Origin of the sequence: Pseudomonas sp. OV226 (assembly GCF_003148705.1) — a bacterium.
Lineage (GTDB): Bacteria > Pseudomonadota > Gammaproteobacteria > Pseudomonadales > Pseudomonadaceae > Aquipseudomonas.
Genome location: NZ_QGGS01000013.1, coordinates 57,672 through 115,342, shown reverse-complemented (window position 1 = coordinate 115,342; position 57,671 = coordinate 57,672). Strand labels below are relative to the sequence as shown.

The window sequence follows — 57,671 nt, the reverse complement described above, 5'->3', positions numbered from 1 at the left end:
GAGGGTGGATTTGCCAGAGGCGGACGGACCGATAATGCCAAGGCTTTCGCCGGGGACAAGGCTGAAGCTGACCCCGCGCAGAATCGTGTTGTTGGTACCGGGGGAACCGGCGTACACATTCTCCACGGCCAGCATGCCCATCGGCCGCTGCAGCGACATGCTTGGTGGCCGACGCGGATAATCGCTCAGCATCTCGTTGAGCCGACCCCAGGCCGAGCGGCAGCCGAGCAGTTGCTTCCACGACGCGATGACCTGTTCCACCGGACCCAGCGCACGGCCGGTGAGGATTGAGCAGGCAATCATCATCCCCGGGGTGATCTTGCCTTCGATCGCCAGCAGTGCGCCGGCGCCCAGGATCAGCGATTGCAACGTGATGCGCACGAAGCGTCCGGTGCTGCTGATCATGGCGGCGCGGTCGGAGGCCAGGGTCTGCATTTCCAGAATGCGCAAATGACTTTGGTACCAGCGCTTGCTGATCGACGGCAGCATGCCCATGGCCTCGATGACCTCGGCATTGCGCAGGTTGTTGTTGGCGTACAGGGCGGAGGAGATGGCGGCCTGATTGGCTTCGGCCAGCGGCTTCTGCGTCGCCTTTTCAGTGAGATAAGCCAGGCCCACCAGAATCATCGAGCCGATCAGCGTGACCAGTCCGAGCAGCGGGTGGATCAGGTAGGAGACCAACAGATAGATCGGCGTCCACGGCGCATCGAAGAACGCAAACAGGGCATTGCCGGTGAGGAACTGACGAACCTGCGCGAGATCTTGCAGGGCCTGGGCCGGATTACCACCGGCGCGGCTCAGGTTGCGCTCGAATGCAGCGGTGAAGATGCGGCGGTTGAGGTCCATGTCGAGGCAGTTGCCGACCCGGATCAGCATGCGGGTGCGGACCATTTCCAGCGAGGACATCAGCAAGAACAGGCCTATCACCAGAAAGGTCAGCATGGTCAGCGTCGTGACGTTGCGACTGACCAGGGCCCGATCATAGACCTGCAGCATGTACACGGCGGGAGTCAACATCATGACGTTGATGACGCCGCTGAACCCTGCCAGCAAGTAAAAACTGCGGCGCAGGCGAAAGAGTGTGTCGGCGATTTCGGAGCGGGTGCTCGATTGCTTTTGCATTGGGGTCACCCCTCGTCGAAAAGCCGATAGCCCTTGCGGCGCACCAGCTAGCAGTAGATGTCGTTCTGGAGGTAGCTAGTCGACGCAGGCTGGTCGCTCTATAGGCGGCGAGTCATCCGAAAACTCTGCGTTGCTCTCCTATGCAGGAGCGTAGGTCGCGGTGAAACACTCTGAAATATCATTTCGCTCTATAGCTGAGTCTGACTATCTATATATCCATTGAAAACAGCTAGTTAGACGCGCTGACACCGATCGTCTGTTTTAACGACACAAAATTGACATTCATTTGCTATGGAACTTTAGTCTTACTTGTGGGGGATCACCCGCCAGAAATTTGCCATCACTTTGGCAACGCGAAGCGCGGTGATTTTCCTGAGGAGCAGAACATGTCGATCATTTCGATCCTTTGCAGAGTGAAGGGGCTGTTTAGCAAGTTTGCCTTTACGTCCCGTTTCCATGGCCCGCCTAACTAGGGTCTGGATTCGCTTTGCCTGATCGCTCAGCGAGCCATTCAATTCGCGAATTCCAGGTGCGCACCCGGGGAACGGCTTTGCCTTTCCCGCGCCTGCTCTCGCCAAAAAAATGCACCAACAAACCGCGTTAGCCAGCACCTGACTGGGCGTGGGAGGATTTCTATCGTCCCGTGCTCTCCCCCCAGATACAGCGAGGACAACCGAAATGGCCAATTTCAACAAGGCGGACCTGGAATTCATCCTCAAGCAAATATTTATTGCAGAAGCGCATTCCAGTGGTGCCAGCCTCAGTGATTTGCTCCCCAATAGTCAGGTGCCCTTTGGCCTGCGAACCGTCGATGGCAGCTACAACAATCTGGTTGCCGGGCAAAGCGAGTTTGGCGCGGCGGACAATTCGTTCCTGCGCCTGCTTGATGCCCAGTATCGAGCGGCATACGCCGCGTCAGGGAATGTGGTCGATCCGCAGCCTCGGATCATCAGTAACCTGATCGTCGACCAGACCGCCAACAACCCGGCCGCGGTGGCGGCGAACGGCGGTGCAGCCCCGGTAATCAGCCCCGGTCTGGATGGTGTGTTTGGCACGGCTGACGACAAAGAAGTGTTCTTCATTCCCAATGAATCACCGGACGTCGGTTTGACCGCTGGCTTCAACGCGTGGATGACCTTTTTCGGCCAGTTCTTCGACCACGGCCTGGACCTGGTCACCAAGAGCAGTACCGACGTTGTGTTTATTCCGCTGCAACCGGACGATCCATTGTACGTACCGGGCGGCCCGACCAACTTCATGGTGCTGCCACGAGCAGTGCATACCCCCGGCGCGGACGGAATACTCGGCACTGCCGATGATGGCCAGCCCAACACCACCTCGCCGTTCGTGGACCAAAGCCAGACTTACAGCTCGCACCCCTCGCATCAGGTGTTCCTGCGCGAGTACGTCATCAACGCGGCAGGTGACCCGATTGCAACGGGGCGCTTGATTACCAACCGCGATCTTGGCGGCGATGGCAAATTCGGCACGGCCGATGATGGCGACGGCACCAATGGCGGCATGGCGACCTGGGCCGTGGTCAAGGCCCAGGCCCGTGACATTCTCGGCATCAACCTGACCGACGCCGATGTGCACAACGTGCCGCTGCTGGCCACCGATGCCTATGGCAACTTCATCCGGGGACCGAGCGGCATGCCCCAGGTGGTGATGAAAGGGCTTGATGGTATTGGCGGCACGGCGGATGACATCCTGGTCGAAGGCAACCGGGATGCTCCGATCAGCCTGGCCAACGCCGTGAGCGCCGGGCATGGCTTCCTCGACGACATCGCCCACAATGCTGCACCGGTCGTCGTCGGCGGGGTTCTGCAGGCGGATGCTGATGCGCTTGTCGGTAATGCGCAGCCGGCTGATGGAGCCGGCAACAACCTGACCTATGACAACGAGTTGCTCGACGCCCACTACATTGCCGGCGACGGCCGGGTAAACGAGAACATCGGCCTGACCACCGTGCACCATGTGTTCCACTCCGAGCACAACCGCCTGGTCCAGCAAACCAAGGACACCCTTCTGGCTGCTGGCGATCTGGCCTTCCTCAATGAGTGGCTGGTGGACGACGTGGCCGCGATACCCACCACACCCGCCGAAATCGCGGCGTTGGTGTGGGACGGCGAACGCCTGTTCCAGGCCGCCAAGTTCGGCACCGAGATGCAGTACCAGCACCTGGTGTTCGAGGAGTTCGCGCGGACCGTTCAGCCGCAGATCGACGGATTCCTTGCGCCCAACGGGTATGACACCTCGATCAACCCGGCCATCCTCGCCGAGTTCGCCCACGTGGTGTACCGCTTCGGTCACTCGATGTTGACCGAGACTGTCGATCGTTTCGACCCCGAGTTCAATCCGCTCCTCACTGACCCGAACAACCCGGACGCACAACTCGGTCTGATCGCGGCCTTCCTCAACCCGCTGGCGTTCGCCGGTAGCGGGGCGACGGCGGACGAAGCGGCAGGAGCGATTATTCGCGGTGTGACCCGTCAGCTCGGTAATGAGATCGACGAGTTCGTCACCGAAGCCTTGCGCAACAATCTGCTCGGCCTGCCGCTCGATTTGCCGGCCCTGAACCTGGCCCGTGGTCGCGACACGGGCATCCCCACGTTGAATGAAGCACGCCGTGAGATGTACCACTCAACCGGCGACAGCCAACTCAAGCCTTACATCAGTTGGGCTGACTTTGCCGACCACCTCAAACACCCCGAGTCGTTGGTCAACTTCATTGCGGCCTTTGGCACGCATGCCACGATTACGTCGGTGACCTCGTTGGCAGACAAACGCGCTGCAGCCCTGGCGCTGGTATTCGGCGGCGCGGGCTCGCCGGCTGACCGCCTGGACTTCCTGAACAGCACCGGTGCCTATGCCAACATGACGCTGGCCGGCGCGGACGGGCAGTTGGGCACTGCCGACGACGTGACGGGTGTGACGATCACGGGCCTGGACGATGTCGACTTCTGGGTCGGAGGCCTCGCCGAGCAGAAAATGCCGTTCGGCGGCATGCTCGGTTCGACGTTCAACTTCGTGTTTGAAACCCAGCTGGAGGCGTTGCAGAACGGCGACCGCTTCTACTACCTGTCGCGTACCGCGGGCCTGAACTTCGGCACCGAGTTGGAGAACAACTCCTTTGCCAAGCTGATCATGCTCAACTCCGATGTCACCCACCTGTCGAACACCGTGTTCCTGACGCCTACATTCACTCTCGAAGTGAATCAGGCCAATCAGTTCACGAACCTTGGCGTGGACGGCAAAGCAGATCCGACGGGCGGCATCATGATCAACGGCGTGGAAGTCGTGCCGCTGGTGATCCGCGACAACCCCAACACCCCGGGGGCGGACAGTAACTATCTGCAATACACCGGTGAAGACCATGTCGTCCTGGGCGGCACGGCCAGCAATGACATCATCATCTCCGGTGACGGCGATGACACCCTTTACGGCGATGGAGGCAACGACCGCCTCGAAGGTGGCGCCGGCAACGATGCGGTACTCGGCGGCGCGGGCGATGACATCATCACCGACTCGTTCGGCGACAACCGTCTGGAAGGTAATGCCGGTAACGACGTGATCGTGGCCGGTAGCATGCTGGCTGCAGGCAACCTGATCCTGGGGGGCGATGGGCAGGACTTTATCGTTACCACCGAAGACATCACCACGACCTTCGGCGGTCGGGGTGACGACTTCATCCTCGGCGCCAAGACCAACCTGCCACCTACCGGCAACGAAGGGGATGACTGGATCGAGAAGGGCGCCCAGGACGGTGCGCCTGGCGATAACTTCGCGCCGTTGCTCACTGACGATGTGATCGGCAACGACATCTTTGTCGGTGGCGGTGGCTTCGACGAAATGATCGGCGAGGGTGGCGATGACATCTTTGTCGGCAGCGATGCCCAGGACAAGATGGACGGCATGTCCGGCTTCGACTGGGTGACCTACAAAAATGACAAGGTCGGCGTGACCGTTGACCTGAGCCTGGCCGCGCTGGCGCAGCCACATGGCAACGCGCCAAACCAGAACGCCGGGGTGTTCAACCCGGTCGGCGCCTCGCCGGCCTCGATTCTCGACCGTTTTGCCGAGGTCGAAGGCTTGTCCGGTTCGCAATTTGGCGATGTGCTCAAAGGCGATGATGTGGATGCGGTCACCATCGTCAACCACGGCGGCGCCACGGGCAGTGCGCTGACCAATGTGGCGTTGATCCGAGGACTGGACCAGTTCCTGGCCGATGCCGGTTTGCCAACCACAGGCTTTGCCACCGGCAACATCATCCTCGGTGGCAATGGCAGTGACTTGATCGAGGGCCGCGGTGGCGATGATCTGATCGACGGCGACAAATGGATCAACGTCAGAATTGCCGTTTATGCTCCCGGCGACGTCAACCATACCGGCCCAGAGATTGCCACCTTCGACAGCATGGTCGATATGATCCCGTTCATGCTGGATGGCACCTATAACCCGGGTCAGCTCAAGGCCGTGCGGGAAATCCTGCCCGGTACCTCGACGGGCGGGGCGGCCTTCGACACTGCCATTTACTCCGGGGTTCAGTCCGAATATACGGTGGTTCAAGACACGCGCGGCACGGCCAATCTGGCGGATGATGTCTGGACGGTGACCGATACCGTCGCCGGTCGCGACGGCACCGATACGCTGTTGCATATCGAACGCCTGCAGTTCTCCGATAGCCAGCGAGTGCTGGTGCCTGGGCTGAATCTACAGCCGACGGGCAGTCCGACCGTCACGGATGGAAACGGCGGAGCGATCACGGTGGGCGACACGCTGACGGTCAGCTCGGCCCTGGTGCGCGATGGCAACAACATCGCGCCGGGTAATCCGCTGGGTACTCTCAACAACACCTCGGTGTCCTACTACTGGCAGTTCGAAGCCAGTCCAGGCAGCGGTGTATTCGAGGACATCATCCTGTTGCCGGCCGGCGACCTGGCGTTCCAGAGTGCCGACGGCACCGCGTTCAAGGTCTCTCCTGACCTCGTCGGGTTGTCGTTGCGGGTCAAGGCGATCTACCAGGATGGTCATGGCACGACCGAAATAGTGTTCTCGGCGCCGACTACTGTGGTGGCTCCCGGTGCGCCGGTTGTGCCAACGGCGCAGGTGCCTGTCGTCGATGCCACGGCGGGTGGCGAAGGCCTGCACATGGTTCGCTCCGACCTCAACTTCATCCTTGATCAGATCAAGATTGCCGAGGCAGACGCGAACGGGCAGGACATCCTCTCGCTGATCCCGAACATCCGCGCGCCGTTGGGCCTGCGTTCGGTCGATGGGTCGAACAACAACCTGATGAACCTCAACGGCAACAACCACACCGAGTTTGGTGCTGCCGATAACATCTTTCCGCGCTTGACCGATCCGGTCTTCAATCCAGCGGAATTGGGAACGACGTATGCGAGCAACGGCGGCCTTGTGATTGACTCGCAGCCTCGTACCATCAGTAATCTGATCGTTGACCAGACGGCGAACAACCCGGCGGCCTATGCCACGGCTTACGACCCGGGTGTGGACGGAGTGCTCAACTTCGGCCTGGCTGGTAATGACGATGTGCTCAAGGATGGCGTACGGATAGTCGCCAGCCCTGGCCTGGATGGTCAGTTCGGTACGGGCGACGACCATGATGTGTACCTGTTCGAGAACACCGCGGCGGATGCGGGGCTGTCTGCGCCGTTCAACGCCTGGATGACCTTCTTCGGGCAGTTCTTCGATCATGGTCTCGATCTCGTGACCAAGGGCGGTTCGGGCACGGTCTTCATCCCGTTGAAACCGGATGATCCGCTGTATGTGCCAGGCGGCAACACTAACTTCATGGTGTTGAGCCGCGCGACCAACCTGCCAGGGGCGGATGGCGTTCTCGGCACGGCAGACGACATCCATGAGCAAACCAACACCACGACGCCATTCGTGGACCAAAACCAGACCTACAGCTCGCACCCCTCGCATCAGGTGTTCCTGCGCGGTTATGTAATGACCGACGACGGCCCCATAGCGACCGGTAGGCTGATCACTAACATTGACCTGGGGGTGGATGGCAAGTATGGCGGCGGAGATGACACCGAAATCGGTGGCATGGCGACCTGGAAAGTGGTCAAGGCGCAAGCCAACGACATCCTGGGTATCCACCTGACCGATGCCGACGTCGATAACGCCCCGCTATTGGCGACCGACGCCTATGGCAATTTCATCAAGGGGCCGAACGGCTTCCCGATGGTCGTGATGAAAGGGCTTGATGGTATTGGCGGCACGGCGGATGACGTCCTGGTCGAAGGCAATCCGAATGCCCCGATCAGCCTGACCAACGCAGTGCGTACCGGTCACCAGTTCCTCGTCGACATCAACAACAATGCCGTGCCGGTAATCGTCGGCGGGGTTCTGCAGGCGGATACTGACACTGATGTCGGCAATTCGCAGCCAACTGGCCCAGGCGGCAACAACCTGACCTATGACAACGAACTGCTCGACGCTCACTACATCGCTGGCGACGGCCGGGTCAACGAAAACATCGGCCTGACCGCGGTGCATGCGATCTTCCACGCCGAGCACAATCGGCTGGTCGCGCAGACCAAGGATACGGTGCTCGATTCCAATGACGTGGCCTTCCTCAACGAGTGGCTGCTCACTCCGGTGAGTGCATTGCCAGTCAACCAGGCTGAGATCGATGCGCTGGTGTGGAATGGCGAGCGCTTGTTCCAGGCGGCCAAGTTCGGCACCGAGATGCAGTATCAACACTTGGTGTTCGAGGAATTTGCGCGGACCATCCAGCCTCGGGTCGACCTGTTCTTTGCACCGACCCAAGTCTATGACGTCGACCTCGATGCTTCGATCGTCGCCGAGTTCGCCCACACCGTGTACCGGTTTGGGCACTCGATGCTGACCGAGACCGTCGATCGCTTCGACGTCAATTTCAACGTGGTGGGCGATCCGAACAGTGCTGATCCCAATCAGCAACTGGGCTTGATCGCGGCGTTCCTCAACCCGTTGGCGTATGCCGCCAGTGGTGTGACGCCTGAGGATGCGACCAGCGCGATCATCCGCGGGGTGACTCGCCAGGCCGGTAACGAAATCGACGAGTTCGTCACCGAGGCGCTGCGCAATAACCTGCTCGGTTTGCCGCTCGACCTGCCGGCGATCAACATCGCCCGTGGCCGCGATGTGGGGATTCCCTCGCTCAACGCGATCCGCCGCGACATCTACAGCCAAACCGGTGATACCCAACTCAAGCCGTACAACAGCTGGGTCGATCTGGTGCAGCACCTCAAACATCCGGAGTCGTTGATCAACTTCATCGCAGCCTATGGCACGCATGACACGATCACGTCGGCGCTCACGCTGCTAGACAAACGAGCTGCAGCCATGGCGCTGGTGTTCGGTGGTGCGGGTGCGCCGGCTGACCGCCTGGACTTCCTCAACGGCAGCGGTACCTGGGCCAACATAACGCTGGCCGGCAAGGATGGCGTGCTGGGCACTGCTGATGATCTGAAGGGTGTGACGATCACGGGCGTCGATGCCATCGACCTCTGGATCGGTGGCCTGGCCGAAGAGAAAACCCCATTCGGCGGCATGCTCGGCACGACCTTCAACTTCGTGTTCGAGAACCAGCTGGAGAAACTGCAGGACGGCGACCGCTTCTATTACCTGGAACGCACCTCTGGCCTGTCGATGAATGCGGAACTTGAAAGCAACTCGTTCGCCAAGCTGATCATGGCCAACACCTCGGCCACGCACTTGCCAGGCCTGGTGTTCTCGGATCCTGCGTTCTATCTGGAAGTAGACCAGTCCAAGCAGTACAACGATGGCCTGGGCAACGCCGATCCGCTCAGCGACAACAACCAGCAGGTGGTGTTCCGCGACAATCCGCTGACGGCGGGTCCTGACGCCAACTACATCCGGTACTCGGGTGATGAGCACGTCGTGATGGGCGGCACCAACGGCGCAGACATTCTCGTCTCGGGGGGTGGCGATGACACGGTCTGGGGTGATGCCGGCAACGATCGCATCGAGGGTGGCAACGGCAACGACCAACTGCGGGGTGGCGCCGGCGACGACATCATCACGGACGTTGGCGGCGACGATAATATCCAGGGTGGCGACGGCAACGACGTGCTGCACGGAGGCAACGGCATCAACCTGATCATTGGCGGCTTCGGCAACGACTTCATCGTGACCGGTGAGGACGCCTCCGAAGCCATTGGTGGCCAGGGCAATGACTTCATCCTGGGCAGCAAAGCCAACGAACAGGACATGGGTAACGAAGGCGACGACTGGATCGAGAAGGGCACATCTGACGGTGCGCCTGGCGACAACTTCGACCCGCTCGGCAACGACCCGGTGATCGGCCACGATGTCTTCATCGGCGGTAACGAGAACGATAAGTTCAACGGCGAAGGCGGCGACGACATCATGGTCGGCAGTCTCGGCATGGGTGACCGCTATATCGGCGGCTCCGGCTATGACTGGGCGACCTTCAAGGATCTGGCACAAGGCGTGACCATCGATTACAGCGACCGCTTTTTCGATGTACCGCCAGTACCGGGTTCGGGTGCCTCGGCGCTCGTGCGTTTCGACATCATGGAAGGTCTGTCGGGTTCCTCGCACGGCGACTTCCTGCGTGGTGATAACGAAGATGCAACTTCGCTGCCTACCGCGGGTGCAACCGGCAGCGTGCTGACCAACATCAGCCTGATCAACGGCCTGTCCGATCTGCTGGCAGCCGGAGCGACGTTCTACGACGGTGGCAACATCATCCTCGGTGGCAGCGGCAGCGACCTCCTCGAAGGTCGCGGTGGTGACGACATCCTCGACGGTGACAAGTGGCTGAACGTACGCATCAGCGTGCGGCAGAACGCTGATGGCACTGGCCCGGAAATCGCCTCGTTCAACAGCATGGAGCCCATGGTGCCGTTCATGTTGAACGGTACTTACAACCCAGGCCAACTGGTCATCGTGCGGGAGATCCTGGCCGGCGATAACAGCTTCGACACCGCTGTGTTCTCCGGTGTTTCGACGGACTACAGCGTCGTTGTCGATGGCGACACTGTCATTGTGACCGACTCGGTGGTGGGGCGAGATGGCGTCGATCGGCTGACGGGCATCGAGCGTCTGCAGTTCTCTGATGTTTCGCAGGCGTCCGGCGTTGGCACTGCCGTCAACAGCGACCCATCAGGTCACCTGGCGATCCTCGATGATCTCACCGGTGTGCGTGACGATACGCCTGTCGCCGGTCAGCTGCTGCGCGTGAGCAATCTGGCGGTACACGACGCGGACAACACGAGTGTTGGCAATCCGACCGGTGCGGTTAACGGTGCGGTTGCCTACTACTGGCAGGTTGAAAACCTTCCTGGCTCGGGCGTCTATGAAGACATCACCTTTGTCGCCGCCGGCGAAGTATCGCGGGCGATCGGCACCACCTACCGGGTGGCGGATGATGTGGCGGGCCTGAACATCCGCGTTCGGGCGGTGTATCAGGATGCCAAGGGCACGCTGGAAATCGTCGACTCGTCGGCGAACAGCGCACCGACCACAGGGCCGACCGTTAACGGGCTTCTGGTGCAGAACCAGGTGTTGACCGCTGACGCGTCGACCATCGTCGATGCCGATGGCCTCAGCAATCCGCAGTTCACCTACCAGTGGCAGGCGACCAACGGGGTCAGCTTCGTCGACATCGTCGGAGCCACCGGTAGCACGTTCACGCTGACTCAGGATCAGGTCGACGATCAGGTGCGCGTGGTGGTCAGTTACGTGGATAACTTCGGTGTGCACGAAAGCATTGCGTCCGATCCTTCGGACCCGGTGGCTAACGTCAACGATGCACCGACAGGCGCGTTGCTGATCAGCGATACGACACCGGATCAAGGACAGGTGTTGACCGCGCTGACTGGCGGGATTGCCGATGCGGATGGGCTGGGCACCTTCAGCTTCCAATGGCAGCAAGGTGTCGGTGCTTCCTTCACTAACATCAACGGCGCGACCGCTGCGACCTTCACCCCTGGCGTGGCGCAGGGCAACCTGCAACTGCGGGTGATCGTGACCTACACCGATGGCTTCGGCGCATTGGAAACGGTGACCTCTGCGGCAACCGCAGCGGTTACGGTACCGGCTGGCGTGGTGCTGCAAGGCACCCCTGGGGCGAACACCCTCACCGGTGGCGCGGGTAACGATGTGCTGTTTGGTCTGGGCGGCAACGATACGTTGAATGGCCTGGCCGGTAATGACCAGTTGTTTGGCGGCACCGGCAACGACACGCTCAACGGCGGAAACGATGACGACATCCTCAATGGCGAGGACGGAACCGACACCCTCAACGGTGGGCTCGGCGCGGATGTCATGAACGGCGGCTCCGGCAACGACACCTTTGTGGTCGACAACGTCGGTGACACCGTAATCGAGGCGCTGAATGGCGGTACCGATCTGGTGCAAACCAGCCTGACGACCTACCTGCTCGGTGCCAACGTCGAGAACCTGACCTATACCGGTGTCGCTAACTTCACCGGTACCGGTAACGCGCTGGCCAACACCCTCACTGGCGGGGTCGGTAACGACGTCCTCAATGGCGGTGCAGGTGGTGACCGGATGGTGGGGTTAGCCGGCAACGATACGTACGTCGTCGATGCCGCCGGGGATGTGGTGGTCGAGGTGGCGGGTGGCGGTGTGGATAGCGTGCAAACGTCGCTGGGCAACTACACCCTGGATGGTAACGTCGAGAACCTGACCTACACCGGAGCCGGTAACTTCGTCGGCAACGGCAACGGGTTGAACAACACCATCACCTCAGGGGGAGGCAATGACAACCTCAGTGGTGGTGGCGGCAACGACATCCTCATCGGCAACGGCGGTAACGACACGCTCAATGGCGATGCCGGTAACGACCAACTGTTGGGTGGCCTTGGCACCGATACCCTGAACGGCGGAACGGGCGATGACAGCCTCGACGGCGGAGACGGGGACGATGCATTGAATGGCGGGACAGGCAACGACACGCTGCTCGGCGGGCTGGGTAATGACAGCCTGGATGGCGGTAACGGCATCGATCTGCTCCAGGGAGGCGATGGCAACGACACCTTGCTCGGTGGTGGCGATAACGACACCTTGTTGGGCGGCATCGGCAATGACTTTATCGATGGCGGCAATGGTAACGATACGGTCACTGGTGGTGCTGGCAACGACTTGATGGTTGCCAGCGGTGGCAACGATGTCTTCATGTTCGCAGCAGGCTTCGGGACCGATCAGATTACCGGCTTCGATGCCAACCCGAATGGAGGAGGCCAGGACCGGCTCGATATCACCGCGTTGAACATCACGGCGGTGAACTTTGCCGCCAGCGTCACCATCTCCGACGTCGGTGCGGATACCCTGCTCAGCTTCGCAGGAGCTGACTCCATCCGCCTGGTCGGTGTGGCCGACGCAACAACCGTCACTGCTAACGACTTCATTCTGGCCACTTGAGGAACTGGTCAGTAATGCCGCAACAAGCGTGAAAAATGAAGGGAGGGCAATGGATGCCCTCCCTTTTTTTTGAAAAAAAACTGGACGCGTGTTCGGGTGAAAATGTCTAGTACAGGCTGTCGATGAGCGAAGTCTCGTCAGCTGATTTTTATTCGGATAAAGGGCATGCCCGATGGACCGATTCCAGGAAATGCAGGTCTTCGCCGCGGTTGCCCAAGAGCAGGGGTTCTCGGCGGCGGCGCGACGTCTGGGCCTGTCGGCGGCCAGCGTCACCCGAGCGGTGGCGGCGCTGGAGAAGCGCATTGGCACCTTGTTGCTGACACGCACCACCCGCAGCGTGCACTTGAGCGAGGCCGGGCAGCGTTACCTGGAGGATTGTCGGAGAATTCTGGCCGAGGTGCAGGAAGCGGAGGATTCGGCAGCCGGCAGTCACGCCCAGCCGCGTGGTCAACTGACAATCACGGCGCCGGTGTTGTTTGGTGAGTTGTTCGTCACACCGGTCATGGTCGGTTATCTCACTCAATTTCCAGAAGTCGGCATCAATGCCTTGCTGCTCGACCGGGTGGTGAGCATGGTCGAAGAGGGCATTGATGTCGCGGTGCGTATCGGTGAGCTGCCTGACAGCAATCAACACGCGATTCGCGTGGGCGAAGTACGGCGGGTGATCTGCGCGTCCCCGGCGTTTTTGGCTGCCCGTGGCAGGCCACGTCACCCAGATGAGCTCAATGGCGCACCCATCATTGCGACCTCGTCGATCGGGCAGCTCAGGACCTGGCCATTTCTTGACGCGGGCGAGCCGCTGAACGTTCGTCCGGAACCGCGCCTTGTGGTCACCGCCAATCAAGCGGCGATCACGGCGGCCTGCCTGGGCCTGGGATACACCCGGGTCCTGTCTTATCAAGTGGCGGGCAAGGTGGCGGCCGGTGAGCTGGAAATCGTGCTGACCGACTTCGAACTGCCGGCACTGCCCATTCATGTGGTCTACCAAGGGGGACGCAAGGCTCCGGTGCGGGTCCGTAGTTTTGTGGACTTTACGGTGAAGGCGCTGCGCGAACATCCGGCGCTGAGCGGCTAAAGGATTGTTGCGTTGGTTGAAATAATGGATTGCGTTTGCTGGTTATTCTGTTGTTTTGGTTGTAGGTGGAAAATAGCGGCCATCGGTGCTGATCTTTCCCTGAACAGCACCACCACCCAGCGGAGTCGACCATGCAAGCGATCAAACTCTACAACTTCCCTCGTTCCGGCCATGCTCATCGCGTGGAGCTGATGTTGTCCTTGCTGCACCTGCCGACCGAGCTGATCTTTGTCGATTTGGCCAAGGGCGCGCACAAGCAAGCGGATTACCTGGCGCTCAACGCTTTTGGTCAGGTGCCGGTCATCGATGATCAAGGTGTGGTGCTGGCCGATTCGAACGCCATCCTGGTCTATCTGGCACATAAATATGGCAATGGTCGCTGGCTGCCCACCGATCCGGTCGGCGCGGCGAAGGTTCAGCGCTGGCTGTCGGCGGCCGCCGGGCCGATTGCCTTTGGTGTGGCCAGAGCACGATTGATCACGGTGTTTGGCGCGCCATACAACGCGCAAGAGGTGATCGCTTATTCCCACACCGTGCTCAAGGTAATCGACCACGAGTTGGCGTCGACGCCCTACCTGGCCGGCAGTGAGCCGACCATCGCCGATGTCGCCGCCTACAGTTACATCGCCCATGCGCCGGAAGGCAATGTCTCGCTGGACGACTACGCCAACATCCGCGCCTGGCTGGCGCGTATTGAAGCCTTGCCGGGGTTTGTCGGCATGCCGCGCACGGTGGCCGGTTTGCAAAAAACCGCCTGATGCTCACGGCCCGACCCGCTCGGGCCGTTCACTGTGCGCGATAGGCGCAGGGGAGAAACCGTTATGGAACATTCACCTTGGCACGCCGGCGAAAAACAGTTGCAGGCTCATGTTGGGGTTGCCGAGCGAATGGAGGCGTTCGGTCGGCGGGTGATTCGCAGTCAAATGCCGGATCAGCACCGCACGTTCTATCAGCAACTGCCGTTCATGCTGTACGGCGCCGTCGATGCCGAGGGCAATCCCTGGGCGAGCATTCTTGAAGGGCCTCCAGGCTTTGCACATTCCCCCGACCCCGCACTGTTGCAGTTCGACCGTTTGCCGGGCGCCGATGACCCTGCTCAATTGCAAGACGGTGCCGCCATCGGGCTGCTCGGTATCGAGTTGCACACCCGGCGTCGCAACCGCCTCAATGGTCGAGTGGGCGCTGTAACGGCCAGCGGATTCGGGGTGACGGTGGAACAATCCTTCGGCAACTGCCCGCAGTACATTCAGTTGCGCCAGTTTCGCTCGGTGCCATTGGCGGATCCCTCAAGCCGCGTTGCGCAGCACTTGAATGAGCTGGATGACGCGGCCAGAACCATGATCGTCGACGCGGACACGTTCTTTGTCGCCAGCTACGTGGACGTCGATGGCCAGCGCTCGGTGGATGTTTCTCACCGGGGCGGGCAGGCCGGTTTCGTACAGGTAGACGGTAATCGCCTGACCATCCCGGACTTCGCCGGCAACCTGCATTTCAATACGCTGGGCAATCTGCTGATCAATCCTCGCGCCGGTCTGTTGTTCATCGATTTCAATACAGGCGACCTGCTGCACCTCAGCGGGCGCACCGACATCATCCTCGACGGACCGCAGATCGATGCCTTCCAAGGTGCCGAGCGACTATGGACCTTCGAAGTCGAACACGTAGTACGTCGGCCTGCAGCGCTGGCCTTGCGCTGGCGCTTTGACGGCGTGTCGCCCACCAGTCTGCTGACCGGCACCTGGGCGCAGGCCAACGCGCGTTTGCAAGCCCAGGCCTTGGGGGATCGCTGGCGCCCACTGCAGGTGGTGCGTATCGAGACGGAAAGCCAAAACATCCGCTCGATCTACCTGCAGGCCGCCGATGGCGCCGGGTTGCCGGTGTTTCAAGCCGGGCAGCATTTGCCGCTGCGGTTCAACATCGGCGGTGAGGTACATATCCGCACGTATAGCTTGTCGAGTGCGCCGTCGGATGATTTTTTCCGCATCAGTGTGAAACGTGACGGGTTGGTGTCATCACACCTGCATGATCAGATTAAGGTCGGGGATATGCTGGAAGCCCGCGCCCCCCAAGGGCATTTCACCGTGGCGCCGCATGAGCGGCGGCCGCTGGTGTTGCTGGCCGCTGGCGTGGGCATTACGCCGCTGCTGTCGATGGTGCGCGAGGTGGTTTATCAAGGCCTGCGTACGCGAAGCATCCGCCCGACGTGGTTCTTCCAAAGCTCGCGGACCTTGGCCGATCAACCGTTTCGCCCGGAGCTGAGCCGTTTGCTCGACGGCCTCGGCGACTCGGTGCGAGTGCTGCGTCTGCTCAGTCAGCCAGAGCCGGATGCCCGCGAGGGTGAAGATTTCGACCTGACCGGGCGAATCGATGCCGATTTGCTCACGAGCATCGTTGAGGTGGAAGACTACGATCAGCTGGATTTTGTCCTCTGCGGCCCGGGCAGTTTTACCCAGGCGATGTACGACAGCCTGCGGGAAATGGACATTCGTGATTCAAGGATTCACGCCGAAACCTTTGGCCCGTCGACACTGCGCCGGATACCCGACCCGGATGCCGTGGTCATCGAACAACCTCCGGTCGCCACCACATCAGTGCCGGTGGTATTCGAGCGCTCGGCCAAAGAGGCGCGCTGGAAACCCGACAGCGGCAGCCTGCTGGAATTGGCGGAAAGCCGTGGATTGCGTCCGGAGTTCAGTTGCCGCGGCGGCTCCTGTGGGACCTGCAAAACCCGCCTGATCAGCGGTGAGGTAACTTATCCACAGGTGCCGGCAGAAATCCCCGATGCGGGAGAAGTGCTGATTTGTTGTGCGGTGCCGGCGCAGGGTTCGCAGCCGGTGGTGCTGGACCTTTAACCTCTAGACCCCGGCCCCACATAAGTAATCAGACGGTGCCCGAATAATTAGGGCATCAAGGGTAATTCGCGTGTTGTTTCACCTGCACTAGCGGCATGTCTACAACATTGCGCAGGGTGCGTTCGGCCAATTGCGCACTGGCTTCACGCCAGCCGATCCAGTGCCAATCCGCCACGTCGCGGGTGGCCGGGAACTGACCGCTGCTTTCGAAGCGAGCGACCAGGTCGGCCAGCGTTTGCGGCTCGGCCAGGTCGAAATACGCCATGAACTCGCCGCCGATTTCGCGGAAGATCGGAATGTCGCTACCCATGGCCGGCAGTCCGCGCTGCATGGCCTCCACCAGAGGCAAGCCGAATCCTTCGATCCAGGATGGAAACACCAGAGAGCTGGCATTGGAGTAAGCGTGTTCGAGGCTGGTGTCGCTCAGGTCATTAAACATGAACAGGCGTTGGTTCAACTGTGGGTGATTGTGTACCCGGGCGAGCAGGGCGTCGCATTTCCAGCCGATCCGACCGGCGATACACAGCCGGGCTTTTGAACCCGCGGCCCAAGCCAGCTCGAATGCGTCCAGCAGGTAGTCGTGGTTTTTGCGCGGTTCGATGGTGCTGACCATCAGAAACACCGGTTCCTGCGTATTGAAAATACGCGTCAGGCGCGGCTCGACGGCAGCTGCGGCTTCGCTCAGGTCCAGCTCGGAGCCGAGGTGGAAATAGTCGAACCACAATTCACTGGCCTTGGCTGGGCCCAGGCGGCGCTGCAATTCCTCACGCACCTGATCGCGTACCGTGGCGGAAATAGCCATATAGCCATCGGCGGTTTTGGTGATCCAGTCGAACCACTCGTTGAACACCTGCACCAGTCGTGTGTCGTAAAACTGTGGATGTGTCACGGGAATCAGGTCGTAGATTACCGAAACGATGCCCACGCCTTCCCGTTTGAGCTGTTCGGCAAACGGGAAAAAATCGGTGTGCCAGGACGAGTCCAGCAGCACCAGTTGATCCCCTGGCTGGTGTTGCAGCGGTGTGCAACGTTTAGGCAGTTGGGTTTGATTGACTTGGTCGATCAGGCGCAGCGGCACACTGAAGCAGGCCAGTGCTATCAGTCGATAAGCCACGTACAACACGCGTCGTGCAAACCGCGATGTACAGCGCTTTTCAAGCCGTTGGCTTAGTTGCCAAAAACGGTGCGCCAGTCGTTCCAGTCGCTCGCCGAAGGTTATCAGGCTCTCGAAAAACGGCGTGTTCAATGAACCCAGTTTCAGTACCCGATAGAGTTTGCCCTTGAGCATCACCACAGGAATGCATTCGGCACCGCCCGCACTTTCCGGCAGTTGATTGATGACGTTGCGCACCACCCGCTGAATGCCTGAATTGACTTTGGGGTTTTTGAATACGTGGGTGCACTCCACCAGCAGACGGGTCATAACGGGCTTTCCGGGGCAATTGAGGGGGGAAGGGTAATGGTTGAACAAAGGACGTTAATGTCGAGCGTGTGGGCCGGATCGCGGAAGACTTCAGGATCAAACGATTGGCTGGCCAGGTGAATGACCGGGTCGGGCCTCTCCGAACACAGGTCTTCGGGGCCGTTGGTCTCACTGAGACCCGTAACGAATAGACGCTTTTTCAAATAGCGACCCCTTGGTCTTTCATTTCGTCCATTCCTCACAGGTTTTACAGAGATGTCTGACGGACCGGTTAGATGACGGGGCCGAAAGACAGGCGAGACAGCGATGCTTGTTTGGTAGCCGATTTGTGCAATTGATCGGCAATTTTAGCAGGTCCAACTGTGACCGGTCAGTTCTCGTGCGCTTAGCTCGATTTATTCTCGCCGGGCGGTTCACGAATCCTCGATGGATGTGTTTAGAATGCCCCTCGTCACGATTAATCGGCGTTGGTATGAGTTGTTTCGAGACTCCCCGAATCCGACCATTAAAACAAGAGCGTAGACGGGTAAGAAGACGATGGGCGAGGACTGGCGAGCGCCGGCTCGATCCATGGCTTTACCGTCATAGAGTGGGGCTGCCGGGATGGCGGCTTCATCGTGAGATGCCATGAACTTTATTCTTTACTCAGCGGTCAACGATAGCTCCATCAGCCAGAGCCTTGGTCGTCCCGAATACAGTTACTACTTCGTGCTCAAGGCCTATCGCCCTGTGCTCGAAAGTCTTGGGCGAGTGCATGTGGTGTCCTCCACTGCCGAGGTTGATCCCCTCTACAGGCAACTGTTGGCCGCTGGCGAAGACAGCCTGTTCCTGTCGTTTATGCCGCCGCAGAAAACCCCGAACGACCTGGAATGTCCGACAATCTGCGTGGTGGCCTGGGAGTTCGACTCGATTCCCGATGAGCAGTGGGACAACGACCCGCGCCAGGACTGGACGCAAATGCTGGCGCATCAGGGCCGGGTGATCACGCTCTCCAGCCATACCGCCCGAGCGATTCGACAGGCCATGGGTGAAGACTTTCCAGTGCTGGTTTTGCCAACGCCATTGTGGGAAAACTTCGCCGGCATTCGTAGTCGCCACACCAGCGCACCGATCAACGCCGGTTCGACCCTGGACATCAAGGGCTGCATCTTCGATACCCGAACCCTCGGGCTGTCTGCCGATGCGCTGATTCCCGTACCGCCTACCGCCGAGGAACTGGCCGAGTTGGAGGCGTTGAAACCACCGCCGCTGACACTCAAGCGCCGCTTGGTGATTGCCCGCCATTACTTGCACCTCTGGCGTCGGGATATGGGCAAAGCGCTGCCGACTCCGGTGCGTCGCAGCCACTTTCTAAGCCAGTGGTATTGGGAAGGTATTCACGACCTGCTGTCAGAGTCCGCACATGCGCGACTCGCCGGCTGGTTGCCGGCCATCGCCGGCCCGCACACAATGGCAGTGCCCGAGCCGGCGCCGCGAACGTGGCCGGACACCACCGGGCTGGCCGAGACCGAGGTTGACGGTGTCGTTTACGTCAGCGTGTTCAACCCGCGTGATGGCCGCAAGAACTGGCATCAACTGATCACCGCATTTTGTTGGGCATTTCGCGAAACGGCGGACGCCACGCTGGTACTGAAAATTACCCAAAGCGATCTGTCGTCCTACCACGACGAGTTGATGACCTTGCTCGCTCAACTCTCGCCGTTCGCCTGTCGGGTAGTGGTCATGCACGGCTATCTGAACGACCCGCAATACACCCGCTTGTATGAAGCCGCCAGTTACTACGTCAATGCCTCGCGTTGCGAGGGGTTGTGCCTGCCGCTGATGGAGTTCATGGCCTGCGGTAAACCGGTGATCGCACCGGATCACACCGCCATGGAGGACTACATCGATGAACGCGTGGCGTTTGTGGTCAAGTCCAGCGAAGAGCTGACTATATGGCCGCAAGACTCCCGCATCATCTACCGTACCCTGCGTCACCGGCCGGATTGGGGTTCGCTGAAAACCGCTTACGAAAACAGCTACCGCCTGGCCAAGGAACAACCGCTGGAGTATCGGCGCATGTCCCTCGCCGCTATCAAGCGCATGCACGAATACTGCGCTTTCGCTCCGGTTCAGCAACGCATGGCGGATTTTTTCGGGCTGGCGCCGCAGGCCTTGCCGACAGCAACCGTGACGGATAACGCCTCATGCTGATCATCATTCATTCGGAAACCAACCAGCACACCATTGCCCAGAACCTTGGCCGCTCTGAGTACAGCTATTACTTCGTGCTCAAGGAGTATCGACCCGTGCTGGAGCGGCTGGGGCGAGTGGTGGAAGTCAGAGATCCGCAGACCGAAGTCGATGCCTTGTACCTGGAATGTTTGTCCCGTGGCGAAGGGTGCGTGTTCCTGTCGTTCTCGCCGCCTCATCGCACGCCGGTCAATTTCACCTGCCCGACACTACCGGTGTTCGCGTGGGAATTCAGCACCATCCCCAACGAACCCTTTGACAGTAACCCGCTCAATGACTGGCGCACTGTGTTGCGCGCCTGCGGTGCGGCGATCACACACTCCAGCTACACCGTGGATGCGGTGCGCGAGGTGATGGGCGCCGACTATCCGATCATTGCGGTACCTGCCCCGGTGTGGGACCGGTTTTCCGCGCGCGGCGCCCACTTGCAACGCCAGCCCTTGGCCAGTCAGGTGCGGTTGAAGCTCAAGGGGTTGCTGGTAGACAGCCGTAAACTCGACTTGCGGGCCTTCGGACCCGTGGCATTGCGCGAAGGTGTGGGTATTAATTTCAAGGCCCCGCCGAGTGAACAAGAACTGGTCCTTAACGGCGTGATTTACACCTCGGTTTTCAACCCCGGTGACGGGCGCAAGAATTGGGAAGACATGCTCAGTGCCTTTTGCGTGACGTTTCGTGAGGTGGACGACGCGACACTGGTGCTCAAACTGACGCACCACGATGCCGAAGAAGCGTTGGATGACATCCTTCACCACTTGTACAAAAACCAGTCTTACCGCTGCCGGATCGTACTGATTTACGGCTATCTGGCTGACGCGGACTATGAAAAGTTGGTGCAAGCCACGAGTTATGTGGTCAACACGTCCTACGGCGAAGGCCAGTGCCTGCCGCTGATGGAGTTCATGTCTTGTGGCAAACCGGCGGTGGCGCCACGGACCACGGCGATGATCGATTATCTCGATGCTGATAATGCATTCCTGATTGACACTACCGCTGAACTTACGGCTTGGCCTCATGACCCGCGCAGGGCATTTCGGACCTTGCGTTACATAACCAATTGGGCGTCGTTGTGCAGGGCTTACCAACTAAGTTATGACGTGGCCAAGGGTAGCCCCGACCGCTATGAACAGATGTCCGTGCACGCAGTGGCCAGTCTCAAAAAGTTTTGCAGCCAGACCGCTGCCGAGCAATGGCTTAACGTATTTTTTGAGCGCTTGTTGGAGAACCGTGCCGTGGAAACCCCCGGGGCATGATTCGCGCCGAGGTGATCATCGTACGCAAGCCGATTGATAGCGATGCAACGTCCTGGAGGACGGCATGAGCAATGACAAGCGAATCATGGACATCGAGTTGTTGCGCGGCATTGCGGTGCTCGGCGTGCTGTTTCATCACCTGCAAGACAGCCTGTTCACCGCCTCGGTGCCGTTGCTGCAAACCCTCACCGCATTGGGTCAACCCTGGTGGGGCGTCGATCTGTTTTTCGCGATCTCGGGGTTTGTTATCGCCCGCAGTTTGATCCCGGCGTTGCAAGGTTGCAGCACGCGTCAGGAATACTGGCAGCAGACGCGTAATTTCTGGCTGCGCCGCGCCTTTCGATTGCTGCCGTCAGCCTGGTTGTGGCTGGCGTTGATGCTGCTGGCCTGTCTCTTTTTAAATCGTTCCGGGGCGTTTGGAACGCTGCACGCCAACCTGCAGGCGACGCTTGCGGGCGTGGCGCAATACGCCAACTTTCGCTTCGCCGACAGCTTCTTTCACTATGAATATGGCACCAGTTTTGTGTATTGGAGCCTGTCGCTGGAAGAGCAGTTCTACTTGCTGTTTCCGCTGTTGATTCTGGTCTGCCGCAAGCACCTGGTGTGGGCCTTGCTGGCGCTGGTCGCGGTGCAATTGTTCACCCTGCGCACACCGATTCTGATGGTGGTTCGCACCGATGCACTGGCCCTTGGCGTGCTGTTGGCGATGTGGAGTGCGCAACCTTCCTACCTGCGCTGGGAGCCAACATTCTTGCGTCGTCCATGGGCGGGTGTTGCCGCACTGATCGCGGTGTCGCTGCTGCTCAGCTTCATGGCCACTGATCGCTTCACCTTCACCCATTATCGGATCGGCGCGATTGCAGTGTTGTGTGCGGTGCTGGTCTGGATCGCCTCTTACAACCGCGATTACCTGTTGCCGCGCAGCGTGTTCAAGAACCTGATGACGTGGGTCGGCAGCCGTTCCTACGGGATTTACCTGATCCATATCCCGGCCTACTTGCTGGTTCGTGAGTTCATTTTTCGTCTACAGGCTGCCGGGCTGCCCAGTCCGGCTGGCCATCCGATTCTGATGTTGCTGATGGCTGGCGGCCTGATCGTGCTGCTGAGCGAACTCAACTATCGCTACATCGAAATGCCCATGCGCAACCGTGGTGCCTCGCTGGTCAAACGCCTGGGCACCGCCCGAACCGCCGTCCCATCCTCTGGAGCTACCTCATGCTGAGCCTTTTGAAGAAACTCACGGCGGCCACACCCGCTCCCGCGCAGCCGGTGGCGGACAAGATCGAGAAGGTCGACCCTTACATGCTCGGCCTGCACGACGCGATGCTCAGCGGCTGGTTCAATCAGCAAACCGGCGAGCTGTTCACCGGCTTCCCGGTAACCGCTGAAGACACGTTGCTGGACGTGGGCTGTGGTGACGGTGGCAACGTGCATTTCTGCGGCATGCGCGGGGCGAAAATCATCATCGCCGACATCGACGCGGCCAAGGTCGAAGCCACCCGCCAGCGCCTCGGCGACACCCCGGCGCGGGATGTCGAATGCCACGTCACCGACTGCAACCCGCTGCCGATTGCCGACGCGACGGCCACGCGCGTGGTGTCCACCGAGGTCATCGAGCATGTGGACGACCCGGCGCAGTTCCTTGCTGAGCTGGTGCGTGTCGGCAAGCCGGGCGCGCTGTATTTGCTGAGCGTTCCACACCCCAGCTCCGAAGACCTGCAGAAGGACATCGCCGCACCGGAGTATTTCCAGAAGCCCAACCACATTCGCATCATCAGCGAAGAACAGTTCAAGACGATGGTCAGCGATTCTGGCCTGGAAGTGCTCAGCCACAGCCAGTACGGTTTTTACTGGTCGATGTGGATGCTGCTGTTCTGGGAGGCCAAGGTCGATTTCAGCAATGCCGACCATCCGCTGCTCAACCACTGGGCCGACACTTGGCAAGCCGTTCTGAATTCGCCTCGCGGCGCACAGATCAAGCAGGCACTGGATGCAGTCGTGGCGAAAAGTCAGGTGATCATTGCCCGTAAGCCGATAGCATAAAGGCCCCTGTAGCAGCTGCCGGAGGCTGCGTTCGGCTGCAAAGCAGTCGTAAAATCAGGCGCTTCGGTTTTTCAGATAGACCGTACACTCAGGATTTACGACTGCTACGCAGCCGAACGCAGCCTTCGGCAGCTGCTACAAAGGTTCGCTTTGGCTCAAAGGTTTCTCATATTGTTTTTCACTCGATTGATCGCCTTGCTGGCGGCGTTGGTGCTACTCAACGGTTGCGAGCATCAAGACGCGCCACCGCTCGATCAACAACTCTACGTCTGGCAACGGCAATGGACGCCGGCCCATGACGCCGCCCTGCAGGACAGTCGCGCGGATTTTTCGACCCTTCGGGTGTTGGCCTTGCAGGCGTTTCCTCAAGCCGGCTGGCGTCGGGCGCGAATCGATCCGGACCTGCTCAAGCGCGATGGTCGGCCGCTGATTGCGGTGATTCGCCTTGACGGTCAATTGAAGGCGCTGGATCAGGACGAAGTCACGGCGCAAATCCAGCAAGTGCTTGGCGACTGGCAAGGCCAGGGGCTGACGCTGTCCGGTGTGGAGATTGACCACGATGCGGGCGTGGCCCGGCTCCCGGCCTATCGAGAATTTCTGACGCATCTTCGTGCGGTTTTACCCGCGACATTACCCCTGAGCATCACGGCGTTACCGGCCTGGCTGGACAGCGCTGAGCTGCCGGCGCTTTTATCGGCCGTCGACAGCAGCGTGTTACAAGTGCACGCCGTGAGCGATCCACGGCTTGGGCTGTTCGATCCGGACCAGGCACGAAAGTGGGCCAGGGGCTGGAGTCGCATCACCATCAAGCCTTTTTATCTGGCGCTGCCGGCCTATGGCGTGGCGCTGTTGCCCGGCGCCAGTGGCGCACCCGTGGTGGAAAGCGAGGTTCCTTTGGAGCAGGGAGGCGAGCGTCGGGAACTGCTGGCTGATCCGCTGCAACTGCGCACACTCGCCACGGATTTGCGCGCCGATCCGCCCGCGCATCTGGCTGGCCTGATCTGGTTTCGCCTGCCGTTGGCGGGCGACCGTCGGGCCTGGAGCCTGACGACGCTTGGCGCTGTGGCACGCGGGGACACGCTCGACAGTCGCTTGAGTGTGAAACTTAGTGCGCAAGACGCCCTCTATGACATCAGCGTCAGCAACCAAGGCAACCTCGACAGCGCCTGGCCCGAACGCGTGACCCTGGCCGTTCAAGGGTGTGAGGGGGCCGATGCGCTGGCCGGTTATGCGTTGCATCAGAGCGCGGATCTGCTTACCTTCACCCGCCTGCGCGACGGCCGGATAGCGGCCGGTGGGCAGCGAGCCATCGGTTGGGCGCGCTGCACAAAAATTGATCAAGGAGGTTCGAATGTTTACCCGTAACTGGCCCCGCCATCTGCTCTGCCTGAGCTTGAGCTTGCCGCTGGGTACGGCGCTGGCCTGCGGGCCGGACTTCCCGATGCGTTTGCTGGACAACCGAAGCCAGTCGCTGGCGGAGCTGCCGGAAGGTAACTTTCAGTTTGAGATCAATCGTCTCGGGCACGCTATTGCAGGGCTGAAGAACGTCGCGCAATCGCCCTACCCCATGGAAGCGGCCGACTACGCAGAACAGCGCGATTCGGCCGAGCAGGCCGGGCTGACGCCGGAGCAGCAAGCGCTGGTGAAACAACTGCGCAGCCTGACGGATGCACAGCAGGTCGAAGAGCAAGGCGCGAGCCTGCCGGCCGAGCTCAAACTTTATCTGGCGGGGGCTGTGGCGTTCAGTGCGGGCGATCATGGATTGGCTGCCGATTACTTCCAGAAAGTGCTGGCGCTGCCGGCCGACCAACGCGCCTTGCGCAGCACCTGGGCTGCCTATTCGCTGGGGCGGGCGCTGTTTGCCGGGAGCAGCGAAGCAGGGGCTCCGTCCGATCTGCTGGCACCGTCGAAAAAGGCGTTCGAACAGACCCGTCAGTTGAGCATCGACGGTTTCAGCGACCCGCTGGAGCTGGGGGTCGCCAGCCTTGGCGAAGAAGCGCGCGTGGCCCGAACCATGGGTGACTGGAACAGCGCCATCGAACTCTACGCCACGCAAAATCTTCACGGTTCGGCGGTGGGTTACAGCTCGTTGAAGTTACTGATGGCGGACCTGCTGGCAATGCCTGACGATCAACTGGGCACCTTGCTTCAGGGTAAACCGGTGCAACAACTGGTTACCGCGTCGTTGATCAGTCGCCTGGGCTGGTCATTTGGTGATCAACCGCCGAACGAGTTGAAGCTGATCAAACTGCTGCAAAGCAGCACGCGCGGCAGCCTGGATAACGCGGATCGATTGGCCGCGATGAATTATCAACAAGGTGATTACGCCAGCGCCAAGACGTTCCTTGAACACGCCGGTGACGGTGGCCTGGCGTGGTGGCTGCGGGCGAAACTGGCGTTGCGCGAGGGCGATAAAAACGCGGCGGCTACCGCGTATGCCAAGGCGGCTAAGGCGTTCCCGCAGAATGAATCATGGGGTGAGCGCCGCACGCCAGACTACGATTACGAAACGCTTCAACCCAAGTGCCGGGTCGAGGGTGAAAGTGCGATTCTTGCGCTGCAACGCGGGGATTATCTGCAAGCCTTCGATCAGCTCTATCGCAGCCAAAGTATCTATTGGTTCGATGCCGCGACGGTTGCTGAACGGGTGCTGACTGTCGATGAACTCAAGCATTACGTCGACACGCAAGTGCCCGCGCCACCACCGTTAACCCAGCAGGAACGCGACAACTACGTGCCGTTGCCGGTAGCGGCACAATTGCGCAATCTGTTGGGGCGGCGTTTGTTGCGCGAAGAGCGCTATGACGAAGCGCTGGGGTACTTCGACAATACCGATCTACAGAAAAAAGCCCGACTGTATGCGCAACAACGACAGCTGGCTGATGCGGCGTGGTGGCCGACCAAACGTGCCTCCGCCCTGTTCAATGCCGCCTGGACGGCGCGCGAATGGGGGATGGATATCCTTGGTTATGAAATGGCCCCGGACTACGCCACGTTTGGAGGCAGTTACAGCCTCGAAAACACTGAGCTGAAGGTCGGACCGTTGGTGGCCGAAGGTGAAGTCCAGCGCCAACAGGCCAGCGCCGCCAAACCCGATGAGCGCTATCACTATCGATTTGTGGCCACGGCATTGGCCAGTCGCGCCGCCGATAATTTGCCTCACACCAGCCAGGCCTTCGCTGCGGTGCTGTGCGCGGCGGCGGGCTGGAACAGTAGCGTTGAAGAGCAACGTGCTCTGTACCAACGCTATGTGAAAGAAGGGCCTTACGTGGATTGGGCGGTGGATTTCGGTCACCAGTGCCCTTATCCCGACTTCGAAAACGCCAGCAAACGCTATGTCACCCAGGTGACTGACGCGACACGTTCGGTTTTGCGGCCCTATAAGTGGCCGTTGCAAATCGGCGGTGTCGTCGCTGTCTCGGCGGTGGCGTTGCTGTTGATCAACCGCCGCCGTCGTCGGGGGCAGTAAGGCTCAAGCCTGTTGCACAAAGGTCAGCCGCACCGCGAAGCCGATCAACAGGCTGCCAAACAGCCATTGCTGGAGCCGCTGGGCCGAAGGACTGCGTTGCAGCCAACGGCCCAGCGCCGCGCCGACCAGCGCATAAGCGCTGTCGAAGAGAAAGCCGACACAGACCAGCACCATGCCCAGGATCGCGAATTGCGTGAGGACTGATCCGGCGTGTGGATTGATGAACTGTGGCAGCAGCACCGAGCAGAACAGCAGCGCTTTGGGATTGAGCAGATTGGTGAGCAAGCCGCGCTGGATGGCATTCGACCAGCGTGTTTTCTGTGGCGTGGCGTCTTCGCCATTCAGGCTCGGCAGCATCGTGGTCCGCAGGCACTGAATACCAATCCACAGCAGGTACGCGGCCCCGGCCAGTCGCACCACATCGAAGGTCCACGGCGCGGCTTTGAACAACGCCGCCAGCCCCAACGCGGCCAATGCCACATGACAACCCCGAGCGATGCCCAGGCCTACTGCGGTGGCCAACGCAGCCCCTTTCCCCTGACGGGCGCCGGTTTGCAGCAGCAGGATCATGTCTGGCCCGGGTAACAAATACACCACGGCCAGCGCCATGAAAAACAGCCAGAGTCCTTCCACGTTGCACCCCTTCGATGTCGATTTGGTAGGGCCAGTCTAGGCCGCAAGGGCAGGGCAGGTGGTTGCGTAGTCAGCTTCTAAAGCCAATGAATTTGGCATAACCTGCTGCTTTACGATGTACCAACCATCAGGATCTGCCAAATCATGAAACTGGATGCCTACGACCGCAAAATCCTCGCGGCCCTGCAACGGGACGGTCGACTGAGCAATGTGCAATTGGCAGAAGAAATCGGCTTGTCCGCCTCACCTTGCTTGCGGCGGGTGCGGATGCTGGAAGAGGCGGGTGTGATTCGGGGTTATCAGGCCAATCTGGATCGCGACGAGGTGGGGCTTGGGTTGACCGTGTTTGTCGGGGTCAAGGTGGAGCGCCACAACGACGAACAGGCTGAAGCTTTCCGTGTGGCCGTAACGGCGTTACCGGAAGTGATTTCGGCGTTTCTGGTGTCGGGAGAATCAGATTTTCTGCTGCAAGTGGTGGTGCCGGATTTGCGCGGGTACGACCGTTTTCTCACGGAGCGGCTGTTGAAGTTGCCGGGTGTGAGCGATATCCGCAGCAACTTCGCGATTCACACGGTGAAGACGCCGGGTGCGTTGCCGTTGGGACATTTGCCGCTTTAGACCGAGTCGCCGCTATCGCGAGCAAGCTCCCACAATGATTTGCGGTGTAGTACAAATCGCGTGCCCACCCAAGAACCTGTGGGAGCGAGCTTGCTCGCGATAGCGGCAGACCCGACAACAAGAATTTTAAGGCCTACATCTGCGTCGCCATCCCCTCCACATTCATCGCCGCCTGGCGCAACGCCTCGGACCGGGTCGGATGCGGATGGCAAGTCAATGCAATGTCTTCAGCCGAGGCGCTGAATTCCATCGCCACGCAATACTCGCCAATCATTTCACTGACGCTGGGCCCCACCAGGTGGACGCCGAGGATTTCGTCGGTGCGCTCATCGGCCAGCACTTTGGCGAAGCCTTCGGTCTCGTGGTTGATCTTGGCCCGGCTGTTGGCGGTAAACGGGAATTTGCCGACCTTGTACGCGCGACCTTCGGCCTTGAGTTGCTCCTCAGTCTTGCCGACGCTGGCCAGCTCCGGTTTGGTGTAGATCACGCTGGGAATCAGGTCGTAATTCACCTCACCTGCCTTGCCGACGATCTGTTCGATGCAGGCCATGGCTTCGTCTTCGGCCTTGTGGGCGAGCATCGGCCCGGACGTCACGTCGCCAATCACCCACACGCCAGCCGCTTCGGTACGGTGGCCCTGGTTGGCGAGCATGCCGCGTTTGTCGGTGGCGAGGCCGACATTTTCCAGCCCAAGGCCCTGGGTATAAGGCCGGCGACCGATAGACACCAGCACGTAATCAGCCTCCAGCAACTCAGGCGTGCCACCCGCCGCCGGTTCAATGCTGAGTTGAACGCCGGTAGTCGAGGACGCGGCGCTGGTGACTTTTGAACTTAACTTGAAGCTGATGCCTTGCTTACTTAACGAGCGCTGCAGGGTTTTGCCGGCCTCAACATCGACACCGGGACAGATGCGGTCGAGAAATTCGACGACCGTGACCTGAGCGCCCAGGCGTCGCCAAACAGAACCCAGCTCCAGGCCGATGACGCCGGCACCGATCACCACCAGATGTTTTGGCACTTCGGTCAGCGACAGCGCGCCGGTGGAGTCAAGGATACGTTTGTTGTCGATGTCGACGCCTGGAAGGGGAGTGGGCTCGGAGCCGGTGGCGATGATGATGTCTTTGGCACTCAGCTCGGTCTTGCTGCCTGCATTATCGGTCACCGTGACTTTGCCCGGCCCGTCGATGTGGCCCCAGCCCTTGATCCAGTCGACTTTGTTTTTGCGAAACAGAAACTCGATGCCTTTGGTCAGCCCGGTCACGCTTTCATCTTTTTGTTTCATCATCTGAGCGAGGTTGAGCGTGGGTTTGACCTCGATGCCCAGGTTGGCGAATTCCGAACCCATGGCCGCCTCGTAGAGTTCGGAGGCGTGCAACAACGCCTTGGACGGCATGCAGCCGACGTTCAGGCAAGTGCCGCCCAGGGTGGCGCGACCTTCGACGCACGCCGCTTTCAAACCCAGCTGGCCGGCTCGGATCGCTGCGTTATAGCCGCCGGGGCCACCGCCCAGAATCACGACGTCGTAGCTGCTCATGGATGTACTCCTGAAGTGAAGGGATCGGGCTGATTGAAGGTAGTCTTTGATAAAAATTACGAACGTAATATGTGCGTTTCCGGCTGTTTCGGTCAAGGCTTCAGCTTAGCGACAGGTTCAGCGCCTTTAGATGTTGCGATTTACGACGAAAATTTCATGGTTTTCGTTATATCGTAACGAAATGTGATGTCCGCATTGAATAAACACTGGGGTGGTATGCAAGTCGATCTCGAAGTCGATGGGGCGCAGGTAGCAGGGCTGCCGCGCTTTCAGCAGGCGGTTTTTCAGGGGCGGCGATTACGACAATTCGCCATCGGCCTTGGTGCTCTTTCGGCGGCCGGGCTGGTGTTGGCATTATTTGTCGGATTGTTCGCGCCGCTGTCGCTGTGGGCGCCCTTGCTGGTGAACCAGAGTGCCGCGTTGCTGGTGCTGGTGGCGGGTTTGCAATCAGCGGGGTGGATAACCCGGTGGCGCGCAGAAGCCATGAACCCGACGCTGCCGGTGGTCATTGTCGCTGACGACACCGTTGCACCTGAAGGTTGGTATGAACGACTGCTGGAGCGATTCAGTCAGCGCTCGGTGCGAATGCTCGGTCAGATCGGCGCACCGACACTCTGGCTCGGCGCCTGGGCGCTGTTGGCGGCGTTCAGTGTCAGTCAGTTCTGGAACCTCGCGTTACCGCCCGCCGCGCTGGGTTTGTCCGCCAGCGTCGGCGCGGCGCTGGCCTTGCTGCTGGCGTTCGGTCTGCTGGTGGTTGAACGACAACTGGCCCAGGAAAACGTCGCCCAATGGCCGGAAGCAGGTGCACTGGCGCAATTGACTCGGGTTGCGATTATTTGCCTGGTGCTTGGTGCGTTGTGTCTGTTGTTTGCCAGCGAAGAGTCGATCTGGCCGGTGCGTTTGGCGGTGCTGATCGGTTTGTTGCCAGGCCTGGTCGCGGTCGAGTTGCTGCTGCGTGCGGTGTTGTCGCTGTTCAGCCCACAGCGTGAACAACTCGAGCCTGCATTGCTGGCCCGCAGTTTTGTCGCCGACATGCTGCGCTGGCCACCGCAGCCGCTGCTCGCCTTGCAGCACGAATTGCACAACCGCTTCGGTATCGACCTGCGACAAATCTGGGCGTTCACCTATATGCGCCGGGCGTTTTTTCCGGTGCTGGCAGTGGTTGCCATTGTCGGCTGGTCGCTCACTGGCATTCACGAAATACCGTTGCAGGGGCGGGGTATCTACGAGCGATTTGGCAAACCGGTGGCGGTGTTTGGTCCTGGTTTGCACGCCGGTCTACCGTGGCCGTTGGGTCGTGTGCTGAATGTCGAGAACGGCGTGGTTCACGAGTTGGCCACCAGCGTTGGCGAAGCCTCGGCCCCCGTCGTACTTGAACCAGCCGAAGGCCCCGCGCCGGCGATTGCCAATCGGCTGTGGGATGCCAGCCATGTGAATGACAAATCCCAAGTCATCGCCAGCAGCCGCGCCGACAAGCAGAGCTTCCAGATCGTCAACATGGACGTGCGCTTCGTCTATCGCATCGGCCTGACCGATCAAGCAGCATTGGTGGCCACCTACAACAGTGCTGACGTGCCGACGCTGATTCGCAGCACCGCCAGCCGGATTCTGGTGCACGACTTCGCCTCGCGAACCCTTGATGGTTTGCTCGGCGAGGACAGGGTAGGTCTGGCTGATGAGATCGGTCGCGCGGTGCAGGCGGACTTGAACACGCTCGACAGCGGTGTGGAAATTCTCGCGACCGTGGTGGAAGCGATTCACCCACCGGCCGGCGCCGCCAACGCTTATCACGGCGTGCAGGCAGCGCAGATTGGTGCTCAAGCATTGATCTCACGAGAGCGCGGTGCTGCGGTGGAGGCGACCAATCAGGCGCAACTGCAAGCCAGCATTGCCCGCGATCAAGCGACCGCCAGCGCCCATGAAATCAATGCTACAGCGCAGGCGACGGACCTCAAGTTCAGCGCTGAACAGAAAGCCTACGCCAGTGCTGGCCAGGCTTTTGTGCTGGAGCAATACCTTGGCCAACTGACCCAAGGCCTGGCCAACGCCAAGCTGCTGATTCTTGATCATCGTATGGGTGGCAGCAGTAATGCGCCGACCATCGACCTCCGTACTTTCACGCTGCCGGCCGATCCTGCGTCGCCGCGTACCAGCGCCCAGCCAGGAGCTGCCCATTGAGCCAGTCGCATACACACGATCACGATGACCACGCCGGCCACGATCATAGCCATGGCGGACACGGGCATCATCACGGTCACCATCATCACCACCATGGTGATCCGCAAGAAGCCGGACCGTTTCCATGGCGACGCATGGGTTGGGCGGCGTTGCTCGTGGCATTTGCCATTGCCGCCGCGAGTCTTGTTCAAGTGCGCTCGGGGGAGGCGACAGTGATCACGCGCTTTGGTAATCCATCGCGGGTTCTACTGGAGCCGGGGCTTGGCTGGCGTTGGCCGGCACCGTTTGAGGCAGCCATACCCGTCGACTTGCGGCTGCGCACAACCTCCAGTGGTTTGCAGGATGTCGGTACCCGCGACGGTTTGCGCATTATCGTTCAGGCGTATGTGGCGTGGCAGGTGCAGGGCGACCCGGACAACGTGCAACGCTTTATGCGTGCGGTGCAGAATCAGCCGGATGAAGCGGCGCGACAGATTCGCACGTTTGTCGGCTCGGCACTGGAAACCACCGCCAGCAGTTTTGACTTGGCAAACCTGGTCAACACCGATGCCAATCAAGTTCACATTGTTGATTTTGAGGCGCAGCTGCGTCAGCAGATCGATCAGCAATTGCTCACCACTTATGGCGTGCGCGTGCTGCAAGTCGGCATCGAACGCCTGACCTTGCCCTCCGTCACTTTGACCGCCACGGTCGATCGCATGCGCGCCGAGCGTGAAACCATTGCGACGGAACGAACGGCCATCGGCAAACGTGAAGCGGCGCAAATTCGTTCCGCCGCTGAGCGTGATGCGCGAATCGTGCAAGCCGATGCGACGGTCAAAGCGGCTGACATCGAAGCTCAATCGCGTGTCGAGGCGGCGCAGATTTACGGCCGTGCTTATGCCGGCTCGCCGCAGTTGTACAACTTGCTGCGCTCACTCGACACCTTGGGCACCATTGTTTCGCCGGGTACAAAACTGATATTGCGCACAGATGCGGCGCCATTTCGGGTGTTGGTGGATGGACCGCCTGCTCTCGAAAACAAGTCCGGATCGCAGCCATGAAATTAGTTCCACGTGGAACACAGGCATTGAGCAGTCCCTGGATTCAGGCCGGGCGCTTGGCTTTTCTGGCGCTGTACGCCGTGACCGTTCTCGCGGCATTAGCGTGGGCGTTCTCGAACGTAAGGCAGATTGATCCACAGAATCGCGCAGTGGTTTTGCACTTCGGCGCACTGGATCGCATCCAGAACGCCGGGTTGCTATTGGCGTGGCCGCGACCGTTTGAGCAGGTGGTTTTATTACCGGCCGCAGATCGGGTGATCGAACGTCGAGTGGGAAATCTGTTGCGCAGCGACGTCGCCTTGCAGGCTGATCGCGCGGCGACGTTTGCCACACCCATCAGTGATGCACTCGCCGGTTCCGGCTATTTACTGACGGGTGACGCCGGTGTGGTGCAACTCGATGTGCGAGTCTTCTACAAAGTCACCGAGCCCTATGCCTTCGTGCTGCAAGGTGAACATGTATTGCCAGCGCTGGATCGGTTGGTGACCCGAAGTGCCGTTGCCCTGACTGCGGCGCGAGACTTGGACACTATTCTGGTGGCGCGTCCTGAACTGATCGGCGCGGACAATCAGGCCGCCGAACGCCGTGAACGTCTGCGCGGCGATCTGGTGCAGAGCATCAATCAACGTCTGACCGAACTGGCGGCGACGGGGCAGGGGCTGGGTATCGAAGTCGCGCGTGTCGACGTGCAGTCGAGCTTGCCCGGTCCTGCGGTGAACGCTTTCAACGCGGTATTGACCGCGAGCCAGCAGGCCGACAAAGCGGTGGCGAACGCCCGCACTGAAGCAGAGAAGGCGACTCAGGCCGCCAACGAACAAGCGGATCGAACGCTGCAAGTGGCCCATGCCCAAGCCAGCGAACGGCTGGCGAAAGCGTCTGCCGACACCGCCACCGTATTGAGCCTGGCTAAGGCGCAGCAACAGGGCACCGATCCGCAAATGCTGCTGCGCATTTACCGTGAGCGGATGCCGAAAATTCTTGGTCAGGCCGGTTCTGTGACCACGGTTGATCCCAAAGACGATTCCCGCCTGATCATTCAGGGAGCTGCCCAATGACCACGCAAACCGCCGCTGCACCGAGCATGTTGTCCTCGGCCGAACAACGCAGCGCTGCCCGCCAACTGACGCTGGCCATGCTCGCACTGGGCCTGCTCGGGCTCGGCCTGGTCTGGCGCTGGCTGTCGCCGGAGCAGACCGGTGTCAGTCAGTTACTGCTCGGTTTTGCCTCGCTTCTGGTGGCTGTGCCGGTGATGCGTTCGGCGTGGTACAGCCTGCGCTACCCGAGCTTGCACGGAATCACTGACCAGTTGATCGCGCTTGCCATGCTCGGCGCTTGGGCCACGGGAGATCTGCTGACGGCGGCGTTGTTGCCGATCATCATGATCTTCGGCCATGTGCTGGAAGAGCGCAGCGTGATCGGTTCTCAGGAAGCGATTCATGCGCTGGGCAAACTGACCCGCAGTCATGCGCGCAAGGTTCAGGCCGATGGCTCGATCCTCGAAGTCGACAATCGCACACTCAAACCCGGGGACCTGGTCGAGGTGCGTGCCGGCGATCGCGTGCCGGCGGATGGTCGCGTGTTGTCCGGTCAGGCGAGTCTCGATACGGCTTCTATTACCGGTGAGTCAGTGCCGATGGAAGCCGGAGTTGGTATGCAGGTGTTTGGCGGGGCGATCAATCTCGATGGTCTGCTGCGCATTGAAGTGACCCGCACCGGCGACGAATCGACCTTGGGCAAAGTCATTGCGCTGATGCAAAGCGCCGAGCGCTCCAAGCCGCCGATTACTCGCTTGTTGGAGCGTTATGCCGGCAGCTACATGGTGCTGGTGTTGTTGCTGGCTGCAGTCACCTGGTTCGTAACCAATGATGCTCAGGCGATGCTTGCGGTGTTGGTCGCCGCGTGCCCTTGTGCGCTGGTGCTGTCGGCGCCGGCGACGGCAATTGCCGGCGTGGCGGTGGCTGCGCGCCACGGCATTCTGATTCGCAGTTCGGCTTTTCTTGAGGAACTGGCGGACCTGACGTCGCTGGTGGTCGACAAAACCGGCACGCTGACGTTCGGTACCTTGCGCTTGCAGTCGATCGATAGTCCGCTGGAAGACCGCAGCCATGTGCTCAAGTTGGCCGCTAGTCTCGGTTCGGCCAGCAGTCATCCGGTCAGTCGTGCGCTCGCCGGGCTGGTCACGCAGGAGCACTTTCTGCTGCTGTCTGATATCCACGAGCGTCAGGGGTTGGGCGTGGTGGCAATGACCGAACAGGGCGAGGCCGCACTCGGTCGGCCCGAGTTGTTCGCGCAGTTGGGTATTGTGACGTCGGCGGTTCCTGAACACGACGGACCGATTGCCGGACTGGCGCTGGATGGTGAATTTCTCGCCTGGCTGTTGTTGGCCGACAGCGTCAAACCCGAGGCGCGATTTGCCTTGAGTGAGCTGCGTGAATTGGGCTTGGGTCGACAACTGCTGCTCACCGGGGATCGGCAGAGCGTTGCCCGCACGTTGGCCCGCGATGTCGGCATCAGCGATGTCGAGGCCCAGGCATTGCCTGAGGACAAGTTGAATCGAGTGCTCAAGGAAATTGGCAGCGGCTTCCGGCCGATGGTGGTCGGGGACGGGATCAATGACTCCCTGGCGCTCAAGGCGGGTGTCGTGGGTGTAGCCATGGGCGCGGGCGGGGCCGACATTGCGTTGGCTTCGGCAGACATCGTGCTGATCGGCAGCGACCTGCGTCGGCTCGGCACCTGTGTGCGTTTGAGCCGCCAATGCCGCCAAACCTTGCAGGTCAATGTGATCATCGGTTTGGGCTGGACACTGGCGATTGTCGCATTCGCGGCATTTGGCTGGCTTGGCGCGGCAGGGGCAATGATCGCGGCGTTGCTGCATAACTTGAGCACGTTGTTGGTGTTGGGCAATGCCGGACGTTTGCTGCGGTTCCAGGAGCCGTTACTCAAGCTCAAAGAAGACAGTTGAGTGAATCGAAAACTTTTTTGGATGCCTCTGTAATGCCATTGGGGGAGCGCTCTCTAGTGCTGTGTCGGGACTGAACAACATTCCAGCCGACAACCCTGACGATGACTGAGGATACAAAAATGAACTTCAAAACTGCTTCCACCGGTGCCGCTCTCGCTTTCGCTGCGGCGACTCTGTTTGCCGGTGTTGCGACGACGGCTCAGGCTGCCGACGCTGCTCAGGTTCACTGCTACGGCGTGACCTCGTGCAAAGGCATGAACGATTGCAAAACCGCGGAAAACGCCTGTAAGGGTCAGGCAGTTTGCAAAGGTCACGGCTTCAAGGCCATGACTCAGGCTCAGTGCATGAAGGAAGGTGGCAAGGTCGGCGAGTAACCGACTACCGTTTGGCGCCGCAGTGGCTTCCCCCAGCCACTGCGGCCATTTTGCGAGGAGCCCACCAATGTCTGCATCCCTTCCTTGTCTGGGCTATGGCCTGGGTTTACGCAGTGCTTACTACCAGGACATTCTTGATCAGTCGCCGGCCGTGGACTGGTTCGAAGTCGTCTCCGAAAATTTCATGGTGCAGGGCGGCAAAGCCCTTTATTACCTGGACGCCATCGCCGAGCGTTATCCGCTGGTGATGCATGGCGTATCGTTGTCCATCGGCGGGCCGCATGCCCTCGATCAGGGCTATCTGCAACAACTCAAGCTTCTGGCTGATCGGGTCAAACCGGCGTGGATTTCCGATCACTTGTGCTGGAGCCGTGGCAACGCCCATTAGCTTCATGATTTGTTACCGCTGCCTTACACCGAAGAAAGCCTTTCTTACGTCGCTGATCGGGTGCGCCAGGTACAAGACGTTTTGCAGCGGCCACTGGTGCTGGAAAATGTCTCCAGTTATGTGCGCAGCGCTGACGATGATTTCAGCGAGTGGGCGTTTCTCGAAGCGTTGAGCCGGTTGAGCGATTGCGAGTTGTTGTTGGACGTCAACAATGTCTATGTCAGCTCACGCAATCATGGTTTTGACCCCTGGACCTTCATTCAAGGTTTGCCGGCAAACAAGGTTCGCCAACTGCATCTGGCGGGCCACAGCGACTACGGCGATTACGTCATCGACACCCATGACCATCCTGTCAGCGACCCGGTCTGGGCGCTTTATCAACGCACGCTCGATTACCTCGGCCCGGTCGCCACGCTGCTGGAGCGCGATGACCATTTCCCGCTGTTTGAAGAACTGCTCAATGAATTGCAAAAAGCCCGGGAACTGGGGGCGAGCGTGCTGAACCGGAGGCAGAAATGCGCCTGATCGATTGGCAACTGGCCTTTGAACGCTACCTGTTGGGAGCGCCGGTGGCGGCTGATGTCACGCTTGGCTCCAGCCTTATGGGTGGCCCGACGCTGGATGTCAGCACAGGGTTGGCGATTTATCACAATGCTTATCAGGCCCGGCTACAGGAAGTGCTACGCGCAGACTTTCCCGCCATCCACGATTGGTTGGGTGACGATGAATTCGAACAACTCACCGCGGCTTACATCCGCCAGAATCCTTCGGATCATTACAACCTTCGTTGGCTCGGCAAAGGCTTCGAACTGTTTATTCGTCAGCATCTGGTGCCTGAACAGAGTGCGCCGCTGGCAGAGCTTGCAGCACTTGAGTGGGCCTTTACGCTGGCATTCGACGCGCCTCCCGGAACGCCCCTGACGATGCAAGACATGGCGCAACTGGCACCCCAAGACTGGCCGACGCTGCAAGTCAGCCCCAGTCCCTCGCTGCAATGGCTTGAGTGTGCCTTCAACAGTGTGGCGATCTGGCGATCGGTAAAGGATCAAGCGCAGTTTCCTGGCAGCACGCCACTCGACAGTTCTCACACGGTGGTGATTTGTCGAAATGATCTCGTTTGCCAGTATCGAAGCCTGGAGCCGGAAGAGGCCAATGCGCTAAAAGGCCTGTTTGAGCGTGAATGGAGTTTTGCTGAACTGTGCTCCGAATTGACAGTCATCTGTGGAGAGGGTGCGCCATTTCAAGCTGTGACCTGGCTCAAGCAGTGGGTTCACGACGGTTGGTTGCAGCGTCACAAATCATAGAAATTGGCTATTAATTCGATAGCCAGCTAATTTTCTAAGATGGTCTACCCTCACATCAGACGTCTGAAACAAGGGGGACTTTCCATGCTCGCGCAACTTCCACCGGCCTTACAGAATCTGCAGCTACCGCTACGCCTGCGACTCTGGGACGGCCATGAATTCAATCTGGGGCCGACGCCCAGCGTCACGATTGTGGTCAAGGACCCACAAATGGTTACCCAGTTCACCCACCCAAGCCTGGATGCGCTCGGTGCGGCATTTGTCGAGGGCAAGCTTGAGCTGGAAGGTTCCATCAGCGACGTCATCCGCGTCTGCGATGAATGGAGTCAGGCGTTGTTAAACGAGGACGATAGCAATCAACCGGTTCGTACCGTCCACGACAAGGAAACCGACGCCAAGGCCATCTCCTACCATTACGACCTCTCCAACGAGTTTTATCAGCTGTGGCTCGACAGCGACATGGCGTATTCCTGTGCGTATTTCGAGACCGGCAGTGAAACCCTGGAGCAGGCCCAACAGGCCAAGTTCAGGCACCTGTGCCGCAAGCTGCGGTTGCAGCCGGGCGAGTATTTGTTGGACGTCGGTTGCGGTTGGGGCGGACTGGCTCGGTATGCGGCGAGGGAGTTCGGTGCGAAGGTATTTGGCATTACGCTCAGCGAAAAACAACTGGCCCTGGCCCGTGAACGCGTTAAAGAGGAAGGTCTGGAGGATTTGGTCGAGCTGCAACTGCTCGACTATCGCGACCTGCCTCAGGACGGTCGCTTCGACAAAGTGGTCAGTGTCGGCATGTTCGAACACGTGGGCCACGCCAACCTGGCTGAATACTGCAAAACCTTGTTCGGCGCGGTGAAAGAGGGCGGCCTGGTGATGAACCATGGGATCACCGCCAAACACATCGACGGTCGTCCTGTGGGGCGCGGTGCCGGCGACTTCATTGGAAAATATGTATTCCCAAACGGCGAGTTGCCGCACCTGTCGATGATCTCTGCCGAGATCAGTGAAGCGGGGCTGGAGATCGTCGATGTCGAAAGCCTGCGCCTGCATTACGCGCGTACTCTCGACCACTGGAGCGAGCGCCTCGAAGACAACCTTGAGGCGGCGTCCAGGCAAGTGCCGGAGCAAGCCTTGCGGATCTGGCGACTGTACCTGGCAGGATGCGCTTATGCGTTTGCCCGGGGCTGGATCAACCTGCACCAGATCCTCGCGGTTAAAGCCCACCCCGATGGCAGCCATGAATTGCCATGGACGCGCGACGACATCTACAACCCTTAGAGAATCGGAGAGATAAGCCGGGCGACCCGCATGCCAATTTGTTGCAGGCGATGGGTCTCCCGGCTTTCTTCTTTGGCGATTTCGTGGGCCTGGGAAAAGTCGTCGTTGAGCATCTGTTCCACTTCGGCGGCAAAGGCGCTGTCGACCGTCAGCAACATCACTTCGAAATTGAGCCGGAACGAGCGGTTGTCCAGGTTGGCACTGCCGATGGCGCTGATTTCACTGTCGATCAACACTACTTTCTGATGCAGGAAACCAGGCTCATAGCGGAACACGCGTACACCGGCGCGTACGGCCTCGAAGGCGTAAAGGCTGGAGGCGGCGTAGACGATTCGGTGGTCTGGACGCGAGGGCAGCAGCAGTCGCACATCGACGCCTCGCAGCACCGCAAGCCTGAGTGCCGCGAACACAGCTTCGTCGGGGATGAAATAGGGGCTGGTGATCCACACGCGCTCAGTTGCGGCATGAATGGCTTCGACGAAGAACAACGAACAGGTTTCGTAGGAATCTGCCGGGCCGCTCGCAAGCAATTGGCACAGAACACCGTCATCCGGAAACACATCCGGCAGAATCAGTGGCGGTAGCGATCGTGCTGCCCAGAACCAGTCTTCGGCAAAAGACTCCTGCATACAGGCCACCACCGGTCCGCGCACTCGAACATGAGTGTCTCGCCAAGGCGCCAGCGGAGGTTTCTCGCCCATGTATTCGTCGCCAACGTTATGCCCGCCCACGAACCCCAGCACCCCATCGACCACCACGATCTTGCGGTGGTTGCGGAAGTTGACCTGGAAGCGATTGAGCCAGCCACTGCGGGTGGCGAACGCCTTGACCTCGACGCCGCCGTCGCGCAACGCCTGCACATAGCTGTGGGGCAGGGAGTGGCTGCCAATACGGTCATACAGCAGGTAAATCGCGACGCCTTCGGCGGCTTTTTTCAAAAGAAGTTGGTGCAGGCGTTGGCCGAGACGATCATCGTGGATGATAAAGAACTGAATCAATACAGCTTCTTTTGCCTTGCTGATGGCCTCGAAAATTGAATCGAACGTGGCTTGGCCATTGATCAGCAAATGGACTTCGTTGTTCGCCAGGCAAGGCATTCGGCCCAGCTTTGGCATCGCCCGCAGCGACGCGTAGGCGTTGGAGGCGCGAGCAGTCAGCGCCTCTTCGACCCAAGGGCGCCAGTTGAGCTCGGAGATGGCTTTGCGCATTTCTTCGTTGGCCTGTCGCCGAGCCTTGATGTAACCATCGAACGTGCTGCTACCGAAAACCAGGTACGGAATAAGCGTGAGGTAGGGCATGAATACCAACGACAGGGCCCAGGCGATTGAACCTTGAGCAGTCCGGACGGTGAGTACGGCGTGTATCGCCGCAATCGTGCCCAGCGAGTGAAGCAGTGCGATGGTGTAGCCGAAAATGTGCGGTCCGAAGTAATCCATGGGGGGCAGCCCTGCTCCTGAAGATACAGTGCTTAACAGACCATGTTCCGTGCAGAATGTCGCTATTTAATTGGCCCATGAACCGAAGCCGAAGGCTGGCGTCTAACGGCCACTACTGATCAGGAGTTTGTCGATGAACGTTCGTCTGCTGGGTTTGGCCATGGCCATTGGTGTGTCACTTCCTGTGGTTGCTCAGGCGCAGATGCTGCAACCCGGGTTGTGGGAAATGACCACAAGCAACATGAAGGTCGATGACCAGAACCTGCCGGACTTGCAGCTGATCCTCGGTCAGTTGCAGAGCCAGATGACGCCGGAGCAACGTGCTCAACTGGAGAAGCAGGGCATCACCATGGGCGGCAAAGGGATTCGGGCTTGCCTGACCCCGGAGCAAGTGAAGACCGACAACATTCCACTGACCGACCCGCAATCGGGCTGCAAGCAGGAAATCACCGACCGCAGCGGTAACCAGTGGAAATTCCGTTTCAGCTGCCCCAAAGCGCAAGGTGCCGGTGTTGCCACGTTCCTCAGCGACCGTGAGTTCACGACCAAGGTCAACGGTACCTTCAATGCCACCGGTATCCAGCAAAAGGGCAGTCTCGAAAGTCGCGCCGTGTGGCTGGGGCAGGACTGCGGAACGGTCAAGCCTCGAGCCTGAAACCTTTGCCAGTACAGCCGCTCCCTACATGATCGTGTGGGGGCGGACCCGATTCAGCCACTGACACGCAGCCTCAACATCCATCCTGCCCAGGTCCTCACCGGCACCGCTGCGCACACTGACGAATTCCCCTTCCTGTTCTTTCTCGCCCACGACCATCAGGTACGGCACTCTTTGACTGTGTTCGCGAATCTTGTGGCGGACCTTTTCATGCCGCAGATCCGCATGAGCATGCACACCGCTACGACGCAATGTCTCGGTCACCGACTGGGCATAACTCGCTTGGCGTTCAGCCATGCTGACAATGATGACAAGCGGAGGGGCTCGCCAGTTGTCCAGTTCCTGTTGGCAAGACCAACACGTGCCGTAGATTCGTTGCTCAGACGTTCCGCTAATGGAGTCGAGGGAGAAAGCCTGCAACACCTTCGTGGCCGGAACGTGCGGGCCAGTCGTCAACTGTTCGAAGTCCCCCAGGCGGTATAACGACAGTTGCTCTGTCGACTTCATTGTTCGTCGACGGATCGAGTGGTTGGTCGCCGCGAGTATCTGCATGCGAGCTTCGATCAGTGGCAGGTCGTCGCGGGTTAACGATTGCTCGAGGGTAAAACCGTAAAAGAATCCGTCACCCAACGCCGATCCAGACTGCAGCTGCACATTGGGATGAAGCTGCTTGACCGCCATTGCCAGGATCAACGCGCAGGACCGCCGAAGGATTTCCAGGCCATCGGGTTCCTGAGGTGTGACGATGCTGACCCGCGCATCGCTCCTGATCATGTATTCACAATCCACCAACACACCCTCCACCCGACCGGCCACCGCCGCTTTCGCCAACCCGGGGCTGATACTGGCAGCGAGTTCGGACACGGACAGCGGTTGGTTGTATTCACGCAGTGAACCATCAGGCAGGCGGATTTGAATCATGGGTGATGCTCTCGAGTGCTTCTATTATTCGCGCTAGCGCATTAACCGTAGAGAACTGCGCTGACGGGTCTTCGCTATGAGGGGTGGTTATCGGCAGGACTTCGTCTGCCATTAACTCCAACAAGGTGGATAGTGCGAATCAGCACGCTGCTCATCGTCAGAACTCGTTTTGCAGCGCTTTGTAACCGCGCACCAGATCGACATTGGTCCGGGCCACGTCCTCGGAAAACTCCGAGGCACTGACGCTGACCGGCGGGAATTGCGACAGGTCCGTGTTCGGTCCGATACGGGTAGTGGAGGGCACGTAGAACCCTTCGGGCAAATCGCGTCCGTCGACCACCGAGTTATGCCGCACCACGCAGCCATCGCCGACCACGCAGTTGAACAGCACACTGTTGAAACCGACGAACACTCGATCACCGACCTTGCAGGGGCCGTGGACAATGGAGCGGTGGGCGATCGAACTGAACTCGCCGATAGTGACTGCCGCGCCGGACTTGGAGTGAATCACCACGCCGTCCTGAATGTTCGAGTTGGCGCCGATGGTGATCGGTTCCATTTCGCCGTCGGCATCTACTTCGTCGGCGCGAATCACCGCGTAAGGGCCGACGAAAACGTTCTCGCCGATCACCACTTTGCCGCAGATGATTGCGGTCTTGTCCACATAGGCGGACTGCGCAATCAGCGGTAAATCACCTGAAGGGTTCTTGCGGATCATGGCGTGCTCAACGCCTCGTACAGGGTATTGAGGTTGTACTCGAACAGCCCGGCAAAGGTGCTGGCCGGCCCGGTGGCGGCGAGGGCATCGGAGTACAACGTGCCGCCGATGTGCGCGCCGCTTTCATCGGCAATCTGCTTCAGCAGGCGGGCGTCCTTGATATTTTCCATGAACACCGCTTTGACCTTGGCCTGACGAATCTGAGTGATCAGCGCGGCTACTTCGGCAGCTGAAGGTTCGCGTTCGGTGGACAGGCCCTGAGGTGCCATGAAGTCGATTCCGTAGGCCTGACCGAGATACCCGAAGGCGTCATGGGAGGTCACGATTTTGCGATTGCCCGGCGGCAGTGAACCGAGCTTGGCCTTGGCTTCGGCAAGCAGCGCGTAGATCTGTTTCAGGTACGCCTGGCTGTTACGTTGGTAGTCAGCCTTGTTCGCCGGATCCGCAGCGATCAGCGCCTTGGTGATGTTGGCGATGTACAGCTCGGTGTTCGCCAGGTTGTGCCAGGCGTGAGGGTCGGGAACGGTTTCGCCGTCTTCATCCAGGGCGCGCGGGATGACGCCGTGACTTGCGCTAATGATCGGCGCCTTGGTCTCGGTGCTGGTGACCAGGCGGTCCAGCCAGGGTTCGAAACCCAACCCGTTTTTGATGATCAGCTTGGCACTGAGCAACGCTTTGGCATCGTCCGGCGTCGGCTCGTAAGTGTGAGCATCGGCGTCGGGGCCGACCATGTTGGTGATGTGGATATGGTCGCCGCCGACTTGATGGGTCATGTCGGAGAGGATGCTGAAGCTGGTGACCACCTGAAGTTTTTCCGCAGCAGACAGCGACATCGATAGCATCAAACTGAACAGCACGAGTAAAGCGCGCATCGGAAAACACCTCATTGGGATGTGAGTAAAGGAGGGCGGCGCAGCAGGCCATGCACCGGTCCGAACACCACGGACAGCAGATACAGACCACCCGCGACCAATACGATGGCCGGGCCGCTGGGTAGCGAGTAGTAGAACGACAGCAGCAATCCAAGCCATACCGAGAGACAACCCAGCAACGCGGCGATACCCATCAAGACCGGCAAGCGACGGCTCCAGAAGCGCGACGCGGCGGCAGGCAACATCATCAAACCGACCACCATCAGCGCGCCGATGGCCTGGAAACCGATCACCAGATTCAACACCACGAGCATCAGGAACACGCCATGGGCCAGCGGTCCGAGTCGGCTGACGGTTTGCAGAAAGAGCGGATCGAGGGTGTCCAGCAACAGTGGTTTGTAGATGAGGGCCATGGCGAACAGGCTGAAGCCCGAGACCCACAACATGCCGGTCAGCGTCGGACCATCGACGGCTAGCGCGGAGCCAAATAGCAGGTGCAACAGGTCCAGGCGTTTTCCGGCGATGCCAAGAATCAACACACCACTGGCCAACGAGATCGGATAGATCGCGGCAAGGCTGGCGTCTTCTCGCAGGCCGGTGCGACGGGTGATCCATGCTGCCAGCCCGGCCATGGACAACCCTGCGCCTAACCCGCCGATAGTCAGTGCCGGCAGGCTCAACCCGGCGAACCAGAAGCCGAGTGCGGCACCGGGCAAGATGCCGTGGGCGACTGCATCGCCGATCAGGCTCATGCGTCGCAAGATCAGAAACACCCCCAGCGGTGCCGTGCTGCCCGCCAGCAAGAGCCCGCCGAGCAGGGCCCGGCGCATGAACACAAACTCGTGGAACGGTTGCCAAAGTTGAGCGGTGGCGAGCATCAGGCCACCTGCGTTTGAGGTTGTTGGCGGATCAACTCGGTGCTCGATCCAAGCACGCAGCCAGTGTTTTTGATCAGCAGTGTCTGTGGAATGTGTTGGCGAACGGCGGCCAGGTCATGGCACACCACAACCAGGGTTCGACCTTGGGCGTGCCATTCGTGGATGTGTTTCCAGAGCAGCGACTGACCGAGTTCATCGAGTGCTGCGTGCGGCTCATCCAGCAACACCAGTGGCGTTTGTGCAAGGCTTAGTCGGGCGAGCAGGGCACGTTGCAGTTCCCCGCCCGACAATGCCATTAACGGGCGTTGTTCCAGACCGCTCAGGCACCAATCCTCCAGCACGGTATTGAGGTGTTGGCGGCGTAATTCAGGCGATAGCTTGATGCCCCAAAAACCGGCAGCCACCAACTCCTGGAGGCTGAAGGGAAATTGCCGGTCCAAGTGTTGTTGCTGGGGGAGAAAGGAGAGGGCGCCCTTACGTGGAACATTGAGGATGACGTTGCCTGCCAGAGGTCTTTGCAGTCCGGCGATGACTTTCAGCAGGCTGCTTTTACCCGAGCCGTTGGCGCCGATGACGGCGGTCAGGCTTCCCTTCGGCAAATAGACATCCAGCGCAGGTGTGAGCGGTTGTCCGGGTGCGCCCCAACGCAATGCCTGACAGCGAATCATGCCGCCTCCCAGTTCCATCGGCTTTCAGCGACGGCATCGTGGGCATGAAGGCTTTCGGCATGGACCACGCGAATGTGAAATGCGTGAATGCCCGGGGAGCGTTTCAGGGCAAGGTTCAAACGTCGTGCAGCATCCTCACAGAACATCAGGTTCTGACCATTGGCCAAGGCGAAGGCTTGTTCATCGGCGCGCTTTACCGCGGTTTGTACGGCAGTGCCGAGGGCTGCTTCGGCGTCATTGATGAGAGCGATCAGCGGCAGGTCATCCAGATAATCGTCGAGACGCAGGCGTAACTCCGCGTTGCTGCGTTGGCTATGGGGCGTCGCAACGATGCCTTTTGTGGAACCGAGCCATGCCAATACTTCGGCGTGTTGCAGCGACTTGTTGGCGAAATCATCGACGAATTGTTGCTGAATCAACTGCCGGGAAAGTGCGGCTGAACAGGGGCAGGTGGAGGAATAAGCAACGTCGATTTTTAGTTCCACGTGGAACATCGCGTTTTTCAGCCGCGCTTCGATGCTCACTGGATACGTTTTCCAGCCGGCCAATGGGCTGATCAACGCCGGCCTTTTTAGCAGTAGATCGCCATGAATTCTTAAGTACGCGCAAGTAGACAGTCCTTGGTGAGTGTCGAGAAAGCACTGCAAGACTCGTCGCAACAGTGCGGGGCTCAGGTCTTGCTGCTCGAGCATCTCCAGTGCCAGGTACAACCGCGACATATGAATCCCGCGAGCTGCGCCATCATCGAGGCTCACGCCCGCGTCCACTTTCGCGCTTATGCGTTGGCCATCGAATACAACAGGAAGAGCAATGCCGCACATGCCTACCCAGTCGAGTGGCAGGGCTTGGCGAGAAGCTTGCGCGGCGATATCGGGCAAGGTCAGCGCATTCATGAGCAGGTCCGTCGAGGGGAATCGATTTTATATGTTATGTTATTACATAAAATTCGACTACGCCTTTTTCACGACGCTTGGTCACTTCAGGCCTAGCAACCGGTCATCCTGCTACAGGTGAATGTGGCGCTACTGCCTCCAGAACTGGAAAAGCGGTTGATCGTTGTCCAGCCAACCCGACGGTTGTAGCCAACCCAGGCTTCGCCGTCGGAAGCGATACCGGTGAAGAACGTCAGCTGCCCATAGCGACTGTTGGTCTGCGCCCAGTAGCGGTTGCCCGCCATTTCGAAGCCGCGCAGATAGATCGTGCTACCGACGGTGTTGACGCTATACGCATTGCCATCGGCATCCACGCAGGCGAGCAGATTGGCGCTGCGTGTGCATTTAGCCAGGCTCGGAGTCTGCGCCGGGACTTGTGTAGCAGCCATCAGCGAAACGCACATCAGCGCCGATCTCAGGGCGATACGCATAGGATTTCTCGGGGATTGAATGGGGTTCAGCATCGGACGCTTTGTCGTCACGAGCAATAGGAGGGTGGCTTGATTGCATTGTTATACTATAACATCAAATTAAGCCCGACACTGCGACCGGGCATCCCTGTGAGGAAATCCTGATGCCCAATCGACTTCCCGTGACCGTCCTGTCGGGCTTTCTCGGTGCCGGAAAAAGTACGCTGCTCAACTACGTGCTGCGTAATCGCGACAACCTGCGAGTCGCCGTCATCGTCAACGATATGAGTGAAATCAATATCGATGGCAGCGAAGTCCAGCGTGATGTCAGCCTGAATCGTGCGCAAGAGAAGCTCATTGAAATGAGCAACGGCTGCATTTGCTGCACTTTGCGCGAAGACTTGCTCGAAGAGGTCAGCAAGCTCGCCAAGGACGGGCGATTTGACTATCTGCTGATCGAATCCACCGGCATTTCCGAACCGCTGCCCGTGGCCGAAACGTTCACCTTTCGTGATGAACAAGGGCAAAGCCTGGCCGACATCGCGCGGCTCGACACCATGGTCACCGTGGTCGATGGCATGAATTTCTTGCTCGACTATCAAGCCGCCGAAAGCCTCGCCACCCGTGGAGAAACCCTGGGTGAGGAGGACGAGCGCTCGATCACCGACCTGTTGATCGAGCAGGTCGAGTTCGCTGACGTCATCCTGATCAGCAAAATCGATTTGATCAGCAGTCGTGAGCGCCAAGAGCTGATCGAGATTCTTCAGCGCCTCAATGCACAGGCGCAGATCATCCCGATGGTCATGGGTGAAGTTCCACTGCAGAGCATCCTCAACACCGGTCGCTTCGATTTCGAAAAAGCGGCTCAGGCGCCAGGCTGGTTGCAGGAGCTACGTGGCGAGCACGTGCCGGAAACCGAGGAATACGGGATCGCTTCGACCGCTTATCGAGCCCGCCGCCCCTTTCACCCGCAGCGTTTTTTCAGCTTCATCGACCGTCCATGGACGAATGGAAAGCTGCTGCGCTCCAAGGGTTTTTTCTGGCTGGCCAGCAAACCTTTGGACGCCGGCAGTTGGTCTCAGGCCGGCGGCTTGATGCGTCACGGTTTCGCCGGGCGCTGGTGGCGGTTTGTGCCGAAAACCCAGTGGCCGCAAGATGAAGAAAGCACCGCTGGAATCATGGAAAACTGGAGCGCCGCCACCGGCGATTGCCGCCAGGAACTGGTGTTCATCGGCCAAAACATCGACTTCGCACAACTCACCGCTGAACTAGACGATTGCCTGCTGACCGACGCGGAGATGGCTTTGGGAGCCGAGGGTTGGCGAGCGCTGCACGATCCGTTTGGTCCATGGCATGACGAGGCGGCTGCCTGATGCTGGCGCCGACTCTGAAGCGGCGTTCTGTCGTTCAACAAGTCCAGGGTGAAACGCCGAAAACGCTAACCCGAATTCTTGATGACGGGGTCAATCTAGCCACTTGGCAGCGTCAATTACCGGTACATATCGCCGATTTCGGCCACTTGCTGCTGTCGCAGAATCAGCCGCTGGCCGAATCACGGGTTCTGGAATTACTCGACGATGAGACTGAACCCGATCTGCGAGGATTAGCTTCGGGCTTCAGCGATCTGGAAGGGTATGGAGCGTTCGTCGCCGACGTGTCCTGGCTGGTCAGCGCGTTTGCCTGTTTGTTGGGCGCCAAGCGCATCGGCCTGCGTTTACGGGCACTGGACAAGGCCATGTGCCCGCGTTTCCACGTCGATCATGTGCCGGTGCGGTTAATCACTACGTATTCCGGCATCGGCAGTCAGTGGCTGCGAGAGGGTGTTATGGATCGTCGCCAATTGAGCCAACCTCAGGCTGAGCCTGTACAGGATTCGCTGATCGAGCAAATCGCCAGCGGGCATGTGGCACTGTTTAAGGGCGAGAAGTGGCACGGCAACGAAGGTTTCGGCCTGATTCACCGCTCGCCGCAACCCGCATTGGGTGAGCGTCGTTTGATCCTGACCCTTGACTGGCTGAGCTGATGCCTCACGGCTTGAGCCAGTTTCCCTGGCTCTGTGTTTCGCAAAAAGGCTTCAGATACGCCGCATCGGTGGCCACGCCGTAATAGTGAATATCCTGACGGTAAGGCATATTGGCGACTTGGGCGTTGCTGCATACGCCGAAACTGCCACTGGGGCATTGGTCGACGTACTGCACGTCGACCTTCTGGCCCGGAAGGTTGGGCTGGCAGAAACCGTCGGCGAAGAGTTTTTCCGGGATGGTGCGGTTTTGCTGGCACACTTTTACGTCGAGTCTCTCAGCTGTGCTATGTACTACGCAGGCTTGAGCCAATGCTTCACCTGAACTGAGCGCCAGCAGCAACGACAACCCCATCAAACGCATCATTTACCTCCTCTTCAGAAAACGTCGACCATGTTGCAGAACATTCCCACTCATGTCATTGCAGGCCCTTTGGGTGCCGGCAAAACCAGTCTGATCAAGCACCTGCTGATGCAGCGGCCGCTCAATGAGCGTTGGGCGGTGTTGATTAACGAGTTCGGCCAGATTGGCCTGGATGCTGCGCTACTGACCTCGGATGCCGATGGTATCGCACTGGGTGAAGTGGCCGGCGGCTGTTTGTGCTGCGTCAATGGTGCACCGTTTCAGATCGGACTCGGACGGTTGTTGCGCAAGGCGAAGCCGGATCGGTTGTTCATAGAACCCTCTGGCCTGGGACATCCGGCCCGGTTGCTTGAGCAGTTGAGTGAGGCTCCGTGGACCGGTGTACTGTCGGTACAGCGTTGCGTACTGGTGCTGGATGCCCAATCGCTCGCCGCCGGTAAACCGCTGCCTGCGGCGCAACAGGAGGCGTTAAACAGCGCCGGTTTGCTGTTGCTGAACAAGGCGGAAGGTCTCGACGACAATGATCGCCAGCGAATCACAGCGCAGTTGCCTTCCCTTCCTCTGTACTGGACGCAGCAGGCGCAATTGCCGTTGAGCCAATTGCCCGGTCTCAAGGCCCAGGCTGTAGAGGGTGTGGATAACTTCGTTTTACCCAAGGGATTGGCGCAGTTGCCGGCTATCTGGACTGATCCTGCGCTACCGATTTGTTTGAGTCAGGAACAGGCTGGGGGGTGGAGTATTGGTTGGCGTTGGCATCCTGGCCAGACGTTTGATAAGGCACTCATTGGCCAGTGGCTTGAACGTCTCGCCTGGCGGCGGGCGAAGCTGGTTATCCACAGCATCGACGGGTGGGTATCGGCGAACGCCTTGGATAACTCGGCGCTGCAATGGCAGCCCAGCGAATGGCGCGGTGATTCGCGGATCGAGCTGATTTTCAGTGAGCAGCAAGATGTTGAAGTGCTGCAAAAAAACCTGAATGACTGCCGGGTGCGTTAAGGCCTTTGATTCAAGGACGCCACTTGGTGTGTTCCTGCCGCCATTGGCTCAACTCGATGACTTCTGCGCGCGGCTTCGCTACATCGACTACGACAGGCGTGTCATCGAACGGCATCGGATAGGGCGCCAGTTCGATCTGCGCGCTATGGGCGCCGAATTGAGTGATGGTGCCGTTGTGACGGGTTTCGCCGGTCACGGTAAATTCGAAGTTATACACCCGGGCCAGGCGCCGACGGCCATTGGCGTCTTTGATGAACGCAATCTTTTTCAAGGCCACGTTGCCGTCCAGCAACTCGATGCCGAGCTTGGCACAATGCTGTTTGACCCGCTCCAGCGCACGCTCGCGCAAGCCGTGGTTGTGCCACAGCCACGCGCCACCGGTGGCGAGCAACATAAGCACGAAGATATTTCCGAGGGTCAGCATCAACAGGTTGCTCCAACTTGAGAGTGCCAGCTTAACTGCGTCGCCGGTCTGTCGTACAGGCTGTGTTTCGTCGCATACTGCGCGGCTCGAATTTCAATCGTTTTACGGAAAACTCACCGCATGAAACGTACGCCCCATCTGCTCGCCATTCAGTCCCACGTGGTGTTCGGCCACGCTGGCAACAGCGCCGCGGTTTTCCCGATGCAGCGGGTCGGGGTGAATGTCTGGCCGCTCAACACCGTGCAGTTCTCCAACCACACCCAGTACGGTCAGTGGGCTGGCGAAGTGTTGGCACCGCACCAGATTCCCGATCTGGTAGAAGGCATTGCCGCGATTGGCGAATTGGGTAATTGCGATGCCGTGCTGTCCGGCTACCTCGGCAGTGCGGCTCAGGGGCGGGCGATCCTGACCGGCGTGGCGCGCATCAAGTCGATGAATCCCAAAGCGCTGTATTTGTGCGATCCCGTGATGGGGCATCCCGAGAAAGGCTGCAGCGTACCGGCGGAAGTGAGCGATTTTCTACTGGAAGAGGCGGCCTCGGTGGCTGACTTCATGTGCCCGAACCAGTTGGAGCTGGACAGCTTTTCGGGGCGCAAACCGCAATCGTTGTTCGATTGCCTGGCCATGGCGCGAGCGTTGTTGGCGCGTGGGCCGAAGGCGATACTGGTCAAGCATCTGGACTATCCCGGCAAACCGGCAGATGGCTTCGAGATGTTGCTGGTGACAAACGAGGGCAGTTGGCACCTGCGCCGTCCATTGTTGGCGTTTCCGCGCCAGCCGGTGGGTGTGGGCGACCTGACTTCCGGGTTGTTCCTGGCGCGTGTGTTGTTGGGCGACAGTCTGGTTGCCGCCTTCGAATTCACAGCGGCGGCGGTGCATGAAGTGCTGCTGGAGACTCAGGCCTGTGCCAGCTATGAACTGGAACTGGTGCGGGCGCAGGACCGGATTGCGCATCCGCGAGTGCGTTTCGAAGCGACGGCGATCAGCCTCTGATTCCGCGTTGACCTCATCGCGAGCAGGCTCACTCCCAGATTGAATGTGTGAACGACACAGATCAAATGTGGGAGCGTGCTCGCGATGGCTATCTAAAGCAGGTCACAGACCTCAGGCATCACCCTTGATTTCCTGATACCGCTTTTCCAGCTCCTGACGAATCTGCCGACGCTGCTGCGCCTGGATGTAGCGGCGTTTTTCTTCGCTGTTGTGCGGTTGCAGCGGCGGGACGGCTGCGGGCTTGCGGTTGTCATCCACCGCGACCATGGTGAAAAAGCAGCTATTGGTGTGGCGCACCGAGCGCTCGCGAATGTTCTCGGTCACCACCTTGATGCCCACCTCCATGGACGTGTTGCCGGTGTAGTTGACCGAAGCCAGAAAGGTCACCAGTTCGCCGACATGAATCGGCTCGCGGAAAATCACCTGGTCCACCGACAGGGTCACCACGTACCGGCCGGCATAACGGCTGGCGCACGCGTAGGCCACTTCGTCGAGGTATTTGAGCAGGGTGCCTCCGTGGACATTGCCAGAGAAGTTGGCCATGTCGGGGGTCATCAATACCGTCATCGACAGTTGTGCGTTTCCGGGTTCCATAGCGCTCTCACGGTTCAAGGCAGAATTTCAGGGGCGCACCTCTGCGGGTGCCTTGTCAGCTTTTTCAAACCAACAGTTATCGGGACGCCGGGCAAGCGGCTGCCGTCACGCCCGCATCCATCTGTTTCCATATATTGCACCGCCTTTGCAGCGCAAGTCGTGGTGTTAACCTCCAAAAAGCCCAGCTCAAGGAGGCCTACCCATGCATGCCATCAGTTTCATTCAGGATCTGGCAGTGATCATGCTGATCGCGGGCGTGGTGACCGTGCTGTTCCATCGGCTCAAGCAACCGGTAGTGCTGGGCTATATCGTCGCCGGCTTCATCATCGGTCCGCACACACCGCCCTTCGGCCTGATCCACGACGAAGAAACCATCAAGACCCTGGCGGAGTTGGGGGTGATTTTCCTGATGTTCTGCCTCGGCCTGGAGTTCAGCCTGCGCAAGCTGTTCAAAGTGGGCGCCACTGCATTCATCGCTGCGTTCCTGGAAATCGTGCTGATGATCTGGATCGGCTACGAGATCGGCCGATGGTTTGACTGGAACACCATGGATTCGTTGTTTCTCGGCGCGATCCTGGCGATTTCCTCGACCACCATCATCGTCAAGGCGCTCAACGACCTGAAGATGAAAAACGAGCGTTTCGCCCAGCTTATTTTCGGTGTGCTGATTGTCGAAGACATCCTGGGTATTGGCATCATTGCGTTGCTGTCGAGCATCGCGGTCAGTGGCACAGTCAGCTCCGGTGAAGTGTTTTCCACGGTCGGCAAGCTCTCGCTGTTCATGATTGTCGCCCTGGTCATCGGGATTCTGCTAGTGCCGCGGCTGCTGGCTTACGTGGCCAGGTTTGAAAGCAACGAGATGCTGCTGATCACCGTGTTGGGGCTGTGTTTCGGGTTCTGTCTGCTGGTAGTGAAGCTGGAATACAGCATGGTGCTGGGTGCATTTTTGATTGGCGCGATCATGGCCGAATCTCGGCAATTGCTGAAAATAGAGCGCTTGATCGAGCCGGTTCGCGACTTGTTCAGTGCGATCTTTTTTGTCGCCATCGGCCTGATGCTTGATCCGATGATCCTCCTGCAATACGCCTGGCCGATCGCCGTGATTACCGTGGCGGTGGTCCTCGGCAAGATGCTGTCCTGCGGCCTCGGTGCTTTTATCGCCGGGAATGACGGACGCACCTCACTGCGCGTGGGGATGGGACTTTCGCAGATTGGCGAATTTTCTTTCATCATCGCCGCGCTGGGGATGACGCTGCAGGTCACCAGCAACTTTCTCTATCCGGTCGCTGTGGCTGTTTCGGTGATTACCACACTGCTGACACCGTATCTGATTCGCGCAGCCGATCCGCTGTCGCTCAAGTTGGCTGCCGTAATGCCACAACGGCTGGGCAGAGTGATGGGGATGTACGGCGAATGGCTGCGCAGCATCCAGCCGCAAGGAGAGGGTGCATTGCTGGCGTCGATGATTCGGCGGATTTTGTTGCAGGTGGGAGTCAATCTGGCGCTGGTGGTTGCGATCTTCTTCTCTGGCGCGTATTTCGCCGGGCACATGTCCACCTGGCTGCAAGACTGGATCATCGACCCGAGTTGGCAAAAAGCATTGATCTGGGGTGGAGCGCTGCTGTTGTCGCTGCCGTTTCTGATTGCCGCCTATCGCAAGCTCAAGGCGCTGTCGATGCTATCGGCAGAGATGGGAGTGAAACCGGAGATGGCCGGCCGCCACACACAGCGAGTGCGTCGGGTGATCGCCGAAGTGATTCCGATCCTCTCGCTGCTGGTGATTTTCCTGCTACTGGCAGCCTTGTCGGCCAGCATTTTGCCGACCAACAAGTTGCTGGTATTGATCATCGTGGTGGCTGCCGCCGTAGCTGCACTGCTTTGGCGCTGGTTCATCCGCGTCCACACGCGCATGCAAGTGGCCTTGCTTGAAACCCTGGACAACCACAGCGATGCATCTGGCCACTGACATTTGACCTGTAGCAGCCTGCGTCCGGCTGCGAAGCAGTCGTAAACCCGGATGACTCGGTTTTCCTGCAGCACCTCGTTGTCTGATATTGCGGCCGCTGCGCAGCCGAACGCAGGCTACGCCAGCTGCTACAAAGTCGGGATAGGCTAAATCAGCTTTCCAGCCAGACGTCCCGCGCCCAGTGCCATACCGATTCCCAAGTCTCTTCGGCAATCAGTTCTTCTTCGGCTTGCCACAGCACCACGGTGCCGTCTTCTTCGACGAGGTAATAGTCATCACCGTCCTGGCAGATCGGGATCATGCTGCGGTCAACGCCAGCGTCCCAGGCGTTGGCGGCAACGTCCGGCAGATAGGTGTGGGATTGTGGGTCGGTGACGGTCACCGGCTCCAGGCTGCCGTAGACGACGTCGCTGACGGTCAGCAAAAATTCTCTGAAGACGAAAGGAATGTCGATGAACAGCTGTTCTTCGATTTCAACCAGCAGGTCTTCGTCAGGCAGCTCCAAGGGGACCGGTACCGGTTCGTTGGCTTCACGCAGTTGTTCGATGATTTCTTCCACGTCCGGGATCCTCTTGCTTGATGGCGCGGTTTAGTTGGGGCGGTTTATACAGTAGCTCGCTATAGATGCAACCGCGAAATAGAAAACCCCAGCCGAAGCTGGGGTTTTTTTATGCCGCATGCTTAACGCAGCGGAGATCAGCCGTTCTGGCGGATACCGGCCACCAGCCAAGGCTGGTTTTCGCCCTGTGGACGCTCCATGTTCCAGCTTTCGCTGAACACTTCACCCTGGTCGAAACGCGAGGTCTTCGACACACCACTGAAGGTCAGGGTGGCGATGGTCTTGTCGGCACGATCATCCACGCCGTCCAGCTGAACATTGAGGTTATCAATGTAAGTGGACTGGAAACCGTCGCCCAGGTCCGCACGTTCGCGCTTGAGGAACTCGAGCATTTGCGGGGTCACGAACTCGGCGATCTTGTCCATTTCGTTGGCGTCCCAGTGCTGCTGCAGGGACTGGAAGTGGTTGCGTGCCGCTTCAATGAAGTTCTTTTCATTGAACCAGGCCGGCGCGTTGATCACTGGACGAGCGGCGGCAGGTGCTGCCGAGCCACCGAAGATCGAACCGCCCGCAGGCTTGTTCTCGAATACTTCACGCTGCATCGGCGCGTGGCCAGCCGGCGCCATGTGCTCCTGCTGCTTGCGACGACGAGCGGCGATGAAGCGGAAGACCAGGAAGGCGATGACCGCCATGATCAGGATGTCGAAGATCTGCATGCCCTGGAAGCCGCCGCCCATGAACATGGAGGCCAGCAGGCCACCGGCGGCGATGCCGGCCAGAGGGCCGAGCCAGCGCGAAGCACCGCCAGCCTTGGCAGCTGCGCCCGCGGCACCGGCAGCACCAGCGGTCGCCGCAGCGCCGCCCATGCCTGGAGAAGAAGGCGCCATTTGGCTGGTTTGGTGGGTCGGCGCAGCGCCGACGCTTTTGCCGCCACCAAAGCGCTTGGCGTTGGCGTCGAGGCTCATCGTCAGGCCGATGCACAACGCCATGGCGATGCTAAGAAAACGTTTCATAAAGGGTAATCCCATTTGTGGATGGCACGCGCGCCATGTTGCACAGCTGAAGTGTTACTGGCTAGCGGCAGAGTGTTTCGGGCTTTTGCCTGACAGGTTGCGTTCAGCTTCGGTCAGCGCAATAAGGCCTTTTGATGTCGGTCCGTCGGACGAGTGGATAGGGTCTGTTGGAGATTTGCCTAGCGTCGTAGCGCCAGCATGACCACACCGGCCGTGATCAGGCCGATCCCGCTCCATTGGCGCAGGTCGAGTTTTTCGTCCAGCAGGATCACGCCCAGCACTGCCACCAGCACCACGCTGAGCTTGTCCACCGGAGCGACCAACGAGGCCGGCCCCAATTTCAGCGCGCGGAAGTAGCAGATCCAGGAGGCGCCCGTCGCCAGTCCCGAGAGCAACAGGAACAGATAGCTCCTGGCAGAGATTGATCCTAATGACTGATATTGGCCCGTGGCGTACAAAATCAAGGCCAGGCTGACCAATACCACTACGGTGCGTAGCAGGGTGGCGAAGTCGGAATTGACGTTTTCGATGCCGATTTTGGCGAAGATCGCGGTCATGGCTGCAAACGCCGCCGACATCAGGGCCCAGAATGTCCAGGAAGAAAAAAAGCCTGAGCCCATGATTTACGCCTTATGTCAGATCAACCCGTTGAGGCAGGCTCAACACAAAACCCTGTGGGAGCGAGCTTGCTCGCGATAGCCACACCGCGATTTAACAGATACACCGCAGCGATCTCAATCGCGAGCAAGCTCGCTCCCACAGAAAAGCTATTAGATAGCTTCCAGCTTCGCGTAACCCAGCATCAGCCACTTGCTGCCTTCGCTGAAGTTCACCTGCACCCGTGCCTGCGCGCCGGAACCCTCGAAGTTGAGGATCACGCCGTCACCAAAGATCGAGTGCCTTACAGTCTGACCCAGGCTGAAGCCGGTTTCCGGAATCTCGCTGCCGCTGAACAGGTTGCTGCCGCTCATCGATTGATTGCCACCGAACGGACGGCTGACACTGTTGGACAGCCGCACTTCCTGGATCAGGCCTTTCGGTACTTCCCGTACGAAACGCGAGACCTTGTTGTAAGTTTCGCTGCCGTACAGGCGTCGGGTTTCAGCGTAGGTCATCACCAGGTTTTGCATCGCACGGGTGATGCCAACGTAAGCCAGGCGACGTTCTTCCTCGAGACGGCCAGGCTCTTCCAGGCTCATCTTGTGTGGGAACAGGCCTTCTTCCATGCCCACCAGGAACACGTAAGGGAATTCCAGGCCCTTGGCGCTGTGCAGCGTCATCAACTGAATACTGTCTTCGTGCTCGTCGGCCTGAGTATCCCCGGCTTCCAGCGACGCATGGCCGAGGAACGCCGCCAGAGGCGTGAGCTCTTCATCTTCTTCAGCGTTTTCGAAGTTGCGCGCGGCGCTGACCAGTTCCTCAAGGTTTTCTACCCGAGCCTGGCCCTTTTCGCCTTTTTCCGCCTGGTGATAAGCAATCAGTCCCGATTGCTCAATGACCGTCTGAGTCATCAGGTGCAGGGGCATTTCCATGCACTTGGCAGCGAGGTTTTCGATCAGCTCGATAAAGGCGCCGAGTGCGCCAGCGGCACGACCGGTCAGGCCTTTGTTCGCCACCAGGAGGCGCATGGCTTCCCACATCGACACATCACTGTGCCGCGCATGGTCGCGGATCGCTTCGACCGTTTTCTCGCCGATGCCTCGGGCCGGCACGTTGATCACCCGTTCCAGCGCCGCATCGTTACCCCGGCCTTCCAGCAAACGCAGGTAGGCCATGGCGTTCTTGATTTCTGCCCGTTCGAAGAAGCGCTGACCGCCATAGATGCGGTACGGAATGCGCTCGCGCAACAAGGCTTCTTCCAAAACGCGCGATTGGGCGTTAGAGCGGTATAAAATCGCGATATCGCTGCGGGCCAAGCCGGTTTTCAGCGCGCTTTCGATGGTTTCCACCACGTAGCGTGCTTCGTCGTGTTCGTTGAACGCCGCGTACAGATTGATTGCTTCGCCTTCGCCGCCATCGGTCCACAGCTCTT

Annotated in this window: 43 protein-coding genes and 1 pseudogene (2 of these 44 cut by a window edge); 25 read left to right on the top strand and 19 right to left on the bottom strand. The window is 59.5% G+C overall.

Annotated elements, in window-relative coordinates:
• On the bottom strand, positions 1-1,122 hold the 5' portion of the coding sequence (locus tag C7534_RS20265) for a type I secretion system permease/ATPase (RefSeq protein ID WP_046030880.1). The gene continues 615 nt to the left of window position 1, outside the view; the window shows 1,122 of its 1,737 coding nt (coding positions 1-1,122); its start codon is at positions 1,120-1,122; its stop codon lies off the left edge, out of view.
• 678 nt (positions 1,123-1,800) lie between these two features.
• Here C7534_RS20265 and C7534_RS20255 point away from each other — a divergent pair.
• The 4 genes from C7534_RS20255 (at position 1,801) to C7534_RS20240 (ending at position 16,497) form a co-directional block, all read left to right on the top strand.
• Entirely contained in the window at positions 1,801-12,570 is a 10,770-nt protein-coding gene (locus tag C7534_RS20255) for a peroxidase family protein (RefSeq protein ID WP_109786815.1), read from the top strand.
• 172 nt (positions 12,571-12,742) lie between these two features.
• Positions 12,743-13,645 carry a LysR family transcriptional regulator gene (locus C7534_RS20250; protein ID WP_109786814.1) on the top strand — a complete coding sequence of 301 codons (903 nt, stop codon included), beginning with the start codon at positions 12,743-12,745 and terminating at the stop codon, positions 13,643-13,645.
• A gap of 131 nt (positions 13,646-13,776) precedes the next feature.
• Complete coding sequence (locus C7534_RS20245) at positions 13,777-14,403, top strand: glutathione S-transferase family protein (protein ID WP_046030876.1); 627 nt, start codon at positions 13,777-13,779, stop codon at positions 14,401-14,403.
• Positions 14,404-14,466: 63 nt separating this feature from the next.
• On the top strand, positions 14,467-16,497 hold the full coding sequence (locus C7534_RS20240; protein ID WP_109786813.1) for an FAD-binding oxidoreductase: 2,031 nt from the start codon (positions 14,467-14,469) through the stop codon (positions 16,495-16,497).
• Positions 16,498-16,552: 55 nt separating this feature from the next.
• Here C7534_RS20240 and C7534_RS20235 read toward each other — a convergent pair whose 3' ends face one another.
• Positions 16,553-17,920: a glycosyltransferase family 4 protein gene (locus tag C7534_RS20235; protein ID WP_109786812.1), complete on the bottom strand. Its 1,368-nt coding sequence runs from the start codon at positions 17,918-17,920 to the stop codon at positions 16,553-16,555.
• A gap of 627 nt (positions 17,921-18,547) precedes the next feature.
• Between C7534_RS20235 and C7534_RS20220 the strand changes: the two genes are divergently transcribed.
• The 6 genes from C7534_RS20220 to C7534_RS20195 all read left to right on the top strand — a co-directional run bounded on the left by C7534_RS20220 (position 18,548) and on the right by C7534_RS20195 (position 26,914).
• Positions 18,548-20,113 carry a glycosyltransferase gene (locus C7534_RS20220; protein ID WP_109786809.1) on the top strand — a complete coding sequence of 522 codons (1,566 nt, stop codon included), beginning with the start codon at positions 18,548-18,550 and terminating at the stop codon, positions 20,111-20,113.
• The gene (locus tag C7534_RS20215) at positions 20,107-21,402 is read left to right on the top strand and encodes a glycosyltransferase (protein WP_109786808.1); all 1,296 of its coding nucleotides are present in this window, start codon (positions 20,107-20,109) and stop codon (positions 21,400-21,402) included. Before C7534_RS20220 ends, C7534_RS20215 begins: the two co-directional genes overlap by 7 nt.
• Positions 21,403-21,466: 64 nt before the next feature.
• Positions 21,467-22,624, top strand: a complete 1,158-nt coding sequence (locus tag C7534_RS20210) for an acyltransferase family protein (RefSeq protein ID WP_109786807.1) — start codon at positions 21,467-21,469, stop codon at positions 22,622-22,624.
• On the top strand, positions 22,618-23,445 hold the full coding sequence (locus C7534_RS20205; protein ID WP_046030847.1) for a class I SAM-dependent methyltransferase: 828 nt from the start codon (positions 22,618-22,620) through the stop codon (positions 23,443-23,445). Before C7534_RS20210 ends, C7534_RS20205 begins: the two co-directional genes overlap by 7 nt.
• A 168-nt stretch (positions 23,446-23,613) precedes the next feature.
• A complete protein-coding gene (locus C7534_RS20200) occupies positions 23,614-24,810 on the top strand; it encodes a DUF3142 domain-containing protein (RefSeq protein ID WP_109786843.1) in 1,197 nt (398 codons plus the stop codon).
• Entirely contained in the window at positions 24,797-26,914 is a 2,118-nt protein-coding gene (locus C7534_RS20195; protein ID WP_109786806.1) for a hypothetical protein, read from the top strand. Before C7534_RS20200 ends, C7534_RS20195 begins: the two co-directional genes overlap by 14 nt.
• Before the next feature lie 3 nt (positions 26,915-26,917).
• On the opposite strand, the gene C7534_RS20190 is transcribed toward C7534_RS20195, so the two are convergent.
• On the bottom strand, positions 26,918-27,547 hold the full coding sequence (locus tag C7534_RS20190; RefSeq protein ID WP_109786805.1) for a LysE family translocator: 630 nt from the start codon (positions 27,545-27,547) through the stop codon (positions 26,918-26,920).
• Positions 27,548-27,691: 144 nt separating this feature from the next.
• Between C7534_RS20190 and C7534_RS20185 the strand changes: the two genes are divergently transcribed.
• A complete protein-coding gene (locus C7534_RS20185) occupies positions 27,692-28,165 on the top strand; it encodes an Lrp/AsnC family transcriptional regulator (RefSeq protein ID WP_046030842.1) in 474 nt (157 codons plus the stop codon).
• A gap of 133 nt (positions 28,166-28,298) precedes the next feature.
• Here the strand turns inward: C7534_RS20185 and lpdA are convergent, their stop codons facing one another.
• The gene (lpdA, locus tag C7534_RS20180; RefSeq protein WP_109786804.1) at positions 28,299-29,699 is read right to left on the bottom strand and encodes a dihydrolipoyl dehydrogenase; all 1,401 of its coding nucleotides are present in this window, start codon (positions 29,697-29,699) and stop codon (positions 28,299-28,301) included.
• Positions 29,700-29,915: 216 nt separating this feature from the next.
• Here lpdA and hflK (C7534_RS20175) point away from each other — a divergent pair, with 216 nt between their 5' ends.
• The 8 genes and pseudogenes from hflK (C7534_RS20175) to cfaB all read left to right on the top strand — a co-directional run bounded on the left by hflK (C7534_RS20175) (position 29,916) and on the right by cfaB (position 39,220).
• Entirely contained in the window at positions 29,916-31,877 is a 1,962-nt protein-coding gene (gene hflK / locus C7534_RS20175) for a protease modulator HflK (protein WP_109786842.1), read from the top strand.
• Entirely contained in the window at positions 31,874-32,920 is a 1,047-nt protein-coding gene (gene hflC / locus C7534_RS20170) for a protease modulator HflC (RefSeq protein ID WP_109786803.1), read from the top strand. Before hflK (C7534_RS20175) ends, hflC begins: the two co-directional genes overlap by 4 nt.
• Positions 32,917-33,975, top strand: a complete 1,059-nt coding sequence (gene hflK, locus C7534_RS20165; protein WP_077430988.1) for a protease modulator HflK — start codon at positions 32,917-32,919, stop codon at positions 33,973-33,975. The genes hflC and hflK (C7534_RS20165) overlap by 4 nt, the downstream gene beginning before the upstream one ends.
• Complete coding sequence (locus C7534_RS20160; RefSeq protein ID WP_109786802.1) at positions 33,972-35,882, top strand: cation-translocating P-type ATPase; 1,911 nt, start codon at positions 33,972-33,974, stop codon at positions 35,880-35,882. The genes hflK (C7534_RS20165) and C7534_RS20160 overlap by 4 nt, the downstream gene beginning before the upstream one ends.
• A 119-nt stretch (positions 35,883-36,001) precedes the next feature.
• A complete protein-coding gene (gene bufA2, locus C7534_RS20155; RefSeq protein WP_046030837.1) occupies positions 36,002-36,256 on the top strand; it encodes a BufA2 family periplasmic bufferin-type metallophore in 255 nt (84 codons plus the stop codon).
• A gap of 67 nt (positions 36,257-36,323) precedes the next feature.
• A pseudogene (gene bufB, locus C7534_RS20150) lies at positions 36,324-37,169 on the top strand (MNIO family bufferin maturase).
• On the top strand, positions 37,160-37,948 hold the full coding sequence (locus C7534_RS20145; RefSeq protein WP_109786801.1) for an HvfC/BufC N-terminal domain-containing protein: 789 nt from the start codon (positions 37,160-37,162) through the stop codon (positions 37,946-37,948). The pseudogene bufB and the gene C7534_RS20145 overlap by 10 nt, the downstream one beginning before the upstream one ends.
• Before the next feature lie 84 nt (positions 37,949-38,032).
• Positions 38,033-39,220, top strand: a complete 1,188-nt coding sequence (cfaB, locus tag C7534_RS20140; RefSeq protein ID WP_109786800.1) for a C17 cyclopropane fatty acid synthase CfaB — start codon at positions 38,033-38,035, stop codon at positions 39,218-39,220.
• Here the strand turns inward: cfaB and cls are convergent.
• A complete protein-coding gene (gene cls, locus C7534_RS20135) occupies positions 39,217-40,656 on the bottom strand; it encodes a cardiolipin synthase (RefSeq protein ID WP_109786799.1) in 1,440 nt (479 codons plus the stop codon). The two genes, cfaB and cls, sit on opposite strands and share 4 nt — an antisense overlap.
• A gap of 133 nt (positions 40,657-40,789) precedes the next feature.
• On the opposite strand from cls, the gene C7534_RS20130 reads away from it, so the two are divergent.
• Positions 40,790-41,311 carry a DUF3617 domain-containing protein gene (locus C7534_RS20130; protein WP_046030831.1) on the top strand — a complete coding sequence of 174 codons (522 nt, stop codon included), beginning with the start codon at positions 40,790-40,792 and terminating at the stop codon, positions 41,309-41,311.
• Positions 41,312-41,335: 24 nt separating this feature from the next.
• Here the strand turns inward: C7534_RS20130 and C7534_RS20125 are convergent, their stop codons facing one another.
• From C7534_RS20125 to C7534_RS20095, 7 genes are all read right to left on the bottom strand, one after another.
• On the bottom strand, positions 41,336-42,232 hold the full coding sequence (locus C7534_RS20125; protein WP_046030830.1) for a His/Gly/Thr/Pro-type tRNA ligase C-terminal domain-containing protein: 897 nt from the start codon (positions 42,230-42,232) through the stop codon (positions 41,336-41,338).
• Positions 42,233-42,389: 157 nt separating this feature from the next.
• Positions 42,390-42,950, bottom strand: a complete 561-nt coding sequence (locus C7534_RS20120; protein WP_109786798.1) for a gamma carbonic anhydrase family protein — start codon at positions 42,948-42,950, stop codon at positions 42,390-42,392.
• On the bottom strand, positions 42,947-43,822 hold the full coding sequence (locus C7534_RS20115; RefSeq protein ID WP_109786797.1) for a metal ABC transporter substrate-binding protein: 876 nt from the start codon (positions 43,820-43,822) through the stop codon (positions 42,947-42,949). The genes C7534_RS20120 and C7534_RS20115 overlap by 4 nt, the downstream gene beginning before the upstream one ends.
• A gap of 11 nt (positions 43,823-43,833) precedes the next feature.
• The gene (locus C7534_RS20110; RefSeq protein WP_109786796.1) at positions 43,834-44,700 is read right to left on the bottom strand and encodes a metal ABC transporter permease; all 867 of its coding nucleotides are present in this window, start codon (positions 44,698-44,700) and stop codon (positions 43,834-43,836) included.
• On the bottom strand, positions 44,700-45,368 hold the full coding sequence (locus tag C7534_RS20105) for a metal ABC transporter ATP-binding protein (RefSeq protein WP_109786795.1): 669 nt from the start codon (positions 45,366-45,368) through the stop codon (positions 44,700-44,702). Before C7534_RS20105 ends, C7534_RS20110 begins: the two co-directional genes overlap by 1 nt.
• Complete coding sequence (gene folE2 / locus C7534_RS20100) at positions 45,365-46,261, bottom strand: GTP cyclohydrolase FolE2 (protein ID WP_046030824.1); 897 nt, start codon at positions 46,259-46,261, stop codon at positions 45,365-45,367. The genes C7534_RS20105 and folE2 overlap by 4 nt, the downstream gene beginning before the upstream one ends.
• A 92-nt stretch (positions 46,262-46,353) precedes the next feature.
• Positions 46,354-46,731 carry a glutamine synthetase gene (locus C7534_RS20095; RefSeq protein WP_109786794.1) on the bottom strand — a complete coding sequence of 126 codons (378 nt, stop codon included), beginning with the start codon at positions 46,729-46,731 and terminating at the stop codon, positions 46,354-46,356.
• Between the two features lie 143 nt (positions 46,732-46,874).
• On the opposite strand from C7534_RS20095, the gene zigA reads away from it, so the two are divergent.
• Together zigA and C7534_RS20085 are read left to right on the top strand one after the other, a co-directional pair.
• Positions 46,875-48,083 (top strand): zinc metallochaperone GTPase ZigA, encoded by a 1,209-nt coding sequence (gene zigA, locus C7534_RS20090; RefSeq protein ID WP_109786793.1) that lies wholly within the window; start codon positions 46,875-46,877, stop codon positions 48,081-48,083.
• The gene (locus C7534_RS20085; protein ID WP_046030816.1) at positions 48,083-48,733 is read left to right on the top strand and encodes a DUF1826 domain-containing protein; all 651 of its coding nucleotides are present in this window, start codon (positions 48,083-48,085) and stop codon (positions 48,731-48,733) included. Before zigA ends, C7534_RS20085 begins: the two co-directional genes overlap by 1 nt.
• 4 nt (positions 48,734-48,737) lie before the next feature.
• Here C7534_RS20085 and C7534_RS20080 read toward each other — a convergent pair whose 3' ends face one another.
• On the bottom strand, positions 48,738-49,094 hold the full coding sequence (locus C7534_RS20080) for a hypothetical protein (protein ID WP_046030815.1): 357 nt from the start codon (positions 49,092-49,094) through the stop codon (positions 48,738-48,740).
• A 30-nt stretch (positions 49,095-49,124) separates the two neighbouring features.
• Between C7534_RS20080 and C7534_RS20075 the strand changes: the two genes are divergently transcribed.
• Entirely contained in the window at positions 49,125-50,090 is a 966-nt protein-coding gene (locus C7534_RS20075; RefSeq protein ID WP_109786792.1) for a CobW family GTP-binding protein, read from the top strand.
• A gap of 10 nt (positions 50,091-50,100) precedes the next feature.
• Here the strand turns inward: C7534_RS20075 and C7534_RS20070 are convergent, their stop codons facing one another.
• Positions 50,101-50,514 carry a DUF3301 domain-containing protein gene (locus C7534_RS20070; protein ID WP_046030812.1) on the bottom strand — a complete coding sequence of 138 codons (414 nt, stop codon included), beginning with the start codon at positions 50,512-50,514 and terminating at the stop codon, positions 50,101-50,103.
• Positions 50,515-50,634: 120 nt separating this feature from the next.
• On the opposite strand from C7534_RS20070, the gene pdxY reads away from it, so the two are divergent.
• Complete coding sequence (gene pdxY, locus C7534_RS20065) at positions 50,635-51,507, top strand: pyridoxal kinase PdxY (RefSeq protein ID WP_109786791.1); 873 nt, start codon at positions 50,635-50,637, stop codon at positions 51,505-51,507.
• A 111-nt stretch (positions 51,508-51,618) separates the two neighbouring features.
• Here pdxY and C7534_RS20060 read toward each other — a convergent pair whose 3' ends face one another.
• Positions 51,619-52,101, bottom strand: a complete 483-nt coding sequence (locus C7534_RS20060) for an acyl-CoA thioesterase (protein WP_046030810.1) — start codon at positions 52,099-52,101, stop codon at positions 51,619-51,621.
• Between the two features lie 202 nt (positions 52,102-52,303).
• Between C7534_RS20060 and C7534_RS20055 the strand changes: the two genes are divergently transcribed.
• The gene (locus C7534_RS20055) at positions 52,304-54,067 is read left to right on the top strand and encodes a cation:proton antiporter (RefSeq protein WP_109786790.1); all 1,764 of its coding nucleotides are present in this window, start codon (positions 52,304-52,306) and stop codon (positions 54,065-54,067) included.
• 151 nt (positions 54,068-54,218) lie between these two features.
• Here the strand turns inward: C7534_RS20055 and C7534_RS20050 are convergent, their stop codons facing one another.
• The 4 genes from C7534_RS20050 to uvrD all read right to left on the bottom strand — a co-directional run.
• Complete coding sequence (locus tag C7534_RS20050; RefSeq protein ID WP_077430996.1) at positions 54,219-54,626, bottom strand: SMI1/KNR4 family protein; 408 nt, start codon at positions 54,624-54,626, stop codon at positions 54,219-54,221.
• Between the two features lie 137 nt (positions 54,627-54,763).
• Positions 54,764-55,639, bottom strand: coding sequence for a Tim44 domain-containing protein (locus C7534_RS20045; RefSeq protein WP_046030807.1), 876 nt, complete (start codon positions 55,637-55,639; stop codon positions 54,764-54,766).
• 179 nt (positions 55,640-55,818) lie between these two features.
• A complete protein-coding gene (locus C7534_RS20040; protein ID WP_109786789.1) occupies positions 55,819-56,259 on the bottom strand; it encodes an EamA family transporter in 441 nt (146 codons plus the stop codon).
• A gap of 150 nt (positions 56,260-56,409) precedes the next feature.
• Positions 56,410-57,671, bottom strand: partial view of a DNA helicase II gene (gene uvrD / locus C7534_RS20035; RefSeq protein WP_046030804.1) — the 3' portion only. 922 nt of this gene lie beyond the right edge of the window; only the last 1,262 of its 2,184 coding nucleotides appear in the window; its start codon lies off the right edge, out of view — the gene reads right to left on this strand; its stop codon occupies positions 56,410-56,412.

Bases quoted from the DNA above. Each gene is read 5' to 3' on its own strand.
- C7534_RS20255 (WP_109786815.1), top strand. From the start codon at position 1,801: ATGGCCAATTTCAACAAGGCGGACCTGGAATTCATCCTCAAGCAAATA.
- C7534_RS20250 (WP_109786814.1), top strand. From the start codon at position 12,743: ATGGACCGATTCCAGGAAATGCAGGTCTTCGCCGCGGTTGCCCAAGAG.
- C7534_RS20245 (WP_046030876.1), top strand. From the start codon at position 13,777: ATGCAAGCGATCAAACTCTACAACTTCCCTCGTTCCGGCCATGCTCAT.
- C7534_RS20240 (WP_109786813.1), top strand. From the start codon at position 14,467: ATGGAACATTCACCTTGGCACGCCGGCGAAAAACAGTTGCAGGCTCAT.
- C7534_RS20235 (WP_109786812.1), bottom strand. From the start codon at position 17,920: ATGACCCGTCTGCTGGTGGAGTGCACCCACGTATTCAAAAACCCCAAA.
- C7534_RS20220 (WP_109786809.1), top strand. From the start codon at position 18,548: ATGAACTTTATTCTTTACTCAGCGGTCAACGATAGCTCCATCAGCCAG.
- C7534_RS20215 (WP_109786808.1), top strand. From the start codon at position 20,107: ATGCTGATCATCATTCATTCGGAAACCAACCAGCACACCATTGCCCAG.
- C7534_RS20210 (WP_109786807.1), top strand. From the start codon at position 21,467: ATGAGCAATGACAAGCGAATCATGGACATCGAGTTGTTGCGCGGCATT.
- C7534_RS20205 (WP_046030847.1), top strand. From the start codon at position 22,618: ATGCTGAGCCTTTTGAAGAAACTCACGGCGGCCACACCCGCTCCCGCG.
- C7534_RS20195 (WP_109786806.1), top strand. From the start codon at position 24,797: ATGTTTACCCGTAACTGGCCCCGCCATCTGCTCTGCCTGAGCTTGAGC.
- C7534_RS20185 (WP_046030842.1), top strand. From the start codon at position 27,692: ATGAAACTGGATGCCTACGACCGCAAAATCCTCGCGGCCCTGCAACGG.
- lpdA (WP_109786804.1), bottom strand. From the start codon at position 29,699: ATGAGCAGCTACGACGTCGTGATTCTGGGCGGTGGCCCCGGCGGCTAT.
- hflK (WP_109786842.1), top strand. From the start codon at position 29,916: ATGCAAGTCGATCTCGAAGTCGATGGGGCGCAGGTAGCAGGGCTGCCG.
- hflK (WP_077430988.1), top strand. From the start codon at position 32,917: ATGAAATTAGTTCCACGTGGAACACAGGCATTGAGCAGTCCCTGGATT.
- C7534_RS20160 (WP_109786802.1), top strand. From the start codon at position 33,972: ATGACCACGCAAACCGCCGCTGCACCGAGCATGTTGTCCTCGGCCGAA.
- bufA2 (WP_046030837.1), top strand. From the start codon at position 36,002: ATGAACTTCAAAACTGCTTCCACCGGTGCCGCTCTCGCTTTCGCTGCG.
- C7534_RS20145 (WP_109786801.1), top strand. From the start codon at position 37,160: ATGCGCCTGATCGATTGGCAACTGGCCTTTGAACGCTACCTGTTGGGA.
- cfaB (WP_109786800.1), top strand. From the start codon at position 38,033: ATGCTCGCGCAACTTCCACCGGCCTTACAGAATCTGCAGCTACCGCTA.
- cls (WP_109786799.1), bottom strand. From the start codon at position 40,656: ATGGATTACTTCGGACCGCACATTTTCGGCTACACCATCGCACTGCTT.
- C7534_RS20130 (WP_046030831.1), top strand. From the start codon at position 40,790: ATGAACGTTCGTCTGCTGGGTTTGGCCATGGCCATTGGTGTGTCACTT.
- C7534_RS20125 (WP_046030830.1), bottom strand. From the start codon at position 42,232: ATGATTCAAATCCGCCTGCCTGATGGTTCACTGCGTGAATACAACCAA.
- C7534_RS20120 (WP_109786798.1), bottom strand. From the start codon at position 42,950: ATGATCCGCAAGAACCCTTCAGGTGATTTACCGCTGATTGCGCAGTCC.
- C7534_RS20115 (WP_109786797.1), bottom strand. From the start codon at position 43,822: ATGCGCGCTTTACTCGTGCTGTTCAGTTTGATGCTATCGATGTCGCTG.
- C7534_RS20110 (WP_109786796.1), bottom strand. From the start codon at position 44,700: ATGCTCGCCACCGCTCAACTTTGGCAACCGTTCCACGAGTTTGTGTTC.
- C7534_RS20105 (WP_109786795.1), bottom strand. From the start codon at position 45,368: ATGATTCGCTGTCAGGCATTGCGTTGGGGCGCACCCGGACAACCGCTC.
- folE2 (WP_046030824.1), bottom strand. From the start codon at position 46,261: ATGAATGCGCTGACCTTGCCCGATATCGCCGCGCAAGCTTCTCGCCAA.
- C7534_RS20095 (WP_109786794.1), bottom strand. From the start codon at position 46,731: ATGCGTATCGCCCTGAGATCGGCGCTGATGTGCGTTTCGCTGATGGCT.
- zigA (WP_109786793.1), top strand. From the start codon at position 46,875: ATGCCCAATCGACTTCCCGTGACCGTCCTGTCGGGCTTTCTCGGTGCC.
- C7534_RS20085 (WP_046030816.1), top strand. From the start codon at position 48,083: ATGCTGGCGCCGACTCTGAAGCGGCGTTCTGTCGTTCAACAAGTCCAG.
- C7534_RS20080 (WP_046030815.1), bottom strand. From the start codon at position 49,094: ATGCGTTTGATGGGGTTGTCGTTGCTGCTGGCGCTCAGTTCAGGTGAA.
- C7534_RS20075 (WP_109786792.1), top strand. From the start codon at position 49,125: ATGTTGCAGAACATTCCCACTCATGTCATTGCAGGCCCTTTGGGTGCC.
- C7534_RS20070 (WP_046030812.1), bottom strand. From the start codon at position 50,514: ATGCTGACCCTCGGAAATATCTTCGTGCTTATGTTGCTCGCCACCGGT.
- pdxY (WP_109786791.1), top strand. From the start codon at position 50,635: ATGAAACGTACGCCCCATCTGCTCGCCATTCAGTCCCACGTGGTGTTC.
- C7534_RS20060 (WP_046030810.1), bottom strand. From the start codon at position 52,101: ATGGAACCCGGAAACGCACAACTGTCGATGACGGTATTGATGACCCCC.
- C7534_RS20055 (WP_109786790.1), top strand. From the start codon at position 52,304: ATGCATGCCATCAGTTTCATTCAGGATCTGGCAGTGATCATGCTGATC.
- C7534_RS20045 (WP_046030807.1), bottom strand. From the start codon at position 55,639: ATGAAACGTTTTCTTAGCATCGCCATGGCGTTGTGCATCGGCCTGACG.
- C7534_RS20040 (WP_109786789.1), bottom strand. From the start codon at position 56,259: ATGGGCTCAGGCTTTTTTTCTTCCTGGACATTCTGGGCCCTGATGTCG.